At 52.8% G+C, this 53,505-nt stretch carries 65 protein-coding genes and 2 tRNA genes (1 of these 67 running past the window's edge); 30 read left to right on the forward strand and 37 right to left on the reverse strand.

Annotated features, from left to right (window positions below):
• Positions 1–10: 10 nt before the first annotated feature.
• On the forward strand, positions 11–1,222 hold the full coding sequence (locus ROA7450_RS16290; RefSeq protein ID WP_085807011.1) for a bifunctional alpha/beta hydrolase/OsmC family protein: 1,212 nt from the start codon (positions 11–13) through the stop codon (positions 1,220–1,222).
• Here the strand turns inward: ROA7450_RS16290 and ROA7450_RS16295 are convergent.
• Positions 1,219–1,806, reverse strand: a complete 588-nt coding sequence (locus ROA7450_RS16295) for a hypothetical protein (RefSeq protein ID WP_143534494.1) — start codon at positions 1,804–1,806, stop codon at positions 1,219–1,221. The two genes, ROA7450_RS16290 and ROA7450_RS16295, sit on opposite strands and share 4 nt — an antisense overlap.
• A 138-nt stretch (positions 1,807–1,944) precedes the next feature.
• Complete coding sequence (locus tag ROA7450_RS16300; protein WP_085807013.1) at positions 1,945–2,889, reverse strand: LysR family transcriptional regulator; 945 nt, start codon at positions 2,887–2,889, stop codon at positions 1,945–1,947.
• A gap of 109 nt (positions 2,890–2,998) precedes the next feature.
• On the opposite strand from ROA7450_RS16300, the gene ROA7450_RS16305 reads away from it, so the two are divergent.
• Positions 2,999–5,461: a CoA transferase gene (locus tag ROA7450_RS16305; RefSeq protein ID WP_234999567.1), complete on the forward strand. Its 2,463-nt coding sequence runs from the start codon at positions 2,999–3,001 to the stop codon at positions 5,459–5,461.
• A 6-nt stretch (positions 5,462–5,467) separates the two neighbouring features.
• Here ROA7450_RS16305 and ROA7450_RS16310 read toward each other — a convergent pair whose 3' ends face one another.
• Genes ROA7450_RS16310 through ROA7450_RS16325 form a run of 4 tightly spaced genes read right to left on the reverse strand, consistent with a single transcriptional unit; the run spans position 5,468 to position 7,984 of the window.
• On the reverse strand, positions 5,468–6,244 hold the full coding sequence (locus ROA7450_RS16310; RefSeq protein WP_085807015.1) for an alpha/beta fold hydrolase: 777 nt from the start codon (positions 6,242–6,244) through the stop codon (positions 5,468–5,470).
• A gap of 9 nt (positions 6,245–6,253) precedes the next feature.
• Positions 6,254–6,448 (reverse strand): 4-oxalocrotonate tautomerase, encoded by a 195-nt coding sequence (locus ROA7450_RS16315; protein WP_085807016.1) that lies wholly within the window; start codon positions 6,446–6,448, stop codon positions 6,254–6,256.
• A 10-nt stretch (positions 6,449–6,458) separates the two neighbouring features.
• Positions 6,459–6,950, reverse strand: coding sequence for a flavin reductase family protein (locus ROA7450_RS16320; protein WP_085807017.1), 492 nt, complete (start codon positions 6,948–6,950; stop codon positions 6,459–6,461).
• The gene (locus tag ROA7450_RS16325) at positions 6,947–7,984 is read right to left on the reverse strand and encodes an LLM class flavin-dependent oxidoreductase (protein ID WP_085807018.1); all 1,038 of its coding nucleotides are present in this window, start codon (positions 7,982–7,984) and stop codon (positions 6,947–6,949) included. The genes ROA7450_RS16320 and ROA7450_RS16325 overlap by 4 nt, the downstream gene beginning before the upstream one ends.
• A 102-nt stretch (positions 7,985–8,086) precedes the next feature.
• Between ROA7450_RS16325 and ROA7450_RS16330 the strand changes: the two genes are divergently transcribed.
• Both ROA7450_RS16330 and ROA7450_RS16335 read left to right on the forward strand, forming a co-directional pair.
• Positions 8,087–8,905: a LysR family transcriptional regulator gene (locus ROA7450_RS16330; RefSeq protein WP_085807019.1), complete on the forward strand. Its 819-nt coding sequence runs from the start codon at positions 8,087–8,089 to the stop codon at positions 8,903–8,905.
• A 66-nt stretch (positions 8,906–8,971) separates the two neighbouring features.
• The gene (locus ROA7450_RS16335; protein ID WP_159454075.1) at positions 8,972–9,643 is read left to right on the forward strand and encodes a DUF1194 domain-containing protein; all 672 of its coding nucleotides are present in this window, start codon (positions 8,972–8,974) and stop codon (positions 9,641–9,643) included.
• A gap of 302 nt (positions 9,644–9,945) precedes the next feature.
• Here the strand turns inward: ROA7450_RS16335 and ROA7450_RS16340 are convergent, their stop codons facing one another.
• A complete protein-coding gene (locus tag ROA7450_RS16340; protein WP_085807021.1) occupies positions 9,946–11,022 on the reverse strand; it encodes a DUF389 domain-containing protein in 1,077 nt (358 codons plus the stop codon).
• A gap of 322 nt (positions 11,023–11,344) precedes the next feature.
• Here ROA7450_RS16340 and ROA7450_RS16350 point away from each other — a divergent pair, with 322 nt between their 5' ends.
• Positions 11,345–12,220, forward strand: a complete 876-nt coding sequence (locus tag ROA7450_RS16350) for a TIGR01459 family HAD-type hydrolase (RefSeq protein ID WP_085807023.1) — start codon at positions 11,345–11,347, stop codon at positions 12,218–12,220.
• A 103-nt stretch (positions 12,221–12,323) separates the two neighbouring features.
• Positions 12,324–12,767: a MaoC family dehydratase gene (locus ROA7450_RS16355; RefSeq protein ID WP_085807024.1), complete on the forward strand. Its 444-nt coding sequence runs from the start codon at positions 12,324–12,326 to the stop codon at positions 12,765–12,767.
• 81 nt (positions 12,768–12,848) lie between these two features.
• Here the strand turns inward: ROA7450_RS16355 and ROA7450_RS16360 are convergent, their stop codons facing one another.
• A complete protein-coding gene (locus ROA7450_RS16360; RefSeq protein ID WP_159454076.1) occupies positions 12,849–13,742 on the reverse strand; it encodes a sulfotransferase domain-containing protein in 894 nt (297 codons plus the stop codon).
• 99 nt (positions 13,743–13,841) lie between these two features.
• On the opposite strand from ROA7450_RS16360, the gene ROA7450_RS16365 reads away from it, so the two are divergent.
• From ROA7450_RS16365 to ROA7450_RS16375, 3 genes are read left to right on the forward strand one after another with little or no spacing between them, the layout of a single operon-like run.
• A complete protein-coding gene (locus ROA7450_RS16365; RefSeq protein ID WP_085807026.1) occupies positions 13,842–14,780 on the forward strand; it encodes a bifunctional riboflavin kinase/FAD synthetase in 939 nt (312 codons plus the stop codon).
• Positions 14,777–15,250, forward strand: a complete 474-nt coding sequence (locus tag ROA7450_RS16370; protein WP_085807027.1) for a YcgN family cysteine cluster protein — start codon at positions 14,777–14,779, stop codon at positions 15,248–15,250. Before ROA7450_RS16365 ends, ROA7450_RS16370 begins: the two co-directional genes overlap by 4 nt.
• Positions 15,247–16,290 carry a threonine aldolase family protein gene (locus tag ROA7450_RS16375; protein ID WP_085807028.1) on the forward strand — a complete coding sequence of 348 codons (1,044 nt, stop codon included), beginning with the start codon at positions 15,247–15,249 and terminating at the stop codon, positions 16,288–16,290. Before ROA7450_RS16370 ends, ROA7450_RS16375 begins: the two co-directional genes overlap by 4 nt.
• An 8-nt stretch (positions 16,291–16,298) precedes the next feature.
• On the opposite strand, the gene hemE is transcribed toward ROA7450_RS16375, so the two are convergent.
• Positions 16,299–17,330 carry a uroporphyrinogen decarboxylase gene (gene hemE / locus ROA7450_RS16380; protein WP_085807029.1) on the reverse strand — a complete coding sequence of 344 codons (1,032 nt, stop codon included), beginning with the start codon at positions 17,328–17,330 and terminating at the stop codon, positions 16,299–16,301.
• A 95-nt stretch (positions 17,331–17,425) separates the two neighbouring features.
• On the opposite strand from hemE, the gene hemC reads away from it, so the two are divergent.
• Both hemC and ROA7450_RS16390 read left to right on the forward strand, forming a co-directional pair.
• Positions 17,426–18,385, forward strand: a complete 960-nt coding sequence (hemC, locus tag ROA7450_RS16385) for a hydroxymethylbilane synthase (protein WP_085807030.1) — start codon at positions 17,426–17,428, stop codon at positions 18,383–18,385.
• Between the two features lie 68 nt (positions 18,386–18,453).
• Positions 18,454–18,530 (forward strand) — tRNA-Met (locus ROA7450_RS16390).
• A 165-nt stretch (positions 18,531–18,695) separates the two neighbouring features.
• Here ROA7450_RS16390 and ROA7450_RS16395 read toward each other — a convergent pair.
• On the reverse strand, positions 18,696–18,893 hold the full coding sequence (locus tag ROA7450_RS16395; protein ID WP_085807031.1) for a hypothetical protein: 198 nt from the start codon (positions 18,891–18,893) through the stop codon (positions 18,696–18,698).
• A 170-nt stretch (positions 18,894–19,063) separates the two neighbouring features.
• Here ROA7450_RS16395 and ROA7450_RS16400 point away from each other — a divergent pair, with 170 nt between their 5' ends.
• The gene (locus ROA7450_RS16400) at positions 19,064–20,071 is read left to right on the forward strand and encodes a Hint domain-containing protein (protein WP_085807032.1); all 1,008 of its coding nucleotides are present in this window, start codon (positions 19,064–19,066) and stop codon (positions 20,069–20,071) included.
• A 178-nt stretch (positions 20,072–20,249) separates the two neighbouring features.
• Here the strand turns inward: ROA7450_RS16400 and ROA7450_RS16405 are convergent, their stop codons facing one another.
• Together ROA7450_RS16405 and ROA7450_RS21020 are read right to left on the reverse strand one after the other, a co-directional pair.
• Positions 20,250–20,732, reverse strand: a complete 483-nt coding sequence (locus ROA7450_RS16405) for a hypothetical protein (protein WP_143534495.1) — start codon at positions 20,730–20,732, stop codon at positions 20,250–20,252.
• Positions 20,733–20,756: 24 nt separating this feature from the next.
• Positions 20,757–20,909, reverse strand: coding sequence for a hypothetical protein (locus tag ROA7450_RS21020; RefSeq protein ID WP_159454077.1), 153 nt, complete (start codon positions 20,907–20,909; stop codon positions 20,757–20,759).
• Between the two features lie 104 nt (positions 20,910–21,013).
• On the opposite strand from ROA7450_RS21020, the gene ROA7450_RS16410 reads away from it, so the two are divergent.
• From ROA7450_RS16410 to ROA7450_RS16425, 4 genes are all read left to right on the forward strand, one after another.
• Complete coding sequence (locus ROA7450_RS16410) at positions 21,014–21,295, forward strand: hypothetical protein (protein WP_085807034.1); 282 nt, start codon at positions 21,014–21,016, stop codon at positions 21,293–21,295.
• A gap of 390 nt (positions 21,296–21,685) precedes the next feature.
• A complete protein-coding gene (locus ROA7450_RS16415) occupies positions 21,686–22,813 on the forward strand; it encodes a hypothetical protein (RefSeq protein ID WP_085807035.1) in 1,128 nt (375 codons plus the stop codon).
• Between the two features lie 87 nt (positions 22,814–22,900).
• Entirely contained in the window at positions 22,901–23,653 is a 753-nt protein-coding gene (locus tag ROA7450_RS16420) for a S1 family peptidase (RefSeq protein ID WP_143534496.1), read from the forward strand.
• A 237-nt stretch (positions 23,654–23,890) separates the two neighbouring features.
• A complete protein-coding gene (locus ROA7450_RS16425) occupies positions 23,891–24,193 on the forward strand; it encodes a hypothetical protein (RefSeq protein ID WP_085807037.1) in 303 nt (100 codons plus the stop codon).
• 401 nt (positions 24,194–24,594) lie between these two features.
• On the opposite strand, the gene ROA7450_RS16430 is transcribed toward ROA7450_RS16425, so the two are convergent.
• The 5 genes from ROA7450_RS16430 to ROA7450_RS16450 form a co-directional block, all read right to left on the reverse strand.
• On the reverse strand, positions 24,595–25,146 hold the full coding sequence (locus ROA7450_RS16430) for a Panacea domain-containing protein (protein WP_085807038.1): 552 nt from the start codon (positions 25,144–25,146) through the stop codon (positions 24,595–24,597).
• Positions 25,147–25,278: 132 nt separating this feature from the next.
• Positions 25,279–25,554 carry a hypothetical protein gene (locus ROA7450_RS16435; RefSeq protein WP_085807039.1) on the reverse strand — a complete coding sequence of 92 codons (276 nt, stop codon included), beginning with the start codon at positions 25,552–25,554 and terminating at the stop codon, positions 25,279–25,281.
• Between the two features lie 91 nt (positions 25,555–25,645).
• Entirely contained in the window at positions 25,646–26,056 is a 411-nt protein-coding gene (locus ROA7450_RS16440) for a hypothetical protein (protein WP_085807040.1), read from the reverse strand.
• Complete coding sequence (locus ROA7450_RS16445) at positions 26,053–26,664, reverse strand: hypothetical protein (RefSeq protein ID WP_085807041.1); 612 nt, start codon at positions 26,662–26,664, stop codon at positions 26,053–26,055. Before ROA7450_RS16445 ends, ROA7450_RS16440 begins: the two co-directional genes overlap by 4 nt.
• 89 nt (positions 26,665–26,753) lie before the next feature.
• Complete coding sequence (locus ROA7450_RS16450; protein WP_085807042.1) at positions 26,754–27,158, reverse strand: hypothetical protein; 405 nt, start codon at positions 27,156–27,158, stop codon at positions 26,754–26,756.
• A 207-nt stretch (positions 27,159–27,365) separates the two neighbouring features.
• On the opposite strand from ROA7450_RS16450, the gene ROA7450_RS21025 reads away from it, so the two are divergent.
• Both ROA7450_RS21025 and ROA7450_RS16460 read left to right on the forward strand, forming a co-directional pair.
• Positions 27,366–27,509: a hypothetical protein gene (locus ROA7450_RS21025; RefSeq protein ID WP_159454078.1), complete on the forward strand. Its 144-nt coding sequence runs from the start codon at positions 27,366–27,368 to the stop codon at positions 27,507–27,509.
• Positions 27,509–27,964 (forward strand): hypothetical protein, encoded by a 456-nt coding sequence (locus tag ROA7450_RS16460; RefSeq protein WP_085807044.1) that lies wholly within the window; start codon positions 27,509–27,511, stop codon positions 27,962–27,964. The genes ROA7450_RS21025 and ROA7450_RS16460 overlap by 1 nt, the downstream gene beginning before the upstream one ends.
• A 154-nt stretch (positions 27,965–28,118) precedes the next feature.
• Here ROA7450_RS16460 and ROA7450_RS16465 read toward each other — a convergent pair whose 3' ends face one another.
• Together ROA7450_RS16465 and ROA7450_RS16470 are read right to left on the reverse strand one after the other, a co-directional pair.
• Entirely contained in the window at positions 28,119–28,346 is a 228-nt protein-coding gene (locus ROA7450_RS16465; protein WP_143534497.1) for a hypothetical protein, read from the reverse strand.
• Positions 28,347–28,510: 164 nt separating this feature from the next.
• Positions 28,511–28,738, reverse strand: coding sequence for a hypothetical protein (locus ROA7450_RS16470; protein ID WP_085807046.1), 228 nt, complete (start codon positions 28,736–28,738; stop codon positions 28,511–28,513).
• Positions 28,739–29,221: 483 nt separating this feature from the next.
• On the opposite strand from ROA7450_RS16470, the gene ROA7450_RS16475 reads away from it, so the two are divergent.
• The 3 genes from ROA7450_RS16475 (at position 29,222) to ROA7450_RS16485 (ending at position 30,425) form a co-directional block, all read left to right on the forward strand.
• Entirely contained in the window at positions 29,222–29,446 is a 225-nt protein-coding gene (locus tag ROA7450_RS16475; RefSeq protein WP_085807047.1) for a hypothetical protein, read from the forward strand.
• Between the two features lie 33 nt (positions 29,447–29,479).
• A complete protein-coding gene (locus ROA7450_RS16480) occupies positions 29,480–29,896 on the forward strand; it encodes a thermonuclease family protein (RefSeq protein ID WP_234999568.1) in 417 nt (138 codons plus the stop codon).
• Between the two features lie 190 nt (positions 29,897–30,086).
• Positions 30,087–30,425 carry a hypothetical protein gene (locus tag ROA7450_RS16485; protein ID WP_085807048.1) on the forward strand — a complete coding sequence of 113 codons (339 nt, stop codon included), beginning with the start codon at positions 30,087–30,089 and terminating at the stop codon, positions 30,423–30,425.
• 417 nt (positions 30,426–30,842) lie between these two features.
• Here the strand turns inward: ROA7450_RS16485 and ROA7450_RS16495 are convergent, their stop codons facing one another.
• From ROA7450_RS16495 to ROA7450_RS16555, 15 genes are all read right to left on the reverse strand, one after another.
• The gene (locus ROA7450_RS16495) at positions 30,843–33,071 is read right to left on the reverse strand and encodes a hypothetical protein (RefSeq protein ID WP_085807050.1); all 2,229 of its coding nucleotides are present in this window, start codon (positions 33,069–33,071) and stop codon (positions 30,843–30,845) included.
• Positions 33,071–34,306 carry a hypothetical protein gene (locus ROA7450_RS16500; RefSeq protein WP_085807051.1) on the reverse strand — a complete coding sequence of 412 codons (1,236 nt, stop codon included), beginning with the start codon at positions 34,304–34,306 and terminating at the stop codon, positions 33,071–33,073. The genes ROA7450_RS16495 and ROA7450_RS16500 overlap by 1 nt, the downstream gene beginning before the upstream one ends.
• Complete coding sequence (locus ROA7450_RS21030) at positions 34,303–34,479, reverse strand: hypothetical protein (protein ID WP_159454079.1); 177 nt, start codon at positions 34,477–34,479, stop codon at positions 34,303–34,305. The genes ROA7450_RS16500 and ROA7450_RS21030 overlap by 4 nt, the downstream gene beginning before the upstream one ends.
• A gap of 198 nt (positions 34,480–34,677) precedes the next feature.
• Entirely contained in the window at positions 34,678–36,276 is a 1,599-nt protein-coding gene (locus ROA7450_RS16505; RefSeq protein WP_370738215.1) for an adenylate/guanylate cyclase domain-containing protein, read from the reverse strand.
• A gap of 657 nt (positions 36,277–36,933) precedes the next feature.
• Positions 36,934–37,164, reverse strand: a complete 231-nt coding sequence (locus ROA7450_RS16510; protein WP_085807053.1) for a hypothetical protein — start codon at positions 37,162–37,164, stop codon at positions 36,934–36,936.
• Position 37,165: 1 nt separating this feature from the next.
• Positions 37,166–37,483 (reverse strand): hypothetical protein, encoded by a 318-nt coding sequence (locus ROA7450_RS16515; RefSeq protein WP_085807054.1) that lies wholly within the window; start codon positions 37,481–37,483, stop codon positions 37,166–37,168.
• Positions 37,480–37,923: a DUF5681 domain-containing protein gene (locus ROA7450_RS16520; protein WP_085807055.1), complete on the reverse strand. Its 444-nt coding sequence runs from the start codon at positions 37,921–37,923 to the stop codon at positions 37,480–37,482. Before ROA7450_RS16520 ends, ROA7450_RS16515 begins: the two co-directional genes overlap by 4 nt.
• Before the next feature lie 3 nt (positions 37,924–37,926).
• Positions 37,927–38,571: a helix-turn-helix domain-containing protein gene (locus tag ROA7450_RS21195; protein ID WP_200812975.1), complete on the reverse strand. Its 645-nt coding sequence runs from the start codon at positions 38,569–38,571 to the stop codon at positions 37,927–37,929.
• On the reverse strand, positions 38,568–38,705 hold the full coding sequence (locus ROA7450_RS21035) for a hypothetical protein (protein WP_159454080.1): 138 nt from the start codon (positions 38,703–38,705) through the stop codon (positions 38,568–38,570). Before ROA7450_RS21035 ends, ROA7450_RS21195 begins: the two co-directional genes overlap by 4 nt.
• Positions 38,702–38,824 carry a hypothetical protein gene (locus tag ROA7450_RS21445; protein WP_268808478.1) on the reverse strand — a complete coding sequence of 41 codons (123 nt, stop codon included), beginning with the start codon at positions 38,822–38,824 and terminating at the stop codon, positions 38,702–38,704. The genes ROA7450_RS21035 and ROA7450_RS21445 overlap by 4 nt, the downstream gene beginning before the upstream one ends.
• Positions 38,824–39,171: a hypothetical protein gene (locus tag ROA7450_RS16530; protein WP_085807056.1), complete on the reverse strand. Its 348-nt coding sequence runs from the start codon at positions 39,169–39,171 to the stop codon at positions 38,824–38,826. The genes ROA7450_RS21445 and ROA7450_RS16530 overlap by 1 nt, the downstream gene beginning before the upstream one ends.
• Before the next feature lie 185 nt (positions 39,172–39,356).
• Positions 39,357–39,551, reverse strand: coding sequence for a helix-turn-helix domain-containing protein (locus ROA7450_RS16535; RefSeq protein WP_085807057.1), 195 nt, complete (start codon positions 39,549–39,551; stop codon positions 39,357–39,359).
• Between the two features lie 116 nt (positions 39,552–39,667).
• A complete protein-coding gene (locus tag ROA7450_RS16540; RefSeq protein WP_085807058.1) occupies positions 39,668–40,345 on the reverse strand; it encodes a hypothetical protein in 678 nt (225 codons plus the stop codon).
• Entirely contained in the window at positions 40,342–41,577 is a 1,236-nt protein-coding gene (locus ROA7450_RS16545) for a tyrosine-type recombinase/integrase (RefSeq protein ID WP_268808479.1), read from the reverse strand. Before ROA7450_RS16545 ends, ROA7450_RS16540 begins: the two co-directional genes overlap by 4 nt.
• Positions 41,578–41,893: 316 nt before the next feature.
• Positions 41,894–42,337 (reverse strand): nucleoside deaminase, encoded by a 444-nt coding sequence (locus ROA7450_RS16555; RefSeq protein WP_085807060.1) that lies wholly within the window; start codon positions 42,335–42,337, stop codon positions 41,894–41,896.
• Between the two features lie 312 nt (positions 42,338–42,649).
• Here ROA7450_RS16555 and ROA7450_RS16560 point away from each other — a divergent pair, with 312 nt between their 5' ends.
• Positions 42,650–42,874, forward strand: coding sequence for a hypothetical protein (locus tag ROA7450_RS16560; protein WP_085807061.1), 225 nt, complete (start codon positions 42,650–42,652; stop codon positions 42,872–42,874).
• Here ROA7450_RS16560 and ROA7450_RS16565 read toward each other — a convergent pair whose 3' ends face one another.
• Positions 42,875–43,879 (reverse strand): GlxA family transcriptional regulator, encoded by a 1,005-nt coding sequence (locus ROA7450_RS16565; RefSeq protein ID WP_234999569.1) that lies wholly within the window; start codon positions 43,877–43,879, stop codon positions 42,875–42,877.
• Between the two features lie 224 nt (positions 43,880–44,103).
• Here ROA7450_RS16565 and ROA7450_RS16570 point away from each other — a divergent pair, with 224 nt between their 5' ends.
• Both ROA7450_RS16570 and ROA7450_RS16575 read left to right on the forward strand, forming a co-directional pair.
• Positions 44,104–45,714, forward strand: coding sequence for an ABC transporter substrate-binding protein (locus ROA7450_RS16570; RefSeq protein ID WP_085807063.1), 1,611 nt, complete (start codon positions 44,104–44,106; stop codon positions 45,712–45,714).
• A 168-nt stretch (positions 45,715–45,882) separates the two neighbouring features.
• Positions 45,883–46,956 carry a proline racemase family protein gene (locus ROA7450_RS16575; RefSeq protein ID WP_085807064.1) on the forward strand — a complete coding sequence of 358 codons (1,074 nt, stop codon included), beginning with the start codon at positions 45,883–45,885 and terminating at the stop codon, positions 46,954–46,956.
• 49 nt (positions 46,957–47,005) lie between these two features.
• On the opposite strand, the gene ROA7450_RS16580 is transcribed toward ROA7450_RS16575, so the two are convergent.
• Positions 47,006–47,080 (reverse strand) — tRNA-Thr (locus tag ROA7450_RS16580).
• An 86-nt stretch (positions 47,081–47,166) separates the two neighbouring features.
• Here ROA7450_RS16580 and ROA7450_RS21200 point away from each other — a divergent pair.
• The 5 genes from ROA7450_RS21200 to ROA7450_RS16600 all read left to right on the forward strand — a co-directional run bounded on the left by ROA7450_RS21200 (position 47,167) and on the right by ROA7450_RS16600 (position 51,670).
• Positions 47,167–47,322 carry a hypothetical protein gene (locus ROA7450_RS21200; protein WP_200812976.1) on the forward strand — a complete coding sequence of 52 codons (156 nt, stop codon included), beginning with the start codon at positions 47,167–47,169 and terminating at the stop codon, positions 47,320–47,322.
• Positions 47,323–47,328: 6 nt separating this feature from the next.
• The gene (gene murA / locus ROA7450_RS16585) at positions 47,329–48,597 is read left to right on the forward strand and encodes a UDP-N-acetylglucosamine 1-carboxyvinyltransferase (protein WP_085807065.1); all 1,269 of its coding nucleotides are present in this window, start codon (positions 47,329–47,331) and stop codon (positions 48,595–48,597) included.
• A complete protein-coding gene (locus ROA7450_RS16590; RefSeq protein WP_085807066.1) occupies positions 48,594–49,064 on the forward strand; it encodes a DUF2948 family protein in 471 nt (156 codons plus the stop codon). Before murA ends, ROA7450_RS16590 begins: the two co-directional genes overlap by 4 nt.
• A gap of 81 nt (positions 49,065–49,145) precedes the next feature.
• Complete coding sequence (hisD, locus tag ROA7450_RS16595; RefSeq protein ID WP_085807097.1) at positions 49,146–50,453, forward strand: histidinol dehydrogenase; 1,308 nt, start codon at positions 49,146–49,148, stop codon at positions 50,451–50,453.
• A 170-nt stretch (positions 50,454–50,623) separates the two neighbouring features.
• Complete coding sequence (locus ROA7450_RS16600) at positions 50,624–51,670, forward strand: hypothetical protein (protein WP_143534498.1); 1,047 nt, start codon at positions 50,624–50,626, stop codon at positions 51,668–51,670.
• Here the strand turns inward: ROA7450_RS16600 and ROA7450_RS16605 are convergent.
• Positions 51,665–52,540 (reverse strand): LysR family transcriptional regulator, encoded by an 876-nt coding sequence (locus ROA7450_RS16605; protein ID WP_085807068.1) that lies wholly within the window; start codon positions 52,538–52,540, stop codon positions 51,665–51,667. The genes ROA7450_RS16600 and ROA7450_RS16605 overlap by 6 nt on opposite strands.
• Positions 52,541–52,758: 218 nt before the next feature.
• Between ROA7450_RS16605 and ROA7450_RS16610 the strand changes: the two genes are divergently transcribed.
• Positions 52,759–53,505: the 5' portion of a TRAP transporter substrate-binding protein gene (locus ROA7450_RS16610; RefSeq protein ID WP_085807069.1), read on the forward strand. 270 nt of this gene lie beyond the right edge of the window; only the first 747 of its 1,017 coding nucleotides appear in the window; its start codon is at positions 52,759–52,761; its stop codon lies beyond the right edge, outside the window.

The following is a 53,505-nucleotide window of genomic DNA, read 5'->3' on the forward strand; positions in this document are numbered from 1 at the left end:
GGGCCCACTCATGCCGACCGAACGCTTTACCTTTACTGGCCATGCAGGCCACGAACTGGCTGCGCGCCTTGATCTGCCCGAGGGGCCGCATCTGGCCACGGCCCTGTTTGCCCATTGCTTTACCTGTTCCAAAGATATCCCCGCCGCGCGCCGGATTTCGGCCCGTTTGGCTGGGGCCGGCATTGCAGTTTTGCGGTTTGATTTTACCGGCTTGGGCCATTCCAAGGGCGAGTTTGAAAACACGTCCTTCGCAACCAACGTGAACGATCTGGTTCTGGCTGCTGAAGCGTTGAAGGAACGTGGCATGGCCCCAGGCATGTTGGTCGGGCATTCTTTGGGCGGTGCCGCCGTCTTGGGCACAGCGCGCAAGATCGACAGCGTCAAAGCCGTGGTCACCATCGGTGCGCCGTATGATCCCGGTCACGTGACCCACAACTTTGGTGATGCATTGGATCAAATTGCAGCTGACGGTGTGGCCGAGGTTATGCTGGGGGGCCGCGCCATCCGCATTGGCCAAGGCTTCGTTGAGAATGTGAACGCCGAGAACCTAGCAGACGACATTGCCAACCTGAATCGCGCGCTGCTGGTACTACATGCCCCACTGGATTCAACGGTCGGCATCGATAATGCCGCCGAGATTTTCAAGGCGGCCAAGCACCCCAAAAGCTTTGTCACTCTGGACAATGCCGATCACCTGGTCACCGATGCGGCAGACGCTGAATATGCAGCTGAGGTTATTGCCGCCTGGGGTGCGCGTTATCTTGATCTACGGGCCCCGGCCCCGCCCCCGGGCGCGCCAGAGGGGATTGTTCGCGTGTCTGAGGCCGACACCCACGGCTTTTTGCAAGACGTGAACTCTGGCCCCAAGCACCACACGCTGGCGGATGAGCCGGTGGCCTATGGCGGCTCAGATCAGGGCATGACACCTTATGGGTTCCTGTCTGGGGGCCTCGGTGCGTGCACCTCGATGACCATTCGCATGTATGCGCGCCGCAAGGGATGGCCATTGGAACATATCAGTGTCGATGTGAACCACAACAAGGTCCACGCTCAGGATGCAGATTCCCGCAACGAGACACAAGCAGACAAGTTCACCCGAGTGATTCACCTCAAAGGGGCATTGACCGAAGACCAGCGCGCCAAACTTTTGGAGATCGCTGACAAGTGCCCGGTACACCGCACACTTGAACGTAGTTCGCTGGTTGAAACGAAGTTGGCTTAGGCCTTCGCAGGGTCAGGGGGCATGCCCCCCATTTTCTGCGCAACTGCGATGGAACTACACATTTCTTGGTGCAGGCGTTCGATCTCGTCTAGCTGTCCGCCAATTGCGAAAAACGGCGTACCGGACGCTTGGGTGCGTACATAGAGCTTTGCCACGCCGTTCGGAACCTTGGGGCGCACGATGTAGAAGCTTTCAATGTCATCAATATTGATTGTCCGCGATATCCGGCCCTGATCGTTGATATTGATCCGTGTCAGCTCCAGCGTACGCTGCACGATGTTCAATCGCAGCTGATGGCGAAACCCGCGCGTACCATAGGCAAAAATGAACAAGCCGACAGCAACTGATGCGAGTGAAAGAAATCGACTGCTGGTGACCATTTGTTCGGTCGCGTTGTCAGGTAAAAGGGCCTGAACCATAATCGCACCTACGATTAAAAGTACGCCAGCCAGACGCAAGACAACCTCGGTGATCGCTTCCAAACGAAAACGTTCCGGGCGCTCCCGCGCGGTCACGCCAAGGGCAGACGGGAACATCATCACTGACCTCCAGTCCAGGTCACTTATCGCTTCAGGTTGCTGCATGATTGATTCCGTCGCTCCACTTCACGTTGCAACATTCACGCTGAAAACGGCAAGAATACGGCTGAGCCTCAACTAATCGGGCGATCTCTCGTGGTTTTTAACCAAATTGGCCAAAAATTTTCTGAGGCCCCTGACAGTTCAAGCAAGCTCCCCGGCTCTTTGGGCAAACCAATCCACCAAGCGGGCCACTGCTGATGTCCTGTCTGAGACAGGGCGGTGTTGCAGATAATAAGATGTTTCACGATTTGACGCGCTTGGCCCGACCCGCAAAATCTCGTTGCGGTGCAGCAAATCATCGACCAGACCGCGCCATCCCAAAGCAACGCCCTCACCGCTCCGCACCGCACGGATCAAAAAAGGATAGGCGTCATAAGGGGTGGTTGGGCCGAAGTCCGGTATCGGCAGCCCTAGGTGTGTAAAGTAGCTGCGCCAAGTCAAGAACCCGGAGTTCCCAACTGCAAAGTGCAAAAAATCATCTGCTACAAGGTTCGAAAAGTCGATTTTGCCTTCTGGCTCGCCTCGCTCTCTTTGCTTTTGATGATATCGCGCCAGAAAGCTAGGACTGCAAACTGGAAATGTTTCATCCTTGATCAGCGGAAAATATGGCCTGTCCGACAATTGCGAAACATCCCAGACGACGGCGGCATCGATACGCCTGAAATCAAGATATTCAAGCTGATCGGACGTAATCAGCCGCACGGGAACGCCGCCCATCGCACGCCGCAAATCTGAAAACCGCGGCATCAGCCATTGATCCGAAAATCCATAGCTGCAGGCCAATACAACACCGTGGTCCTCTCCCTGCGCCATAACCTCTTGCCAGACCGACGCCACGTGCCCGATGCCCAGCGCAACCGCATCTGCCAGTTTCTGCCCGGCTTCGGTTGGGGTGATCTTGTTGTGATCGCGGTGGAACAAGGCGCAACCCAACCGCCCTTCAAGCGTGGCAATGTGGCGTGAAACGGCGGGCTGGCTCAGGTTCAGTTCCTTTGCCGCCAGCGAAAATCCACGATGCCGCACTGCCGCTTCCATGACGAGCAGAGCGTTCAGCGAACCAGTCAAGAGGCGAGATTGCATTTCCATAACAAAATGTAATCCAATGCATAGAAATATGTCCAGTTTATCAGTTATTTTTTGACGGTTAATCTGATCACTGAATGACAATGCCTCATCCCCTTACGAAAGCATGACAATGAATCGTCCTCTCTCTCACATTCGCGTTTTGGATTTTGGTCAATATCTGGCTGCCCCTCTGGTTGGCATGATGCTGGCCGATATGGGGGCCGAAGTTATTCGCATTGATCCCCCAAATGGCCCGGCCTTTGATGATCCGGCGTTTGACATGCTGTCACGTGGGAAAAAGGCGGTGACACTGGATCTGAAATCGGATGAGGGCCGCGCCACTGCGCTAGAACTGGCCAAGCGATCCGACGTGGTACTGGAGAACTTCCGCCCCGGAGTGATGGACCGCTTGGGATTAGGCCCGGACACCCTGCGCGGCATCAATAGTCAGCTTGTCTATCTTTCCATGCCCGGCTTCGCTTCAACCGATGAAGAACTGGCCAACCTGCCAGCTTGGGAGGCCGTGATCGCCGCCTACACAGGCCAATTCACTGACATGGGACTGAACCGCCGTCTGATGGGCATCAACCCGTCGTTCACGCCGCTGACCCTCGCCTCGGCCTATGGTTCCAGTTTCGGGGCAATGGCGGTGTTGTTCGCGCTGAATGCACGCGAGATAAACGGCGGCGACCATATCGAGGTGCCGCTGGCCACAGCCCTACTGGAAGGGTTGATCTACAACTGCGAACAGATCGAAGACTATCCCGAACGCTATAAATCCCCACGAGAGGTAGAGCTGGACCGCCGCACTGCCGAGGGACTGCCGATGAACCTGAAATTCGAGGAACTCTCTGAATTCCTTGATCCTTTCTATCGCACCTATACCTGTGAAGACGGGCGTGGGTTCTATGTGGTCAGCGGATCAGTCGCGACGCACCCGCGCCGGGTTCTGGAAACCTTGGGACTCAAGGATCTGGCCGATGAACTGCCTGATTTCTCTGCCTATCTGAACACCGCCGATTGGCCTGCGGAATGGTCGATGCGCAACTACCCCGTCGGCGCATCTGACCGTGCACTCGTGTCGTCGGCAATGAAAGCCGCGTTTCTGACCAAACCGGCCCACGAATGGGAGGAGCTTTTTGGCGCGGCCAAAGCGCCTGCCACCGCGCAACGCTTTACCAAGGAATGGCTGGCAGACCCGCACGCTTTGACCTCCGGACTGGTGCTTGAGGTAGAAACCCATTGCCATGGCACCATGCGTCAAATGGGCAACGTCGCCTGGTTATCGGGGGATGATGCCGCAGCTCAAAAAGCGGATGTCAGTTCTGCGGACCTTGCGGCTCTCCTTTCTGAATCCGAACGGCACTCTGGCCCCACACAAAATGATACAGGTTGGCTCGATGGCCTCAATGTACTAGATCTGACCAATGTGATCGCTGGCCCAACCATCGGCTCAACACTGGCCCGTTATGGTGCCAGTGTAACACTGGTGCAACCGGTCGAACCTTCGGTAGATCCGTGGAACACCGTTGTTTTTGGCATCCATGCCCAACGCGGCAAGGAAAGCATTCTGCTTAATCTGCGCACGGATCAAGGCCAAGAGGTTCTACGCAAATTAATCGACAAGGCCGACGTCATCACTATGAACGGCACCGATGAGCAGCGCGATAAACTTGGGTTATCGCCAGCAAGCCTTGAGGAAATAAATCCACGTCTCATTTTGGTGCAACTCGACGCCTTTGGCGGGCCAATGCGCGGGCCGAAATCCGATCATCTGGGCTATGATGACCTGGCACAAGCGGCCACCGGCGTAATGACACGCTTTGGCGGCAGCATGGAAACCCCCGAGGAGCACGCCCACTTTGGTACTATTGACGTGCTGACTGGATTCTGCGCCTGCGTGGCCCTAGGGAGCGCTTTGCTGCGTCTGCGGGAAACCGGAAAGGGTGGGATTGCGCGGGCGTCACTAGCCGGGGCGGGCAACCTCATTCAAGCGCAGTTTATGTATGATTACGCCACACGCGCCCCGTTTGATGAGTCGTCTGGGCGAGAGGTTCTGGGCTGGGGGCCGTTCTATCATTGCTATGAAGCCGCTGATCAATGGATGTTCTTCGCCGCCCCAATAGAACGCGGAAGTGCACTTGCCCGTTGCCCGGATACCGCTGATCTGGCGGAGCTTCCCGAGGATGAGTTGCACAAAGCCCTAGTGGAACGGTTCAAGACCCAGCCTTTGGCCCATTGGCGGACGGCCTTTGGCGATGGCTCCAGTACAGTTGTGCCGCTCGCCTCGCTTCACCAAACGCGCGACGCCTCGTTGCAGCTTGAAAGCAACGGCAGTATCGATCTCACCCAATCTACCTTCCGTGTCATCCGGCATGATCAGCACCCAATGGGCCGCTGGTGTGATTTAGTTGCCCCCAACGCTGTGCGTCCTCAATCAGCCCGGATCACCATCCCGGGACCGATGCCAAAGTATGGGCAACACACACGTGATATTTTGGCGCGCTTCGGCTATTCTGCAGCGCAAATCGACGGGATGATCGCAAGCGGCGCAGCAGGTGAATGCTGGTCGGAGAAATACCTGCCAGAGTGATCGCACTCAGGCCAAATCACTGATGAATTGATGGATGTGCCGGGCGACTTGATCGCCGGCCTCCAGCAACAAAGAATGCTTGTATCCATCCATGATCACCAGTTCGGCATCCGGCAAAGCTGCCCCAATCTGACGGTTCAAGCGAGGATTGCATCCGCCATCATTTTCACCAGTTAAAACCAAGGATGGTGCCATGACTTCGTGTAACCAAGGGGCCATTTCGGTGCCCGCGTAGATTCGGAAGACGTTCATGAAAATATCCGGGTCGGTGCCGATCACCTGTTGCAGGCGGCGCTCGACCACATCGCCATGGTTGGCGATGAAGTCGTCAGTGAACCAACGGTCGGTCAGGGTGGGTAAGATTTGCGGAATGCCCCTTTCTTCCATTGCTTTGACTACGCCCCAGACTTTGGCGCTGTCATCCTCGGTACGGAAAGCTGCGGTGGACAGCAGGCCCAGCGACAACACGCGATCAGGATAGCGCAGCGCATAGGCCGGGCCGATCATACCGCCCAGCGAATGCCCGGCAAAATGCGCCTGTTCAATCCCGGTGCGTTCGCGCACGCGCTCCAGATCGTTGACCAGTTCATCAAGGCCAAACTCATCATCCGGCAAAGGCGATTCCCCGTGCCCGCGCAGATCATAAGTGATGACAGTGTAATGCGGTGTCAGCTCTGGCAAGGCTTTGGCCCAAGTGTTGCGCGCAGCGCCAATCCCGTGGATCAAGAACAGCGGCGGGCCATCGCCCTGAACCGTGTATTCGCAGTCAATCACGTCGCTCATGCGGCCCCCTCAATCAGGAAACTTGTCTGAACACAGCTGGCCACCCGAGCCCCAGTCCTCTTTATCCACATCGGTGATCACCACATGCACGCTTTCCGGTGTACCACCAGCGGCACTGACGAAGGCATCGGTCAGTTCTTTGACCAAGGCGCGCTTTTGATCAACGCTGCGGCCTTTGAACATTTCCACCCGGATGATTGGCATGTGGGTCTCCTTACTCGGTCTCGTGGGGGCGAACGATATGAAACGCGCCGCTCATGTAGGTCAGGGGTTTTTCTCCGGCGTTCGAAATGCCGGTGACATTACCAATGCAGATTGCGTGGCTGCCGTGGATGTGGCGGTGGTTCAGCGAACAGGTGAAGGCGGTCGCGCGCGGCAGCATCGGACCAAACTCGGTTTCGATGATCTCGACCCCCTCGAAACGGTTCGGGTTCGAGGCATCCAACGCCCCGGCAAAGCGCGTCGCCAGACTTGCGGCATCTTCGGGCAGGATATTCACGCAGAACGCTCCGTTCTCAGACACGGTCTGCGCGATCCGGCTGTCGGCCTTGAGACAGACCAGAACCGACGGCGGGTCCGCTGAGAGCGAAGAAAAGGCACTGACTGTGGCCCCCATCTTGCCCGAAGGGCCATCTGTGGTGACAACAGTAACAGTGGATGCCACATGGCGCATGGCGGTAATAAACGCGTCACGGGCAGCATTCATTGGGCGGCAATCCCGGCGGTGCGGCCTGTAAAGTGCGGCATGACCTCTTCGGCGAAGCACTGGATCGAGTCCATTGTCTGGCTCAGCTCGAGCCCGAAATTCATGTTCAGGATGACACGATCGATCCCCAGCTCGGCATATGGCCCAAGCTTGTCGATCATTTCCTGTGGTGTGCAGATCAAAAGGCTTTCCCCCAGTTCTTCGACCGTCTGGTCGCGTGGCAGTTCTCTGATCATACCATTGTCAACAATTCCGGGGCCGGTAAAGACATTATCGAAGCGGCTGTAATAACTGTAGGCGGCTTCAATCTTGCGCTGGCGTTCCGCCGCACTGTGGGCGACATGAGCGACCCGGCTGAGCGAGAGGGTCAGATGCGCACCCGCCTCGCCCATTTCGTCCTTGGCTCGGGTGAAGCCGCCGACCTGATCCATCAGCAATTGGTGGTTGCCGGACAGGGGCGTGGTCTGGATGTGAAAACCACGCTTGGTGCAATGGTAAATCCCTTCAGGATTCATCACCGCCATCATCATCGATATGGGGCGCACCGGGCGGGGCATGACGGTGAGGGGGTCAAATTTGTAATATTTGCCATCCCAGCTCACCTCTTCCTCGGTCAGCAAGGCCTGCAGCACGTTCAACGATTCATCAAACCGTTCACGGGTCTCGGCCATGGGCACATCAAGGCGTTCCATCTCATAGGCAAAGGCCCCGCGCCCGACACCCAGCATCAGGCGGCCTTCGGTAAAGATATCGGCAACAATCAATTCGCCCGCATAGATCCGCATGTCGTGCAGCGGCAGCACCACGACCGAAGTCATGATTTTCACCCGTTCGGTCATCGAGGCGATTTTGGTGGCAAAGGTCAGCGGTGCGGGCATCATCAGCACATTAATCAGGTGGTGTTCGGTCAGGGAGACGGCATCATAGCTCAACCGGTCGGCCAGTTGCGCCTGATCCAGCATGTCTTTGTAAACACGATCCCCGCCGTAATTTTTGTTGGGGTAATCGGCTGAAAGCTGAAGGCTAAATTCCATGTCTCACTCTCCCTGTTCGCAAGATGAGAATGGCAGAGTTTATTAAATCTGGAAAACGGATTTATTCTATTCATTAATTCAAAAATACTGCATTAATTCGGTATGAACATTGTCGCGATTGAAACCTTTCTGACGGTGACACGTGTGCGAAACCTCAACCGCGCGGCGGAAGAGATGAACATCACCCAATCCGCCGTGACCGCACGGCTGTACGCGCTCGAGCAGGCGTTGGGGACGAAGCTGCTGAACCGCTCGCGCAAGGGGGCGACGCTGACCAAGGCGGGCTATGCGTTTCTAGAGCAGGCCGAACTGATCACCAGCACTTGGGCGAACGCCAAGGCGCAGGCCAATCTGCCAAGCGGGGTGACACAACTGTTCAGCTTTGTCTGTGCCCCCGCGCTCTGGCCCAATCTGGGGCAGGATTGGATTGATGGGTTGCGGCGGGATCACCCCGAAACAGCGGTCGAGGTCTGGGCGGGACTGAAAAGCGATGCGCAAAGTTGGTTGCAAAGCGGGATGAGCGATGCCGCCCTGCTTCCAGAGCCAATCACCGGGCCGGGCTTTGATCATCGAGTGTTTTCAACCGAGACACTGATACAGGTATCGACGGTGGAGCGCGAAGCCGTGCGATGGGACCCTCACTATATCTTTGTCGATTACGGCCCCGCCTTTCGCGCTCAACATGCCGCCGCATGGCCCAGTGGGGAAACCGCCTCACTCTCAGTCAGTAATCCAGACTGGGCGCGGGAACATCTGTTCAAGTATGGCGGGTCTGCCTATTTACCCGAACGGATCGTACAGGAGGATCTGGCGGCAGGTCGATTGTTTGCCGTTAGAGGCAGCGCCAGTTTCACCCAGCGCAGTGTACTAAGCTGGCGCAAAGCGAGCGAGCCCGCGTTTGCATGGTTGGGGTCTAGTTAGAGAAGATATCCCTGCGCGCCTCGAAGTGATTTGCTGATTTTTGGGTGGAACGCTATTCTACCAACTGTGAAAACCCTGATCCTATCGCTACTCCTCGCGCTCGCCCCGGCGAATGCGCGTGCATGCGAACTTGCGCTGGTCATTGCCCTCGACGTGTCGCGCTCTGTTGATAAATTCGAATATATCCTTATGCGAAACGGCGTCGGTGACGCTCTTTTGGATGATGACGTCATTGAATTGATCGGCTGGATGCCCGGGGGCCTTCAAGTGACCGTGACGCAATGGGGCGGTGCTGGTCAGCAACGACAACCGATTGCCTGGCGTCGTCTTTCAGATAGGCAAAGCGTGATAGAATTTGTCGAAGACCTGATCAAAATTGATCGCGGCTTCTGGTATGCTGATACCTCGGTTTCCGAGGCGCTGCTGCATGCCGATTTTATGTTCCAACAACTGGAAACCCCCTGTCGCCGCCATGTGATTGATGTGTCCGGCGATGGGATTTCGAATGCAGGGCCAGAGGTGAACCCGATTTCGATTGCTGTCGCTGAAAGGGGCGTCACTATCAATGGTTTGGTGGTTGCGGGCGCGCAACCAGATCCGGTTGTCTACTACCTTTCAGAAGTGATCCGCGGACCCTTGGCTTTTGTGGAAGTCACCCAGGGCTATGACGATTACGCGCGCGCAATGAAGCGGAAACTGCTACGTGAACTGGCACCAAGCATTTCTATGCTTGACTGATACATCGCATAGGGGGCGGTTTTTTGCTGGCAACAGCAGGGCCGGCTTCACCCAGCGCATTGTTCTAAGCTGGCGTAAAGCAAGCGAGGCGGCGTTTTCATGGTTGGGGCAAGTTGTGGAAAATACGCAATGACAGCAGCGATCAACAGCCTGAGCGGAAAGCGGGAGTTCGCCGCGGTTGCATTAGCTTCCGGGGCATGTTGCCAAAGCAGCCATTCATTTTACGTCAGATCACAAAAGTGCAGGGCCTCATACGAAGGCGAAATATAGTGACATTCAAACAGTAAAAAGAAAAATCACAGCTACTGTTCTTCATTGATCTTATCTACATCAGGAGCATCAGTTATAATTGCTGTTCCCAGTGCAGCCTGGCCTGCAATTCGGGTCTGATATCTAATGACTACGAAAAAGCCTTTTCCAAGAGTCTTTTGAAGCTCATCTAACAATGACTCTTTAGCAAGCTCTTTCGGAATTAAATCTGCTACAGACGCAACCTCGTGCTGTGCACCCAAAGGCAAATCAATAATTATCCAAAGATCAACAGTTTTGCTTTTGGGATTTACGTCAAGACGGATGATTTCCACCGAAATAGGATTGGCCCACGCCTTCACTCTCCAAGCAAGTTCTTGTTCGACGCGGGCTTCTTGAAATCGGTGAACAGTTGCGTGACCTAGCTGGAACGTAACGATCGCAAGAAAAATGATCGTTATGGCGAAGCTTGCTGAAAACCGAGCCCAACGTTTTCCTTTTGCCAAAACGCTTGGGATGGCTCCTGAAGAAATATAGACAGCACAGGCTGACAAAACGATCGCGTTTAAATTTGTGAAGAAAAGAAGACATGCTTCGTAGGCATCCCGAAATTCGCCAAACGATAACAATATTCCTGCCGCAGACAACGGTGGGACTAGGGAAACGCCGATTGCAGCGCCTGGGAGTAAACTCAGCTCAGACTTGTTCACTTGCACAAAAGCTCCGGCAACACCCGCTGCCAATGCAACTACGAGGTCCTCGATGCCGGGATCGGTTCGCGCGTATACCTCGTTCGGAATTGAAATTCCGCGAGGAAAGTTGGTGATGAGCATGGCCACCCAAACTAAAGCGACGCAGATCAAGGCCACAAAGATAACGGTAAAAAATAGCTTGAGCACTCGGTCGATCCTGCCAATCACCATTGCAGCTGCAATACCCAAAATCGGTGTCATCAGAGGCGCAATCAGCATTGCGGCAATAACCACAGCGCCAGAGTTTCTAAGAAGACCCATGGTGGCGATTGTTATGGAAAGTGCCAACAGCATCGCAAAACGATTCCAATAGGAGGGCGGATCTCTTCCCTCAAATTTGAGGATTTCTCGTGCGGTACTTACCTTCGCTTTTTTCATAGTTAATACTATCTACCCCTAGCCGTTGTAATCAAGTTTGAGCAGGGAGCAGACTTAAAATCAAAAAAGTAGATCCCTTTTTTTGAACGTCAACGAATGGCGGCAATGCGGGTTGCACCCGCAGAAACTGAACACCGTACTCGATGTCGGTTTTGGGCTATTCTCGCCGCAAACAATTTCGATTTTCGACGCTTTGCTTCTTTTTGTGTATATCGCAGCATCAACAAGTATGGGCTCAAATCTGACATTTAACACCACTGGCCAAACATGCTTGCGCCTGTCATATCATCCCAAACACCCTTTTTGAATGACAAGGTCCACTATGTCCCAGATCATCGAACACTTCGCTGAAATTTCTGACCGCTATCACGCGCTGTTTGTCGATCTGTGGGGCTGCATGCACAATGGCATCAATGCCTTCCCCGAGGCGGTGGCCGCGATGCAGGCCTATCGTGCCAAGGGGGGTATTGTGGTGCTGGTCACCAACTCGCCCAAACCGCGCGCTGGTGTGGCGGCGCAGTTAGGGCAGTTTGGCGTCCCCGATGATGCCTATGACACCATCGCCACTTCGGGCGATTCAGCGCGTTCGGCGATGTTTACCGGGGCCGTTGGGGAAAAGGTTTTCTTCATGGGCGAATGGGCGCGGGACGAAGGGTTCTTTGAACCGCTGGAAGTGATTGAGAACCCGATCACCATCAGCCGGGTACCGCTGGATCAGGCCGAGGGCATTGTCTGCTGTGGACCGTTTGACACCATGGCAGATCCGGATGTTAACCGACCGGATTTTCTCTATGCCAAGCAAAAGGGACTCAAGTTACTGTGCGCCAACCCCGATATCGTGGTGGATCGCGGCGAACGGCGCGAATGGTGTGCAGGGGCCTTGGCACGGCTTTATACCGAAATGGGTGGCGAAAGCTTGTACTTTGGCAAGCCACACCCACCAATCTATGATCTGGCTCGCCGTCGTTTGGCCGCGATGGGTGAAAACATCGAATCAGCGGATATTTTGGCCATCGGTGATGGTCTTCATACTGATATTATTGGCGCTGCTGGCGAGGATATAGATTCACTTTTCATCTCTGGCGGCCTTGCTGCAGGCGAAACCAAGACCGATTATCACCCCGACCCAGAAGCCCTAATGGCCTATTTAGAAAGGGAAATGGTGACTTCAACCTACACAATTGGGCGTTTACGATAAGTAAAATTAACACTTGATTTTCTGCACCTGCAAAGTAATAAAGTTCCAACATCAGTCATGATATGATCTGAAAATTACTCACCCGACTGCCTTGGAGGGCCGGATGTTGGACAATTTGCCTCGTGGAACCATCACCATTGAAGAGATCGAGATGGGCATGGTGCGCAGCTTGCGCAAAGTGGTCACCGATGAAGATATCGAGATGTTTGCCGAGGTCTCAACCGATCGCAATCCGGTGCATCTGGATGACGATTATGCCCGCGACACGATCTTTGAGGGACGGATTGCGCACGGCATGCTGACCGCAGGTCTGATCTCGGCGGTAATTGGTGAGCAACTTCCTGGCCACGGCACGGTTTACATGGGACAGACGTTGAAGTTCTTGGCCCCTGTGCGTCCCGGTGATCAGGTTCTGGCCGAAGTTGAGGTTATTGGGATCGATCATGGCAAACGCCGCGTGCAGCTGGACTGCCGTTGTTTGGTCAACGGTAAAAAAGTTCTAATCGGCGAGGCTACGGTCCTGGCCCCATCTGGCAAGTTCGACTGATCGGGACGTGGTGAGGGGCGCCGCCTCTCTTGGCCTTTGGCCAATTCACCTCGGGATATTTCTGATCAAATGAAGAATGGATCAGGATTGGTTTTGCTTAATCGCCTGTCTGAGCGCCGCGTAATTGGGCAAGCCATATTCCCGTTCGATGGTTTCAGACCATCGTCTTGCGAAGGCAGCACGTATTTCATCACCAACCATCTGTCGCCCTGCCCCCGATTTCCCTTGACTGACCTTGGTTGAAACCCCATCGGCTGGCAGGTTGCAGGCGGCATCCCGCGCCTGACGCAATAGGTGGTCGTCAAACTGTGTTGGGTGAGCTTTCATAAATTCAAACCCCGCCTGATGTGTGGCCACATCAATGGTTGCCTGATCGGCAACACCCATGAAGTCCGCGACAGACTTAACAACCGCGGGGAGGTCTTGTTTCATATCCTCAAACGACAGCAGCATAACTTTCAGGTTGTGGCGTTGCTCCCACCACCCGGACAAGTGACCCCAGTAATTGTTCGATGGTTCCCGATTCAAAAAATACTCCGCAAAATCGGGTAATGAGATCGAACCGCTCTCAAAATGCCAACCATCCAAAAATTTATAAAGTGAGACAAAGGCATCCAACGGATCACGCAGCACCACAATATAACGTCCGCCCTTAGGGATGTTCTCCCAGTTCAAGTGGCTTTTGAAGGCGCGAGGGACGGCCGCCTGTGGCGCATTTATATCGACACCCATATCATGGGCAAGCTCAAGCCATGGCACAACTTCGGTGATTTCCGCGAAATCCATAACACCGCCCGTGCGCAGTCCGTGCACGATCTGCTGCATCCATGTGGTACCACATTTGGCATAGGGGCTTATGAAGATATCTGTCGGATCAGGTTTATAGGTCAAACCGCGGTGCACGCCCTCATCCGTGGCGAAGCCTTTCATGTTCTCGCGCATGCCTTCGATTGTGGTCGGTCTCGCCTTCGTCATCCCTGCACTCCACATCTTCTAAGTTATGCCTAACGCAGACATTCACAATGCACCAGCATCCTGCTTGCACCCAGCAGGCGATATCGCTACCCCTGCGCCATGCGCATCATTCGTGATTATAACTATACAGAGCCCGAGGACCGGGGGGCCAGCGTGGCCATCGGGAACTTTGATGGTGTTCATCTTGGACATCAGGCTGTCATAGATATGGCCCGTGTGGCCGGAGCTAAGATTGATGCACCGTTAGGTGTGATGACGTTCGAACCGCACCCGCGCAAGTTTTTTGCCCCAGATAGCGCGCCGTTTCGATTGATGAGCGCCGAGGCACGCGCCAGCCGCTTGGAAAAGCTTGGGATCGAACGGTTGTATGAGCTGAATTTCAGCGCGACATTGTCGGCGTTATCCCCCAAAGAATTTGCCCGTGATGTGATTTGCGAGGGGTTGGGTCTGCGCCATATCGTGGTAGGGGCCGATTTCTGTTTTGGCAAAGGGCGGGCCGGTTCGGCACATGACCTGGTCAATTTCGGCAAGGAGTTGGGGTTTGGCGTCACGATTGCCGAGTTGATTGCCGGGGACGAAGGCGAAGTCTCATCCACCGCGATCCGCAATGCGTTGGGCGAAGGGCGTCCGCGTGATGCGGCCAGTATGTTGGGCCATTGGCACCGAATGGAAGGCATCATTGTCGGCGGCGAACAACGCGGTCGGACGCTGGGCTACCCGACTGCGAACATGTCGATCGAAGGGCTGCACCCTCCAAAATTCGGCGTCTATGCGGTGCTGGTGGATGTGCTGGATGGGCCTCATGCCGGGCATTATCACGGCGCGGCCAGCATCGGCACCCGCCCGATGTTCAATGGCGAAGTGCCTAATTTGGAAACTTTCCTGTTCGATTTCTCTGGTGATCTATATGGCACCCACATGTCGGTGGCTTTGGTCGACTACTTGCGACCGGAAGAAACCTTTGACGGCCTCGAGGCCTTTGTCGCCCAGATGGATGATGATTGTGCCCGTGCCCGCAGAATTCTGAGCGCCCTATGACCGATCCGATTGACCGCAAAGGCCTGCGCAAGCGCTTTTGGGAAAAGACACCCATGAGCAAGCTTACACCGAAAGAATGGGAAGCCCTGTGTGATGGTTGCGGCAAATGCTGCATGAACAAGCTGGAAGATGAGGACAGTGGCGAAGTCGCCCTGACCCGCGTCGCCTGCCGCCTGTTTGACGACAGCACCTGCCATTGCGCACAGTATCCGATCAGACATCAGTTTATTCCCGAATGCATCACATTGAGCGCAGATAATATCGAGGAAAATCTCTATTGGATGCCCGAAACCTGTGCTTACAAGCTGCTCTGGAACGGTGAACCTTTGTACAACTGGCACCCGCTAATTTCTTGCGATCCCAATTCGGTACATGCAGCAGGCGTGTCGATGCAAGACCGGACAGTACCCGAGTTTGAGATCGACGAAGACGATTGGGAAGATCACTTGATTGAGGAACCTTTGGGATGAATTTCGGATCAGACAATTGCGGCCCGGCACACCCTGCGATTCTGGATGCAGTGATCAAGGCCAACAGCGGCTATCAGCCCTCATACGGTGATGATACGATCATGGACAGAGTGCGCGCCAAAATCCGAGAGCTTTTTGAAGCCCCTGAAGCGGCAGTTTATCTTGTTGCCACCGGCACGGCGGCGAATTCTCTGGCGCTTGCGTGTCTGGCGCAGCCTTGGGATACGGTGTTTTGCTCTGCAGCGGCACATATCCAACGCGATGAATGTCACGCGCCTGAGTTCTATACCGGTGGAGCCAAACTGACATTGGCTGGTGAGGGAGATAAGCTGACTCCCGAAGGGTTGGAACAGGCCATAACAAGCTGGGTAAAAGGCGATGTACATGTCTCGCAGCGTGGCCCTTTGGCGCTAACGCAGGCCACTGAAAATGGGCGCATCTATTGTGTGACCGAAATACAGGCCCTGACCACAGTGGCAAAAAAGTATGATCTGCCAACCTATATGGACGGCGCTAGATTCACCAATGCGTTGGTGGCCTTGGGCTGCACGCCAGCCGAAATGACATGGAAGGCTGGCGTCGATGCGGTCTCGCTTGGCGGGTCAAAAAACGGCTGCATGGGGGTTGAGGCGGTGATTTTCTTTGATCCGTCAAAGGCCTGGGAATTTGAACTGCGCCGCAAACGCGGGGCACATCTGTTTTCCAAGCACCGCTATCTGTCGGCGCAGATGCAAGGCTATCTGGCCGATGACCTATGGTTGGAAACCGCGCGTTTGGCCAATGCGCACGGGGCTTATCTGGCAAAACGTTTGACTGAAATCGACGGAGCCGAAATCCTTTACGACGTGCAAGTCAACATGATCTTTGCCAGACTGCCGCGCGCAACACATCAAAAGCTGCGCGCAGGTGGAGCTGTCTATGGTCTTTTTGACGGACCATTGGACAGCGGTGATCCGGAAGCGCCGCTGTCGATGCGTTTGGTTTGCGATTGGTCGATAACAGAAGCAGAGATCGACCAATTCATTGCGGCAGCAAAGTAAAGGCGCATTTAACCGCGCACCGCATCGATCATCCGCTGCACATTGTCCGGATCGGCGTCCGGCGTAATGCCATGGCCGAGATTAAAGATGTGTGGGCCGTTCTTGAAGGCCTCAACGATGGCGCGGGCTTCCTGCACCAAGGCATCGCCGCCCGTGACCATGTGTTTTGAGGCCAGATTGCCCTGTACACAGCCGTGCGACTGCACATTTTCCGCCGCCCACTCCGGGCTGACAGAATTGTCCAGCGCCACGCAATCCGCGCCAGTCTTTTCATGGAATCCGATGTAGCCTTCGCCTGCCTCACGTGGGAAGGCGATGATTGGCGTGTCGGGATGACGGGCTTTGAGCTCGTCGATGATCTTGCGGGTTGGTTCAACCGCATAGTTTTCAAAATCATCACCCTTCAGCGACCCGGCCCAGCTATCAAAGAGTTTGACCACCTCCGCCCCGGCCTCGATCTGAGCAGACAGGTATTCAATCGTCGATTCGGTCAGACGGTCGATGATGCCCTCGAACACGGGCTTGTTCTCGGCCTTCAACGCATGGGCAGGGCCTTGATCCGGCGTGCCGCGCCCGGCGATCATGTAGGTGGCCACGGTCCACGGTGCACCGGCGAACCCAATCAGCGTGGTTTCCTTGGGCAGGGCCTCAGACAGGTTGCGTACGGTTTGATAGATTGGCGCAAGCGTTTCGTGAATATCTTCTGTCGGCTTCAGCTGATCCAACTCGGTCTGCGAGGTGATAGTCGACAAGCGCGGTCCCTCACCGGTAACAAACCACAGATCCGCGCCCAGTGCCTGTGGCAGCAACAGAATATCGGCAAAAAGGATAGCCGCATCAAAGCCATAGCGCCGGATCGGTTGCAGGGTCACCTCGGTCGCCAGATCGCTGTTGTAACACAGCGACAAGAAATCTCCGGCCTCGGCCCGTGTGGCGCGATATTCGGGCAGATATCGCCCAGCCTGACGCATCATCCAGATCGGCGGCACGTCTTGAGTTTCACCCGCCAGCGCCTTCAGGATCGTTTTTTCTGCAGCCATGCCACCCTCCGTTTGCAAGCGTGGTCACCTTACGGCGACAAGATGTCAAGCGCAGGTCTCTTGTAATGTCATTTTGCCGCGTCTAGACCGCAGATATGACAGTGAACCTTCCCTCCCCGAACGCCCCGCTGAAGCTGGGCACACGTGGCTCGCCACTTGCCTTGGCGCAGGCCCATGAAACACGTGAACGGCTGATGCAGATGTTTGACCTGCCCGACGCCGCATTCGAGATCGTGGTGATCAAGACCAGCGGTGACAATCGCCAGATGATCGAAGCAGACAAGCCGCTCAAGGAAATTGGCGGTAAGGGATTGTTTACAAAGGAAATTGAAGAAGCACTGCTGGATAACTCCATCGACATTGCTGTGCATTCGATGAAGGACATGCCGGTAGCGCAGCCTGATGGGTTACTGCTGGATTGTTACCTGCCACGCGAGGATGTGCGCGATGCGTTTGTGTCGCCGCATGTCGAATCATTGGCGTACCTGCCCAAGGGCGCAAAGGTCGGCACCTCGTCGCTGCGACGCAAGGCACAAGTCTTGGTGGCTTATCCGCACCTGCAAGTGGTTGAATTTCGCGGCAATGTGCAGACGCGGCTGAAAAAACTTCAGGACGGCGTGGCTGATTGCACGTTTCTGGCCATGGCCGGGTTGCGGCGATTGGGCCAGGCTGAGGTCGCACGCTCTGCGATTGAGCCTGACGTCATGCTGCCCGCAGTGGCCCAAGGGGCCATCGGCATTGAACGCCGCGCGAACGATATGCGCGCTGCAGAAATGCTCAGCGCGATCCACGACACGCAAACCGCGCAACGCCTGAATGCCGAACGCGCCTTTCTGGCCGCGCTTGATGGATCATGTGAAACACCCATCGCGGGATTGGCTGAGCTCGATGGCAGCACCCTCCGCCTACGCGGTGAGATTTTACGCCCGGACGGCAGTGAATGTCTGAAAGACGACTACAGCGCACCCATCGAAGATGGGTCAGAGCTGGGGCGAGAAATGGCGGCACGGTTGTTGAAACTGGCCGGATCAGGATTTTTCGAGTGGCGCGGATAATCTGCGCCGTCGCTGTACAATTTGCACTTGACGCAGCAATGGCAGTGGACTACCTAGCGCCACGGTTTGGCGGAGTAGCTCAGTTGGTTAGAGCAGCGGAATCATAATCCGCGTGTCGGGGGTTCAAGTCCCTCCTCCGCTACCAAATAAATCAATTACTTACACGAAAATACTCGCAAACAACCACATAGAGATGTCGCTCTGGGGGACATATGGGGGACAAATTCACCTAACTGACGGTGGATTTTGGCGGACAACGTATCGTTTGTCGAACTTGCGACGGAATCACTTGCCGCCCTGTTTGGTTAAGTCAGTTAATGTACCAAATATGGTAAAGGGCTTCTGTCCCCGCAGAAATTCCAATCATAAAGATTGCACAGACAAACCATTTATTGAGTTTTGGTTGCTTGGGAGGATGGGCAGAGCCTGTGTCAACTTTGATTGCGGAATAAGGTCGCTCGTCTTTTGAGGGATAATTGCGCCCAAATGTGGAATCATATTCAGACATTGTTTAATTCCTGTCCTCTAGTAACTTTTGGTAAAAATTAATTATAGTACTCTACCATGGATTGCCTTAAATTCACTTAAAATAATCGTGTAAATTATATTAATCTACTATACATTGCGCAATCTTTTATTAAAGTTGTATTTATTTTACTGATTCTGGAATAAAGAGAAATGCCAACAACCATACCTTTAGAGCTACAAGTCGTGAATGGAGACCCTGCTACTTCAGGAGGAAACATCAACATCACAACGAGCACAGTCAGTGCTGCTGTTGCTGAAGAGGAAGGTGCAGTTTTACTAAGTACGGTTGCCAGTGGTGACACAATCACAATATCTGGCCTATCCTATTCCTATGAGTATCTTGGAAGCCACCTCGTACGTGGGGATCCGGATCAACCAGCCGCGTATTTTCGAATTGCCGGGCCCCTGCCAAGCGGTTCAACACTTTCTGTGGGTGATACCTTTGCCATTGACCTGACCGGGGAGCCCGGAGATCCGGATTATCCAAATCTTCAAAACGGAAATACACAAGGTGATGTTGCCTCTCTAGACACGACGACACCGATTCAGTTTCCAGGATTTGTGTGTTTCGCCAAGGGGGCTCACATCCTTACTGACAAAGGTGATGTGCCCGTTGAAAACCTTCGCGCAGGCGATGTTGTTAAAACGCTCGACCATGGCCCTAAGAAAATTGAGCGAGTTTTGCATCGTAAATTGGAATTCAATGACGAGAACTCTAACCACAAGCCAATCGAATTCAAGCCGGGAAGTTTGGGAGAGAACCTTCCAACTTCGACTCTTTGTGTATCGCCCCAACACCGCATTCTGTTGAAGCTCGCTGGTGAAGAGACGCTGGTAGCAGCAAAAGGGTTGATCCATAAAAAAGGCGTAAGAATAAAAAAAGGCTGCAGAGCAGTTGATTATTATCATCTGGTCTTTGACCAGCATGAGATTATCTTCTCAGAAGGTATTGCAACTGAATCCTTTTTACCTGGGGCAGTCGCGATGAATTCTTTGGAACAAGGAGTTCAGGAGGAATTGAAGTCCATTTTCCTCCAATCACCTGATGGAGAATTGGATAGTGAGCCAACAGCGGCAAGGCAGGTCGTTGGGCCCTCTCGTGCACAACGAATAATGAAAAAGGGTACCCATGTTGAAGTTGTAGGGTTATCCCATTAACCACCATTGACGCAAAAAGCCACGGATTAGACCTTTGTTCGACCAAGGGGATGTTTGGCACGGGATTGCCTAGACGGCATTCCCGATAGTGATGCCAAAACTTGAAGCGTTTTCATTCCGGACATCTACTAACATAGAACTAGTACCCATTAGGGTAGCCAACTCGGGTCTATAACATTTATGGCCCTTCACCTCTGAACTCCACAATGCCCTCAAATGTGCCCCGATTTATTTTGAGATAGATATTAGAGATTTCGATGTCAGCATGACTACAATAACGCTTGAGAACCTTAGTAATTGTATCAAAGTCAGAAACGAGCTTTTCACGCTCATCTTTAGTCAATTTTCCTGTGTGTGATGGGCTCAAGTTGCTAAATAACCATGAGGAAGCTTGAAAGCATCTGGGGTAACGCTTGTGTAGCAGAGCCAATGCCTCAATCGCTTCCTCCTCTTCATCTGCCGAAATTAGAAAGTCCGAAATATTTAGAGTGCTGGTTGTCTTGCCAGGATCAACAACTCGAATGAAAAAGCGTTTGGAAGTCGAATTCGAAAACTGGATTGAAAAATCATCTTCGCGAACAAATAGAGTCAAACCATGCTCCAGAGGTTTAGGGGCCGATGGATAGAAATTAAAATTACACCACATATTTTTTCTATCCAAACTAAGGCCAAACAAAGGTCAAAATTAAGCTGATCCACTGCCTTTGTCATCGCGCTGAATTGTACACGTGCGCGCATATTGCTTGATGAAATAAGCTTCCGCCTGCTTTATGAAACCGAATTGTTCAATATATTCAAACAGTAAATCCTTAAGTTCATCAGTAGGTTTTTCATCCACGGCGGCGCTCCAAGTAACTCTCTCTACAAGATAAATTGAAGAAATTAAAAAACTGTTAATTTACGTTGTTGCCTTTAGTAAACAATGTTCGCTAATTGTTCTGAATGCCTAACCGTGCCCGTAGTCCCCTCAAAAAGAACGCCGAGAGCAAGTTTCCGGTCCGCGTACGTATCAAGACGCCGGAGCTAGGATACGGTCGAAAGCTGGATGAAATGTTCGATTGGCTTAATTGTGAAGTTGGGCAAAACAACTACGTTTGGGTGAGCGACAGGCAGCCAGGACATGATGCGTCTGCGGTCTATCTACGAAGCCTGGATGATGCGCAAAAGCTAGTAGAGTGCTTTGAGTTGGAGCTTCTTTTCTTGGAAGAGCTGAAGCTGGTGTAAGCAACACACGAGTATTCACAAGTTCGATAGCTATTAAGAAAGCCCTTCTCTCAAACGCCAAGACTATGACCTACTGCCACTGTTGATCCTCAGTATTCATACCGAGTTTTGGCGCGCCCTTTCTGAGGGTGGAAGTGGCCAGTTTGCAGGATTCTGGTCGGCGGGGCTCTACCTAACTAACGCCCTGTGTCGCGGGGGTGCTCCCCATCGCCCGCGACCTTCCATTGCAAATTTAAAAGCACGTACATTTTAGGGGATGACGAAATTCTATGAAGCTGCTGTTAGTTTCAGATAAAGCAGCCTGTCCCAACTTGATTGTCAGAGCGTATGGATTGATCCACCTCTGAAACTGCGATTAACTTTCAGAAGATTTTGACGAGATATTACTAGATGCCACAAATCCATTTTATACTCAAAGCTAGCTTGCATGAATATGTCTTCAATCCATTTCGCCCTGAGGGCTTGAGTTTTACCGATGAGGCCAACGGTTTAGAAATTCAAATTAAGTGTAGGGGCGATGAAAGTGATTCCGATTTTGGCCATAGAAACTTGGAGTTAATTGCTAAAGTTTCTCGTGATGCAACCGAGCGCCAGACTAATTTTGTCGAAACACTAGTTGTCGAACGTATTGTAAAACCGGATGAGACGCCTTTGAATCTACCGCACTTCTTGGGGAACGATGAGGTGATAGATTTAAATGGCAAGATTGCCCCAGGTTACGGCCCAAATGTAGATATTTTGCCTAGAAAGCTTCGAGAGCTTTGCGTCTCGACAGGGAAAGAGATGGAGAGGCACGCTATTCGCTTCCTGCAATTGTTGAGATGGCTCGAAAAAGTGCCCGGTCCAGAAAAGATTGGTTACGGCCCAGACATTAGAGGAGGCTTGTATTGGCGAACTACCCAAGAAAACTATCATGCGGTTCCGAGGCGAAAGCGGGATGCATTTACCCTTTTAGTTGGTGAGGGACTTAAGTGGTCAGATGAGACGCAGCGAAATTTTACTCAGCTGTGGAGCAACACGGGGCAACAGGAACCGCTCGGGCATCAGCTGCTACGCGAAGCGAAAAATATCGCCGACCAAAACCACCGTAGCGCATTGTTAATATGCTACTCGGCGCTTGAGATAGGTGTTAAACAACACATTTCTAAATGCGCACCAGACGCAAGCTGGCTCGCGATGTACTCTCCATCGCCGCCATTGTTCAACATTTTAAGGAACTACCTTCCTGAACTTCATAGCGGCAAGAGAGATTTTGAAAATTGGTCCGAGATTAAATCTGAGCTGAATCTAGTGTATGACTTTACGCAAGATAGAAATAGGCTTGCACACCGCGGGGAGAGCATAGAGGGCTCGCTTGAAAATTATCTCAGGATAACTGAGGACCTTTTGTACGCCTTTGATGTTTTTGAGGGGCACGGTTGGGCAAAAAAGCAAGTTAGCTATAAGTTTGCAAAACTGATGGATTGGGGACCTATTGGCGGAGGTGGGTATTTGACTTTGCACGACCCTGAGCAATAGGGTTCATTGATCGAATGTAGGTTGCCAATAGCTTGCCTGGAGTTGGTAATATTCTAGTAAACTTAGAGTTTTAATTGACGATAGGGAGTGTCCTTGTATCTACAAAGTGATCTATTGCGCATAGTTAGCTTTACAAAGCCGCGCGCCGACTACGCCAAAGTAGAAAAACTAATCGGCACAGCTTTTTTGATTTCTCAAAGCGGTCTGTTTATGACAGCTGCCCATGTTCTAAAGACTGCTTTGAGCCGCGTGGAGAACTATGGTCAATTTTGCGGAGTTGTAGGTACCTCCAGCGAAGGAACATTCGTAACAGATATATTGAGTTATGAATATGCCCCAAACGGACAAGACATTGCTGTTGGTATTTCAAATTATACGCATAAGACTCACTATCGAATAAGCGATGCGGAGTGCGACGTTTGGCAGAGAGTTGCTACCTGTGGATTTCCTGAGGATGCAATCTCAATTGATGGTGAAAACAAAATTACTACGCCATTGAGAGCATACAAAGGGATCATACAAAGAAATATTCGGGAAGGGCATCTGGCTTTAATGCCGAGGTCAAAAGGCTACGAGCTTAGTTTTTCTCCATCACCTGGCTTAAGTGGAGCCCCACTATTTATTTATCATAAGGACCACAATGAAGTCGTTGGTGTCTGCGTTGGTAGCTTCAAATCTGAACAAGTTGAAGATGAGATTACTGAAGTGAATGAAAGTGGCGAAACCTACACTGAAAAACGTGTCAGGATAACTCAATATGGAATTGCCGAGAGCCTTACCGAACTGTGTGACTGGACGCCTTCATTCCTAGGTGGCACGCGTCTCTCAGACTTCCGATAGTGCCTTTTGTGCTTAGACTTCAGAAATGAACCTATTCATTCGGGAGCGGAGTAGTTGTTTACTTAGGTTGCTCGTCTTCTGAAACATTGGAGAGAGGATCAAGCTCATCAATCCTCGCACGCGCCCATGTCAGATAGTCTTGTAGAGGCATGCCGTCTATATCGGAGGCCAGCTACCAGAGTAGAGCGCAAATAAAAATTGTGCTACCATGGTCCCATTCAGTTAAAGCGGAAAACCATGAAACATTTTTTGATATTCTATATTACTTCGATACTATTTTTCACCTCGCCCAATCATGCTGAAGCACAAAGCCACTGCGTTCAAGTGATACAAGCTGGCCTCGGTCATATGGAAGTATCCAATCATTGTAGTTCTAAAATTGAGTTTTATTATTGTTGCGCCCAAGATGATAGCAAGATGGCTTGCGGGCCAGAGCAAACTTATAAAGGCTTTGTGCGGATTGGTGGATTTGAAAGGCAGGCAGTGTACGGCTGTGAATCCACTTTTGACCTGCGCTACACTTCGGTTTGGTCCGAGTAAAACCGAAATTGTGTGTGAAGCTTAGCTGCGGTTTAAATAGAGCTTCACACCTCTAGGCGTGTCCGGAGAATTGTAAATTCCGACTTCAACCTTCGCAAAAACCACTTCGTCCATATCTGGCTGCGCCACTAGGCGGTTATCTTGCAATCCGCGCCCTAAATCATCTGCCCTGTAAATAGTAGCGCGGTTATAGAAAACGTAGGAAAGGTGCGTAATAAAAGGATGGTCGCCTTCGTCCAGTTCGCATGTGCTATCACACCCGTCATAGAACGTGCTTACTGGCACAAGCAAATTGAGCCCTTTATCGCAAGTATCATTACAAACTATGTGGAGGTGCTTTTGGTCAGGATTAATTCTGGGTCCTGAAGGAACGAGTAAAGTTCCTTTCCGATGGAATGCTATCAAAGTGCGGCCAAAATACTAGAGGCACGATTCAAGCTTTCGAGTTCTTTTGCACGTTCAATAGGTCTATCCAGACCAACAGCTGTCATCATTCGGTCAAGCGGGATTAACCTAGATGAGCCTTGTGGATCTTGCCACTCTGCCACGTGGTTATGTGTCCAATCGGCCAAATCATAGCGATCCATATGTCCAAATTGTCGCCACACATTTTCGAGAATATCCATATCCCCATCGCTAAGGGCGGTTAAAGCTTCATTGTTCATGCTGGAATCTGAAAGACCTACGTTGTTGTTGGATCTATCTTGGAGGTATTCTGACCATCCGCCATCATCGCGATATGCACCATTCAAGTAATCCAATGTCGTAGAATTTACCGGGCCATGAGGCATAGAAACTCTCACCTCGTCCTGGATCGGATGCCCGCGCAACCTCAAGCTCTCACGGTCCGCTAGGTACACCAGCTTCACCACCTTCAACACATTGATAATACCGCCTTCCTGCATCGCAAAGAAAGCTATGGTTTGTGCTGCTTTTTTCGGGTCGTAAGTCATAATTGGGCTTCTTTTACTCAGCTACAACATGCGCTCAAATTGTATTTTGGGCAATACATTCCAAGATTTTGTGAACATGCTGTTGCGTTTTCGTAATCTAATTTAAGTACTGAGATTCAACAATCCAAGTTCTCACCTAGCCAACAACCGCCCCGCTGGATTGGTAAAGGCGTTGAGGGCGTCCCGTATAGCCTCCGCATGCTCTTTGTGCGTGCAAAGGCAGATTGGCCCCGGATACCTGCCCACTTCCTCACCATAGGGCGTAGTGGGTCGTGCGACCTCCCAGCTATCAGTATCGGCGTCCTCATAAAGCCATTCTGGCCGGATTTCGAAAGGCCCCTCTGCTTCGTGTTCATCAGGGATATTGCTCAGGCAATAGTGCTTAACCGGATCGTATACGGTTGTCATTGCTCTATCCTTTCTCTTGCGTTTTTGTTGCCCATGGACCGCCTCGGAAAACGGTGTTGGGTATGCTAAAAATTGACATACTCACGGCCCGTTAGGATTCTAGCTCTCGCGCGATTTTGTCCGCTTCTGGGCCTGTATGGATGCTCATCATTTGGCGCATTTTTTGCCGGTCACCCTTCGCACGAAGCTGTGCGATTAAATAGCCCCTCCCTGGGAAAGTATTAGCCTTCAAAGACAAAGCTGTTCCAGCGTATACCGCCTGCATTGAAGAATGCGTGTTGTATTGATCCCATTTGATGGAAGGTGGCTTTTTCACGTTCTGAGCAATACGCTCCACGTCTACGCCTTCCAACCAGTCTACCAAATCATCTATCGACAGGCCGGTATGCTTTGCGATGCTCAAAATCGCGTCTAGCTCTTTGTCTGGGTCTGTCGTTGCCTGCGCTGCAAATATCGCTGTTGGTGCAACTGCTGAGCCCAATAGGAATCCTCGGCGTTTCATGCTGCATCTCCTTTCTTGATAAAGCCCTTGATGCCATCTCTCACACAATGAAGCGTTACGGCCTCAATCACGTCAGGCGTTTCCCGCCCCCAAAGGTAGTCGCCATAATCGATAAGCCAGTATTCGATTTGAACTAGCACCCCCTCAAGCGTCTGCGCCTTGGTGCGTCCAATGAGATTGGCAAGGCGTACCTTTTCATCTTCGGCTGCTTCTTTCTCGGGCTCATTGTGTTCTTCATCATGGCCCTGCGCCGCTTTGTGCCAGCGTGCGTTTTCTTCGTGCCACTGTGCCAACCATCCAGCGTGTGGATCTTGCGTCACGGGTTGCAACTTGGGCGCTTTGGTCGGTTTCGAAAGCTTGTCGTAGATGGTGTTCGCCAGCCCCTCAAGGGTTGCCGCCTCGGCCTCCAAAGCGTGCAGTGTGGCGGTGACAAGGGCGCTCTGGGTCGTGTTGCTGTAGATGGCCGGGACTTCCTCACGAACCAGCGAGATAGCCTCTGTCAGGCCACGTACGCGCCATGCGCTCTCGTGGATGTCATCCATCAGGTCTATAGGGCGGTCGGGGAATGATGCCTCTTGGCATTGTGTTTCAAGTGCTAATGCATTCATTGTCAGCGTCCTTGTGTTGGTGGCCGTGCAGATAGGCCGGGGTTAAGTCTGGGGCATTGCCATGATGGCAACACCTTTGAATGTCTGGCCTACGCAGCGAGGCCGGATGTGTTTTTTGCGTTTTCGGGGTTGGGTCCTGCTAAAACCGCTAAAACTGCTAAACGGCCATGACCCCCTGCTACATCTGCTACATGAGCGGCACGAATAGCGGCGCGAAACTGTGACAGGCGCTCCCGGCCAGCAAAGCCAAGGCGGGTTTGGTTTTCGAGAGTTGTGGCCTCAGATTGCAGGCTGTCGATTGAACGGGCCTCAATGGCGTCCTTTGCTTTGGCTGACTGCTTTGACGCGTGGGCAGCAGCGGCATTCATCTTGGCAGTGGCCCATGCCGATTTGAGAGCGCGGGACAGCAGCGCCGCCAGCGTCTCACCATTGCCTTGAAGCCTGCGAACAATGATCCATGCTGATTTCATGATGTCAGAGCGATTGTAGGTCATGGGGTTTCCTAGTGTTGATTTAATCTCTTATGTGAACTAAATTAGGTCATATCTGATATGATGTCAACCATATTGGATCATAATTGAACTAAAATAGGTCACATCATGATTACAGGCGCACAAATCCGCATGGCGAGAGGTTATGCAAAGCTATCCGCAAAGCGACTTGCAGAAGTTTCAGACGTTGCTGAGTCAACGATAAAACGCATGGAAGCTATTGAGGGCATCCCTACTGCAAGCGGAACCAATCTTGCAAAGGTACAGCAAGCCCTAGAGGCCCAAGGCATTCAGTTCCTTGATAACGGCGATGTAGCCGGTGGGCCGGGTGTGGCGCTGAGGTCGGGCGAATAATGTACGAAGAAAGCGATTACTCACGCACGCTTATTATCGGCCCTATGAATGTGGACATTAATATCTTCCGCCAATCGGCCAATTCATCATGGACTCTTGAAATCACCTTGGATGGAAACCCCAAAAGGTGGCCGCATGAATTTATCGCAGACAAGGCAGCATATGATGCAGCGCTGGCACACCTCAAAGAACGTGGCATTGATTCCGATATGTTCACAGGTGAAGAAGACTATGAAATCACAGATAGCCCCTTGAACCGCTCGCTTCTCGTAGAGGGGCATAGGTTTGAAATTCAGATATACCGAGGGGCTGATGATGAAGGCTGGACGCTGGAAATTGTGAATGAGAAAGGCACATCAATTATTCCAGACACCTTGTTTGCTACGGATGATGATGCGCTGGGTGCGGCCATTGCTGATTTCGAGAATGAGCCGATAGAGGAGTTCTTGGGTTAGGTTGGCTTCCCTTATTGGAGGCGGAAAGCAGAGTGTTTCCAGAAGGAATTGGGCATGACCTTGCCGTAATCTATCGTGGACGCGGGATGGCATATCTGCGTAACACGTACCGTTTGGTTTGAGTTTGCGAACCGCCTCACGACCTCATCTAATATTATGAACCCTCTATTTCTGCTGACAGCCCCTCAAATTGATCGACTTGATCCGTGGTTTCTTGATCCTGCTGGTCCTCATCAACCCTTTTTTCAAAGCTGTCATCTTTCACACCAATCGTGGCCGCGAAAAAGCTAGAAGCCGCAAGTGTTGGAACCACCCAGACCATTTTGTCGCTTAAATAAGCAGCGGTGTACGACGGGACCAATACCACCAAGGCCTTTAACAATGCCGATTTGAAATGAGTGACGTGCAAAGAAAATTCCTCCCATATATGGATTCGCTTTAGTTAGTATCCGGCGACAACCATTTCGCCAGATACCAGTTTTCGTGCTATCCTTGGCCGCAGCCCTTCTGGCACCTCGAATTCGGAAATGTTATTGACTTCGTCCGTCACACAACGCGCTGATAAACTCGGATCGAATGCCCCGGGTTGCGTTGGCGATGGTAGTGGATTGCGTTGATTATCTGTGAATTGCTCGTAGTCCAGCCGGTAATGGATCGGTTGTGATTAAGGCAAACAGCGTTGTACTGTAGCCCTTCGGTATGGCCGGGGATTTCAAAAAAATCTTCGTCACCTGATCCGTCAAATTCAACCAGCGTTTCTTCGTAATCTTTCATATTTCACCTCTCTTTGATTTAAAGTTCATATCTGCGGCCTTTCCCGTAAATTCAAAAGCGCTCACCCATCACAAGCACACCCTTTGCCTTTGTGGCAGGTGTAGGTTCGCTTGATGCATGAATTACCGCAGGCCTTACCCTTCCGGCATACCTTGCAACAGGCGGCATCCCATATCTTCACACCTGGACTAAGCTTTTCGCGCAGGTCAGAGGCGGAAGGTTGCGGGATAGAAATTGCATCCCCAGATGGCGTGTAGTTCAGAGATTTAGTCCCGGCAAGGGACGGAGAGGACAACGCCAAAACGGTTGAAATGGTCAGTGCGGTTTTCAGAAATAGATTCGTCATAAATACTCTCACGGCATGAATTGCATTAGTTAATGAATTGCAACTTAGGCGCAAGTGTGGCTATTCGAGGAAGCAATACCTTCCCAACATAGACCGCCTCAAAAAACGGCGTTCTATCCGATAAAAGGAATACTTAAATGATTTTGATATTACGAGTTTTTGGCTGGCTCGGGATTGCGAGCTCTGGGTTTAATGCTGCAATCAAGCTCTTTGCCAATGATGAGGCAGTTAGAAGATATGCGGGCATAGACAGAGACTTGGATCTCAACATTTCAATTGCTGCATTCTGCTTGCTATTCTTGGCGCTGGCATCAATTCTTGCTGAAGTTCGAGCACTCAATAAGACTGAGACAAACCAGTAATATTGTTGGAGTGAAATTAGTATTTTGACAAAATTGCATTACCAAGCTGCTACTATCGGCCTTCTGATTGCTTTCTCCCAGAGCGTTTGCGCTGGCGAGTGGATAGAGGGCCGTGTCACTCATGTGCGCGATGTCGATACAATCGAAGTAAACAACCTTCCGGTGCGCCTCAATGGCGTAGATGGCCCAGAGCCCAATCAGCAAGGCGGTCGCGCCGCAAAGCAATGGATGACCAAGCAAGTTCTGAGAAAGCCGGTTCGCTGTGAATTGACTGGCGCTAAGACATACGACCGCTGGGTCGGTACGTGTTATTTGGATGGCGAAGATTTAGGCGCTATGGCTATCGCTGCAGGCCAGGCCCGTGACTGCAAGCGCTATTCAAAGGGAAAGTACAAGAAGTTTGAAACACAGCAGAGTTTGGCGCTACCTCAGGCCAGCTATTGCAGATGAGACAATACGAGTGCCGATGGCACCGATATTGCCTGCGCTATGGTTTATCTCGGCCATGCGCGCGATTGGCCTAAATACAGCGGTGGGTATTATGCGCAGTGTGTGAGGAAGTGACAACTGCCACTTTAACACTTGCAAAATCGACTATAGGTTGATCTTTTTATCTCCGTATCTTTAATGGAGATGTTTAATGGCAAGCTTCCCCCGGCACATTGATCCTGAAGCCGAGCTTTCATGTTGCGAACTCGAACTTGAAGACCTAGAGCGCGATGGAAAATTGAACCGATGGGTAGCAATCATAGTTGCTGTCGTATTTTTTGGGGCAAACAATTCTCTCCATTTGTTTAGTGACACTGCATTTCTTGCCATATTCATATTTGGCGCTGCGCTCGCAATCATTGCTGACATTAAGGCAGAAATAAAACTCCAGTCCATACAGACAAGGGCCATGATAGCTCAAAGCCACCTCGCAACAGAGCACATGGCTCACTTGCGCTATGACGCAGCAGATTGCTCCGCCCATGTTTAGTTAGGACAAATCATGTACGGTCGCGACTTAAACGATCCTCTGGAAGCCATGCAGCGCAAACTTACAATCTTGCAGACAGACATGAATGCGTTGACTTCACAGATGGAAGCTCTTCAGCTTAGTGTAAATCGCAGCGATAATTTTAATCGCGCTGCTTATATTAGAATATCCTCCACCTTACGTATCTTACTCCTTATCGTTGCCGTGTGTGTTGCCTACTGGTGGTTTTCCTAGGGTGAATTGACACACTCCCCTCGAATGGCCATTTTAGCTACATGCGCAGACTTCTCATAAACGCCGCCATAGTGGTGGTTATCCTATCAGCCCCCATTGCCCTGTTCTTCATGGGGTGGGGGCTGCTGCAGGTTTATCACCAAATGGGCATGATAGCCTTTCTCGGGGCGTGCGTGAGCTATTTTATTGGCTCGCTAGGGCTCGCTTCCCTTGTTGATAAAGGGCAAGCCCGCCAGAACCCGCCACCACACGACCAATAAGTTGTGCCTGTTCGTCTTTGATAGGCTGACCGGACAGGGCCCTGCGTACTGCGAATAGGGCCTCTCGCGCTTCTTTGTCTTTCTTACCAACCAGCGCCTGTGCAATCTCGTCAAAGATGGCTTTCTCCTGCGCATTCATCGTGCGCGGATCGATCCCGGCAATGGATTCCGTGACCTGTTTAGCTGCCTCGAAAGGATTGCCGCCTTTGCCCAAGGTCCTCTTCACAACGCCCGGTGTGGCTTCTTCCGTGACCTGCCCTTGAATGGACTGCCTGATAGCCGTGTCAGAGTTCCGGCTGATAGCTCCGCGAAGCTGCAAGGCTGTTGCGGTTCGGTCCAGTTCAGTGAGCAAATGATTAGCTTTGCCCTCACCAAGAACCATTTTCACTTTGGCTTGATTGGCGCGGCTGGAAATCTCTTTGACAAGCTGCATGGCCTCGCGCCCATCAACATCAGGATCGGAGATAGTCCGGCGCACATTCGACAACGTTTCCTCAATCGAATTTCTAAGCCCGATTTTCATGGCATTTCGGGATTCGACAGATGTCCCACTTTTCAGAAAGTCTCTCACATCCTCGACAGTGGTACGCTTGAACAGAAGGTCTTTCCCCAACGCCAGACCTTCGTCTTGCTGGATCTTGTCCCCGCCAATTTTCAATGCCCGTGTGTATGTCGGAACCGCCTTTTTCAAAGCATCACGCAGCCCCCCGGCCAGACGCCTTGCCCGTGTACCCTGAGCGTTGGGGCGTCCAAACTGATCAACCGCTTCACGCCCAATGGTATCCAGCGCCATTTTGATTTCATGCAATTGGCGTGTATTGGGCATAGGCTTAAACGCTACAGCACCATCATCGCCGATTTCTGCAAGGATTTGCTGGTTGCGTTGCCCCTTCTCAATCATCGCCTCGTTCGCTTCTGAAACAGCCTTCTGCAATGTCTTTGGCGGGACTCGCTCAAGAACGGCTTCAATGTCTCGACCGGCCTTGGCAGAATAATCGATAGGGCTGTTGAAAGCCGTATCAAACGCCTTCTGTCGTGCCGGGGCTGTGGCCTGCGAAATGCCCTTGGCCGTTTCTTTGATGCCCTGGGGCTTGCCTAGGATCATGTCTAACTTTCTGGGCAACCGTTTACCAATCGCGTCTGAGCGCTCTGTGGCGGCGTCTCTGGCGACCTTTAGGGCCTTCCCGCCGGTCTTACTGGCCGCGTCCAGAAGCGCCTGTGTGGCTGGCCCTGCGTCCGCCAGCATAGCATCGTCACCTAATTGGGTGAGGCGCGCTGATGCGGCTCCTAGGTCGTCATTCATGAGTGCTTGTTTCACGGCGCGGGCGGCGGGGACAGACACGCCAAACTCATCCGCGATGGTGTGGATGTCGAGGCGCTTTATCTTCTTCGCCATGGTCGTAACACCTTCGCCAAGCATCGATGCTATTGGGCCAAGACCTAAACCTAGGCCACCACCCACGAGAGCACCTTTCCCGGCCTCACCCAAGCGCTCACCTTCATCTGCACGGCCTGCAAAGCTAGCTGCGCCCTCTACAGCCCCGGCTGGAGCCGCAATCATGCCTGCGCGTGCGCCACGTGTTAAGGTGTTAGCGCCTTTGGCCACAAAGTCAGTGGCCTTAGTTCCCCCGCCAGCAACGGCCAGCGGCGCTGCGGTTGTAATGCCGCCTGCGATATTCAGTGCCGCCGATTGCACCGGGTGTTGTCGTTCCATCGCATCCGACATGAGGTTCATATTCTTAGCTGCCTCTGGTGATACCATGCCCACCGCTTCATCAAGCCATTCACCCACCAGAGGTGCGCCTTGATTAAATTCCTGAACGCGGGCCGCAACCGGATTGGCTGCGATGCGCTCTTGATCCACATCACGCTGAACCAGATCCACAGGCTTTGCGCCCTTCATGATTTCAGCAATGCGCTCTTGGTCGTTGGTCGCATAGCCGGGTGACTTGAAGGCTAGTTGCCCGTTGGAGAGCTTGAAGACTTGCCCACCATCCTCTGTGGTGGCGATAACCTCCTTGCCCTCTACAGGTTTGCTGACAGGTTGCGGTGGCTTCCCGTCAAGGATCTCCGACGCGTAGTCATACGGCTGCGCGCCCTGTGCGGGTTGTTGGGGTGTGTCCCCAAGGATCATTGATGCCCAATCTGTCATTAGAAACCCACCTCTTTGCGAAGTTGCACCGCAACCTGTTGCTTCAGGGTGTCTGGATCGGTGATCCCACTCGCTCGAAGCTGCTCGGCTATTTGCTCGCCACGTTGATTGATGAGGGTTGGCACGTCATTCAATTCACCCAACTCCCAAGGCTTGCCATTTCGACCCTGCGCCAACCAGATATTATAGCGGGCAATCGCCAGCTTTTGCTGCTTGATAGATTGCTCCATCTTAGCTTGGAACTCTGTGGGGCTGTCGCCATCCCAAACGCCCGTGCCAGCATTCGGCAACTGCTCATTGAGGCGCTCGGCCTCCTGTGGCGTCACAGCGGCCCCTGATAGCTCTTTCAGCGTCGTGTTGAGGTTGTTGAAGGCTTCGGTTTTGAACCGTGTAAACTCGCCAAGCTGAGCCTGCTCATCAGGTGACGCACTGCCAATCTTGTCCTTTAGGCCAGTCCAGGTATTTGAAAGCCGCGTTCCAAATTCCAGATATTCCGGTTTGAACAAGGCCTGCGTGTCGGACAGTCGCCCAAGCATTGCGCCAGCGTTAACGACACGGGTTTCGATGTCGTTTGTTGCCTTGGTGCCGAAGGCCCCCTCCCCAAAGCTAAGATGCACGCCACCTTTTGGCAGCGGGGTGCCTTCTGGCAAAAGCCCGTTGTTGATATCCGCTTGCGTTTTCCCTGCTGATGAAAGAGGGGCGGGTGGTGCATTGAAGTCTCGCAGATCCTGCAGTGACTTAAATAAATCCTCAAACGGCGCAGCAGCGGCGGGATAATCTTCAAGGCGGTCCAGTGGTGCAAGTCCCTTGGATTCCAAGAAACTATTCATCCCCTGCAGGTCGCCTTTTTGATAGTACATATTGGCCTGTGTAAGGCTCTCCTCAATCTCCGCCGCATCCGCTGCTGCCTGATCCGCTGATAGACCGCGCCTGTACTCATCGACCGTCATCTGGTGGGTTTCCGCCGCCCGCCCCGCTGACGCATCGGCCCGTGCATTCGCTTGGTAGCTATTCTGGATGTTGAGGGCCGCCTGTGGATCGTGCTGTGCAAGTCCATTGAGCGCGTTCTGATTACCGGCCAGCACATCTGCGCCGTTCTCTTGATAAAAGTCGGCAAGTGCATTCCTGCGCTGAAACTCCTGCTGTTCAGCCCGTGCACGTTGGCCTCGGTGAAAGCTATCGGCAATGTTTGGGTTTGCGCCTGCGAGGATAATTCCGGGAGACATCTTACTCATTGTGCTGCCTCCGTCCCAAAGTGGTTGGAAAGGCGGTCTTCCGCTTCAAAGAAACGGTCCGATTGAATCTTGTCGTGAATGATTTGGTTTAGAACGGGCGAGGAGGTGAAACCCCCCACCAGCTTTCGTTCACCTTTAGTGCCGTCATCGACTCTTTTGTCGTCTGTTTTCATCTGCTCGTCTCCAATATTTATAGGTAATATAATACCTCAAATGTCACTAAAAAGCAAAGGTAGACGGGTGATTTTGGCCGCACGTCTTGCCATTTTTGACGTGCATACTCCGTTCTTTTGAGGAGGTTCGATGGCAGGGAAGCGTAAATATCAGAGCGTTTGTGTCAGGTGACGGCTTTGAGCCCAAAGTTCCCATTGCTACAAGCCTGCTACGCGCAAGCCTCGGTGAAATCGTTCGCGGTCTTCCTGTTGTGCGAAGGGGTGCGTCCGGTCGGCCAATTCGAATGAAGAGCCCAAGTCAAAGCGTGCGAGCTCAGCAACAGCCTGTCTGGCCTCGTCCAATCTTCCGATCAAAGCGCAATTGACCGCAATATCCATATATGCTGTGGAACGGTTGGGTTGCACACTAACTGCCTCTCTTGCCCATTTAACAGCTTCTTCGTGCAGACCTTCTACAAACGCGCAAACCGACCGAGTGGAATACCACAAGGCGATCAGCGGATCGCGCGGGCTCAGCCGGATCGCCTGTTCAATATTTCTGCGGGCGTCCTTGCTTCTACCTGAGTAAACCTGAGCCCGCCCAAGCAACGCGTAAGCATGCGGGTCGTTAGAATTGAGCGAAATGGCATGTTCCAATTTTCCGATTGCTTCCATTTGACGACCGGAAAACAGGTCTACCGCACCAAGAAGCGCAAAAGCATAGGCATCGCGGCTGTTAATCGAGACTGCGCGTTGCGCAACCCTTTCAGCCTCTTTCATCGAAGCTCTCGGGTCGTCACCCCATCCATTGACGCATTCCAGCAGGTGAGTGAATGACAGATCAGCCATACCGAACGAGCTTTGTTGATCCAGTTCCACAGCCCTCAGCAAAAGGGACTTCGCTTCCGACACATCCTCTTTCGTGAATTGCGAGATATGCCAATGCGCCCGCGCCGCGAGTTCCCAAGCGTCCAATCGAGGAACCGCCTCGCGCCTAGAACGACGCATTTCAGCGGTTAGGTATTCAGGCGCTACCGCACTAACAATCTGGCGGGTCACATCGTCCTGCAAATCAAAGATGTCCTCAATCTCGCTATCAAACCGCTCGGTCCAGGTGTAGTGATCGGCAATTGCGTCAATCAGCTGCACCGAGACACGAACTCTGTTACCGGCCTTTCGAATGCTACCTTGTAGAATATAGCGGACCGCCAATTCCTCGGCGACTTGCTTCGTGCTCAAGGTCTTGTCTTTGTAGGTAAAGCTAGTGTTGCGCGAGATGACAAAGAACCAATGAAATTGAGACAGCGCCGAAAGGATGTCTTCCGCCATACCTTCGGCTAAAAAGCCCTGTTCGCCGTCTTTGGATAAATTGTCAAAAGGCAGTACAGCAATTGACGGCTTTTCCTGCATTTCTGAACGGTGGTGCCGCCCCGTGATATTTGACATTCCCCAACCATAAGCAACCAAGGGCTCTGCGATGTTCTTCAGGGCTTGAGCGCCAAGGTTTGTGAAGTGTTCGGAGAACCGGACATCCAAGCTCCGTCGTGCCGTTTCGGAAATTACGATTGCCCCGGGTTCAGCCAAATCTTGAAGTCGTGCGGCGACGTTTACCCCGTCGCCATAAACGTCTTCATCCGCAAAGCTCACGTCGCCGATGTGCAGCCCTATACGCAACTTTATATGCGGATCATGGGTCAATTCCGTCTGGATCGCGATTGCACAAGTAATCCCGCTGACCACACTGGGGAATTCGGCCAGCCAACCATCACCCATGTTTTTGATAATCCGACCTTCATAGTCGGCAACAAATGGTTCCATTATTCTGCTCCGAAAGCGGCGAAGCGCTGACAAAGTGGCGGCTTCGTCGTCACCCATAAGCTTGGAATACCCAGCTACGTCAGCTGCCAGAATTGCTGTCAGTTTGCGCTGAAAACCATGAGACATAGAAGAAGCTTAGCGGATGCAATTGGATTCAGAAACCTATTTGGCTTGGGCGGTCGAATGTCTCCTTCGTCCGCACAGCCGTCATTCATGACACTCTCATTGCTTTGGTTGTGGCGTTGATTTTCTTTCCGCAAGTTATGACCTCAGATAAATCTTCGTTCAATCTTACCGCCTTTGCCTTGCAGCCATCTTGCGGCACCCTTCCTTGCAGTATTTCGCATCAACCCGTTTCCACTCAGGCATGAGGTTTCCACAGTGCAGGCAGTGCCACCCTTTGGCGTAGTTCCTACCCAATGCGATAGCGCGCCGCCGAATGCGTGTGACGTTCTGCCATGAGTATGTGCTGATCCCCATGCGGACATGAGAACCGTCGATTTCCTCAACCCGTATACTTCCATAATCTCTGTCCGTCATATCTCGTTACCTTTTGCGGGAACTGCCTTTGATTTCATTCGGAATTACCGAGTTAAGTCCCTTCCTCACTTCGTGTGCGCGCTGACCAAGCATTAACCTTCAGTCTCAGCTCGTTTCTCAAAGGCTCTCCACGCTGGATTCTATGCAAACACTGTGCCGCTCGGTTGGGTTTGTGCGCTCTAGGAAGGAGTCTTGGGTTTCGCCTGACTTGCGGTCGATCCATCTGCCATCAACACACGCCTGCCGAATAATGGGTTCGTCATCTACGGTGTGTGGGTCTGTGATATAGATAATCATTTCTCCATTGTTATTCTGTTCAAGTTTTTGGATGCGCTGTTTGATGCTCATATCAATCTCCCTCCACTAGGGTGCCGGTATCGCAGCCCGCCGCCTCTAGGATTGCCCTGAACAGTTTTGCAGACGGTCCTGTTTGCTTAGAAAACTGCAGACACTTCGCCGCAACTTCATCATCAACCCGCCCATCAAGAATGAGCGCGGCAATATCCATTGGCGATGCCTTGGGGGTGAGTTCGTTCAACGGAGTTTCCCGCAAACGTTCTGCTGTTGTTTGCAGTGCCCGCAGCAAATCCGCCAAAGCGCTGTCGCTTGAAATAACCTTTCTTAGCTGGCGACCTTCCAAAGTTGCTATCCGTTTTCTGATGCTCATTTCTTTTCCTCCAATGCAGCGATACGCCGCTCAAGTTCTGTGGTTTCCAGTACACGCCGATATTGCTCCACCAGCCCCATGACGGTTGCACCCTCCAAGGGAGTTACTTCGCCCTGTGAGACCGCCAGTAGTACCGACTGCGCTGCCTCTGATGCATCCTCGGCGCTTTTGATTGCTGGCAGGTCAAAATTGATCGGCGCGTCTTTCCTCGTGGGCGCTATCCGCTCAAGGCAAAGGCGCAGTGCAGTACCATCGCCCTCTAAGGCCAGCTCCACCGCCTTTTGTGTGATTGCCTCCGATTGACCCTCAAGCAGTTCTTCAACCGCCCGTGTGACACGGTGCCGGGTTCCTCTTGGTTTGCCTGGATTGCCAACCGCGAATTTGCCGCTTTCATCTGTGTACGTATTGCCCACGTTATTTCGTTCGGATTCATCCGTCATTGCTCATGCCTCGCTTGTGGTGTTGTTGATAAGAGTGCCCGGCCTCGCCAATCCGCAAAGGCCCTTAACTTTTATCAGTTCAGGTGATGCCAATATTTCCGAGGGGATATGGCTAGATGTATATATGGCAGGATTTTCCGACACGGTGAGTGCTTGTTTTTGCAAAAAAGCGGTAGGATTTTCCGACATTTGCTCATTCGAATGTAGGATTTTCCGACAGGGGGTGTTGGATTTTCCTGCCAAGGAATGTCGGATTTTCCGACGGGGATTTTGTTTTTTCCAAGACATGAATTCCTTGGTCGCCGCAGCCCCATTCAGTGCTTCTTCTGTCAGCGCATATGACGCTGCTTGACCCACTCCGCTCGGCCCCAAGCAATGTCCTTTGGTGACTTTGATGAAGCCTCGTTCGATTAATCCTACGAAGTACTGCGCTACCGTGTCACGGCCAACGGCAAGGGCTTTTGCGGCATCTCTGTGGCTGAGATAGATAGCTCCATTGTTGCCGCCATTATAAAGCCTCTTGAGCTCTATATACAGCGCTCTAGGGCCAGGTTTCATTGTCCGCCATGCCTCACTCGACAAAAGCCATTCAGGAAGCTGGACAAATCGCCCAGCTCCTTTTTTGCCCTTTTTATAATACTTACTCATGGGGCCTCCTTTTGGGATGTATCCCCATTTGAAGCGGTTCCCTCTATTTCCAGCAATGCACAGACAAAATCTGACAAGATCACCGGCCCCATTTCCTGCAGGACGTATCGGGGAAGTCGCGCGATATCGGTCATGACGAAACCTCCCCATAAACAAGTGCTGCGATCAATGCGGCGTGTGAGGATGAAAGGCCGTGCGTCCAGCGGATACGGCGTTCCTGACGTTTGCGGGTTTCGGGTGTGCGAATAGACATTATGCAGCATCTCCCCTGATTGGAGACACAGAGCCATGCAGCGTATAGACGCCGTAGCGCTCACGCCCGGTTTCCGGGTCGTTCTTGTAGAGTGTGGTTTCAATATCTAGACCGGCACGGCGCAGGAGATCCACTTGATCACTCAGGCGGCAATAGGAAGCCGAGAGAAGTGGCGCCCTGCGAAGCCCTTCAAGAACCCGTTTCTTTTTACCTTTGGCCGAGACAGTGGTTTCGTGGCCGTTGCGATCAATAACATGGTAGTGCGTTGGTTGCTCATTGTCAGGCAGGTCTTTCCAGCCGTAAACACGACGTGTGCCGCGTGGTGGTTTTCCGTCAGAACATTTCATGCTGACACCTCCAAATTCAGGCCGAACCAATGCTTTGCCACAATCGGGTGATTGCACATTAGGTCAGAGACTTTGACTGTTTTTACGTTGATTTCGGAGGGGCTTTGCGGTACTCTATTGGCATCTGCTGTACTACCAATATTTCTTGCAAGGGCCCTCGTTTGTGACATGCGGGGGCTCTTCATTTATGCCGCCACCTGCGCCTGAGATTTGACCCCGGCCTTATTAAGATAGGCGTCAAGGTCAGCCTTCTCGATGCGCGTTGCGTTGCCAAACTTTGTAAACGTCAATTCGCCATGCTTGTGTGCGTCGTAGAGAGTGGTGCGCCCCTGTGCCGAATAGGTGGTGGCCTCTTTAATGGTGAAAAATCTCTTCTCCATTTAATCCTCCTGCTCGCCGCTGCGGCGGGGTCGTCCCGTCGCTTCCGTGCGGATACAGGTGGAAAATAAAGGTGCGTTTCTTTCCTGAGGATTGCGGAATAGTGCAGCGAATTAAATCACAATCTATGCTGCAAAGACTTTGCCTGCTTGAATTGGTCTCGTGCTGTTTGGGGGGTTCTTGCGCTAGAGTACTCTGGTAAAATTTTTTCAGCACACACTCTCCAACTCACGCCAGCTTCGCGCGCATCCAGCAATCGCAAGTAAGTTGTCCATTTTTCGATGTGTATCCTTGCGGCATCCTTCGGCAAAGAATGATGGCGATGCTTCTCCAGATACTCTTCTAAACCCTCGACTTGGGGCTTGATGGGTTTATTCGGGTCAAAAACAATTGCAATTTGCGTTGGGTGAAAAATCTCCATTGCGCTTCTTCTGCCCATTTCAATTTCCACTATGTATTGGAGAGGTATCGTTCGGAATTCAAACGTTGTGTTCAGCGTAACATCTTGCCCTTCGAACGGAAGAAAAGGGTTGGGTAGCCTTTGATAGCCGAAATTGGCGGCATGAGAAATCGGAAGTGGCAAGCCTCTCCGGCACAGCTCGTGAGATGTAAGGTCCTTGGGAATGGGCTTTTCAGGGTAGAGATCCCTAAACATTTCGATTGCTAATAAATGAAATATGCCTCTGGTTTCATCTTTACGACGCAAGAATTCCCAACGCCACCTAGCGCGATCCCAGTCCGCCGTGTCTTCGTAAGCAGATTGATTTATGCCGTTAGGTGTTCCGTATTCTTTCATTTTGTACCTACAAAATGCAAAACCCGAGAAGATTCTACTCCTTGCGACACCATCTCCGCCCACTTATCGAGAACTGCCGCGCGCTGCGGCAATTGCTCTGCCTGATTGTAAACGCGGGCAACAGTGGAGGGGGCTGACCCGCTTGCCGAGTGATTCAAAATACGGTCCACGACGGACTCCGAAGCACCTGCTTCAGCCATCGCGGTCGCAAAACCTGTACGGATGTCATGCAATCGCCAGTGCTCAAACCCTTTTGGGAGCAACTTATCCAGGCGAACTTTAGCCTTGCCGATACCTGATACTGGGGTGGTTCCTGTCGTGGTGAAAACCAGCTTTGGTTTAAGTTTATCATCTTCGCCCCTGAGCGCCTTCAGTTCCCGGAAAGCTGGGTCTGACAGGTGCGTTACATGGGGCTTGCCGTTTTTTGTCCGTGAACCCGGCTTAACAATTCGGCGCTTTTCAAAATCCACCTCATCCCAGCGCAGATTTAAAATCTCGCCTCTCCGTTGGCTGGTCAGGATCATCAAACGAAACAGAGGCCCCCAAAGCTCGCCAGTTTCATATGTAGCCTCCCAGATATCTCGAACCTCACTCAAACTAAGGACGCGCTCACGGTGTTTTTCTTTCGTGGCCTTTGCCACCCCTGCCCCAATGTTCTCTGGAATGTAGCCGCGAACCCATGACCATTTGGTGAAGGCGGTAAGGGCCGCCCGGATTCTATTGGCATATGGTTTGCGGCCAGATGCGGCTTTATCATCGACAGCCTTTTGTATGTCACTTCGCACAAGCTCCGTCATGGGGCGTTCGAGATGAGCCGCCAATGATTGGCGCAACTGCCTCACCCTTTCCTCCCGGGTTTTCAGCCCAGAAAGATGAATCTCATCATAGAACTGGATTATCTCTTCGACCGAATGCTCACTGGACTGCTTGCGGCGCTGTTCTTCTCGTTGCTGTTCAGCAATTGCAATGCGGTCGATGCCTTGCGCCGCTTCTGCCTCTATTTCTAAAGCTCGCGCCCGAGCATCGGATAAGCTGACCGGCTTCGGCCATTCACCCAGCGTATGCTTTCGTTTGGGGCCGCCCTTAACGCGCTTTTCGTACATCCACACAGCCTTACCACTCGAAGACAGCCGGAAGCGCAGCCCTTTGCGCTCTGTATCAGAAACCTCAATCCTCCCCTCATCGGGTGGCATTAGGCTCTTTAGGTATCTGTCCGTCAGCTTGGCTTTCACATTCTGGGGGACTCATGGGGGACAAAATTGCCCGGATTTACGTGGACACCTGCGGACAACCATAGACAATATTTACTTAGGGGACAACGGGCGGAATAACAAAAATAGTATAAAAATATAGTATTTAACAACTTTCCACGGATTGTTACGGACAGCGCTGGACGGATAGTGAATTATGTGGGTAAACGGAATCATAATCCGCGTGTCGGGGGTTCAAGTCCCTCCTCCGCTACCAAAATCACAGACATCACCAATCTTAGCGGTTCTCGGGAACATCTGGAACTTTGGCGGGCAACCCTTTGAATTGGTCACCTACCTATTCGGCAATATCTTCCGCCCAAAGCTCGGGTTTTTCTTCGATGAAACGCCGCATGAGGGCGATGCAGTCAGGATCGTCCGCCACGATCACCTCGACGCCTTTGGAGCGCAGGAAATCTTCGTTGCCGCCAAAGTTCCGGTTTTCTCCGATGACAACGCGCGGAATGCCAAATTGGATGATCGTGCCAGTACACATCATGCAGGGGCTGAGCGAGGTGTAGAGCGTGGTGTCGCGATAGGTCTTTTGCCGCCCCGCCTTGCGCAGGGCATCCATTTCGCCGTGGGCAATCGGATCGCCTTTTTGCACCCGCTGGTTTCGCCCTTGAGAGACAACCTCGCCCCCGCGCGCGAGGACCGATCCGATCGGGCAGCCGCCTTCGTCAAAACCAGCCTTTGCCTCGTCATAGGCGATGCGGAGCAGGCGGATGTCATCGGCGTTCATGAGAGCGTATCCTTTATGCTGGAGACGTCAGGCAATGTTTTAACGCCTGTGTCCCTCGTATGATCAATGATTTAATCCGGAGTAGCAAACTGATCCTCTGCGCGGAAACAAGGGCGAAGCCCGCCGCGCATCGCCGACGCGCCCCAAGGCGGCGATATGAAAATTAGAAACGTTTTCGGATGAAAGCCCGCAAAAACTGATGCTTTTCAGCATACAGACGGTGGGGCATCAGCATCCATTACATGCCTACAATTCTTTAGTTTTTCAGAGAACTTTGTTAAACCAAAATGAAATCGGAGAAAGAACTACCCAATGCCTATCGCGATGCTGGTCTACTTCGTTTCGTATGTTGTTACTCAAGCTATTATTACAAGCCGGGCAACAAAACGAAACAATGAACACCCAATGAGCGGCTTTGAAATACTTACATTGCACGGCTATCGCGCAAACCGGCATAAATTGACCGAAAAAGAACGGTTTTGGTACTGGGCAATCCCCATTGGTTCAGCCTTGGTCAGTTTGGCTGCGTTCGCCTGATCACCGCTGCTTTATCAGCCGTTGCCTGCGGTACTCGCTGGGGGTTTCGCCGAAGCGGGTTTTGAACCAGCGCGAAAAGTGGCTGCTGTCGGCAAAGCCACATTCATGGGCGATTTGGGTGACGGTGCGTTTGGAGTTCATGAGCCGCCAGCGAGCGTGTTGCAGGCGCATGTCGCGCCAAACCTCTTGCGGGGTGGCGTGGGCGTGGTCCTGAAAGGCGCGGTTGAGCTGGCGGACGGTGGAGCCGAGCATTTGCGCGAGTTTTTGTGTGGTGTCGGGCGCGCGCAGTTTCTGACGCATGATTTTGACCGCCTGCGCCACGCGCCAGTTGCCGCAATCTTCAAGGTCCTGATAGGGCAGCCGCCCGACCTTATGCGCGGAGCGGTGTTCATCAACAATCAGCGCGGTCAGCCCCTTCATCCCGCGGGATTTACCGCAATGCTCGATCAGGATCTCGACCGCCAGATCAATGGCCGCCGTGCCGCCCGGGCAGGTGATGATGTCGTCATCGGCGACATAAAGCTCGTTCTCGACCGGCAGGGCGTTGGGAAAACGGTCCAGAAATTCGACACGGTGGTGGACATGGACCGCGGCACGCTTACCCTCGAGCAGCCCCGCCTTTGCGATGGCAAAGCTGCCTGTGCAAAGGCCGATGAGTTTCACGCCGCTGGTATACTGCGCCTCGATGAACTCCAACGTCTCGGGCGGGATTTCCTCCAGATGGTCCAGTAGCCCGCCGACGATCACCAGATAGTCGTATTGCCCGGCCTCTGGAAAAGTTTTCCATGGGGTAATAGCCAGCCCCGCGCTGGAGGTCACCGGGGTCAGGTCATGTGACAGCACCTCCCAATGGCAAAACACCTGCCGGCTGTGGTCAGCATCATCGGCTGAATGGCGCACGGCATCGATAAAACCCGCCAGCGGCAGGATGGTAAAGGCGGGCGTCAGGAGGAAGCCCAAACGCAGGTCGGGCTCCAGATCGTCGCGCTGGTCAAAGGGACTCAATAGCCCGGAGTTTGGATGTTCCGACACCGTGAATGTCTAACCTGTTCTGATAATCGTCTAATATGTTCCTGAATACTCGACCAATTCCATGCATACAATGATTCATGGTCCGGTCAAGGCGGTGGGCACCATCACTTGGATTGCAGGCAACGCAGCTGGTGAAAGCATACAGCATAAAAGACGTTCCAACCTGTTTCATGGACCACACAATCAGGGAGTAAACAATGAAACCGAAGACAAACCCAATTTTAATGGATCGGCTGGCCGCAGCAGCCAAAGAGGGCAAGATTTCTCGTCGTTCCTTTATGTACAATTCCATGGCGGCGGGCGTGACCGCCTCGGCCGCGACCGGACTGTGGACGACCTCGGCCAAAGCCGAGCCAAAACGCGGCGGGTTGTTCCGCATTGGTCAGCATGACGGCAACACGTCAGATCAGCATGACCCGGGGAAATACGTGTCTTTTGCCGATATCGCGTTGGCCCCGACGTTCCGGTCTTATCTGACCATGATCAACCCGGATCAGTCGTTGGGCGGTGATCTGGCGACAGAATGGTCGGCCTCTCCGGATGCGACAGAGTGGACCTTTAAGCTGAATAAGAACGCAACCTTCCATTCCGGCAAGAAAGTCACGTCCGAGGATGTGATTGCCACGCTCAATCACCACCGAGGGGAAGACACCACTTCGGCTGTGGCCGCGTTCTTTACCGATGTGACTGAAATTGTTGCGGACGGTGATCATACAGTCATCATCAGACTGGCAGCACCGAATGCCGACCTGCCCTGGATCATGCCGGATTATCACATGGCGATCTGCCCAGCGAACCCGGATGGCACGTTGAACTGGCAATCTGCAGATGGCAGTGGACCTTACAAACTGGTGGAATTTGAACCGGGTGTTCAAGCGCGCCTGGTACGGCATGATGATTGGCATGGTGAGGGGGCTTATTTCGACGAAGTGTTGTTCCTCTACATCAACGATCCGAACGCGCGTCAGACGGCACTAGTCACCGGTGATGTTGATGCGGTCAGCCTGTTGGAAAACAAGACCATGAGCCTTTTGGAGCGTGATCCGAACCTTGTGGTCGACAACGTTTCATCCGCACAGGCCATCACATTGGCGATGCATGTGGATCAGGCTCCGTTTGACAATAATGATGTGCGCATGGCGCTAAAGCTGGCGATTGACCGCGAAGAGATCATCGACAAAATCACCTTTGGGGCGGCGACGATTGGCAATGATTTCCACCATGCGCCGTCAATGCCCTATTTCCCATCCGAGATCCCGCAGCGGGAGTATGACCCAGAACAGGCGGCGGCGCTGTGGAAGAAAACCGGGCTTGGCGATACGCAGATCAACATCTCAACCGCGGAATCGATCACCACGGGTGCAGTGGATGCCATGGTTCTCTATGCCGAGCACGCCAAGGCGGCGGGCATCAACCTGAATGTCGTACGCGAGCCGAATGACGGCTATTGGTCTGATGTCTGGCTGAAAAAGCCGTTCTGCATGGTGACATGGGGCGCGCGCCCAACGCCGGATGTGATGTACAGCCTGACATATAAGAAGGGCGCACCGTGGAATGAGACCCATTGGGAGAACGAGCGTTTCAATGAAGTTCTGGTTCAGGCCAAGGGTGAACTGGACGATGCGAAACGTGCCGAGATGTATCACGAGATGGGCATGCTGATGCGCGATGACGGTGGTACGGTTCTGCCCTACTTCCCGAACTTCGTGTCAGGTCGTCGCAAGAACGTGCAGCACATCGGGCAGTTGGCTGGTAGCTGGTCCATGGACGGCGGTCGTGCCGCAAGCCGGTGGTGGTTCGAGGGATAACCCCACAACCAAGGCTCATTCATTGATGGTGGGCCTTGGTTCATATACTTTTTGAGGCTCAGCTTTCTTCGTCGGCAAGCATTGCCTATTCATTGCAGGTTTCATTCTGGCTTGGGCCGGGCGTGGTCCGGTTTTTCCCTGATTGCCGGATTATCGTGAGGAACAAACATGCGCTGGAACCGGGTTGTCACGGTCGTAGGGGCACATGCCGAGGGCGAAGTGGGCCGGGTGATCACCGGGGGCGTTTTGGACGTTCCCGGTGACACCATGTTGGAAAAGATGACTTATCTGCAGGCTCATGATGAGCTGCGCCAATTCGTTAACCAAGAGCCGCGTGGTTGTGCGCAGATGACAACCAACCTTTTGCTGCCACCGTGTGCGCCGGGGGCGGATGCAGCGTTTATTCCGATGCAGGCTGACGGCACACATGCGATGTCGGGCTCAAATGCGATGTGCGTCACGACGGTGCTGCTGGAAACCGGGATCTTGCCGATGACCGAGCCCGAGACCGTTGTGGTGCTTGATACTGCGGCAGGTTTGATCAAGGCAACGGCCCGGTGCCTGAACGGCAAAGTCGAGAATGTCGCCCTAGACTTTTTTCCGGCCTATGCAGAAAAGACAGATACCAGAATCGAGGTTGAGGGTCTGGGGACACTGAACGTTGATGTCGCCTTTGGCGGCGTGTTTTACGTCATGCCCAGCGCAAAGGATCTTGGGTTCACCATTGAGCCCGACATGGCCAAGGACATGGTCGAACTGGGCGCAAAAATCAAAACAGCCGCCCGCGAACAAATCAGCGTGAAGCATCCCGAAATCACGCAATTCAATTCGATAGATTTCGTCATGTTCACCGATGAGGTTGTTACAGAGCAAGGCATCCTCAAGAATGCCACCATCATGCCTCCTGGGCGGGTTGATCGCTCGCCCTGTGGAACGGGGTCTGCTGCGCGGCTGGCCGCGATGCATGCCAAAGGGCAGGCACAGATCGGGCAAAAGTTTGAGATGCGATCAACCATCAACTCTCACTTCCAGGCCTCGATTACGTCTGAGACGAAAATCGGGACAAAAACAGCCGTCATCCCTAAAATTTCAGGACGTGCCTGGATCTATGCCATGATGCAGCTTGGACGCGATCCTTCGGATCCATATCAACATGGATACACTTTGGCTGATACTTGGGGCACGGAAATTGAGCACATCATCGGCAATTGCTCAACCCACCGAAGCACAAGTAATCTTTAGTGCTGCACGCGGAAATTCATGCTAAAACATACTCTACTAGGGAGTTTCATGGTGCTGCTGGGGAGGATTGAACTCCCGACCTCACCCTTACCAAGGGTGCGCTCTACCACTGAGCTACAGCAGCACGCTGTGGCGCGCTGATTAGACCCAAATTGCATTCCGTGCAAGGGTTATCTGGACCCTTTTTTTATGGTGATGTAGAGATGGGTCATGAAACAAGAAACCCCGCCTAAAAAATCCGCCAAACCGGCGCAAACCCGCGAAGATCGTCTTAAAGCCGCGCTGAAGGCCAATCTGGCCCGCCGCAAGACGCAGACCCGGGCCCGCAACGCCGTAAAACCGGACGGGGATACGAAAGAGGGATAAGAGCAGATGGATTCGATTGTAGTGACGGGCAATGGCCCGTTGGAGGGACAGATTCCGATTGCCGGTGCGAAGAATGCCTGTCTGGCACTTATGCCGGCCACGCTGTTGAGCGAAGAGCCGCTGACTCTGACCAATGCGCCACGGCTGAGCGACATCAAGACGATGACCGAGCTGCTGCAGTCGCTAGGGGCCGAGGTGTCGAGCCTGCAAGACGGGCAAGTCATCGCGATGTCGAGCCATAACCTATCCACCACGCGGGCAGACTATGACATTGTGCGCAAGATGCGGGCCTCGAATCTGGTACTGGGCCCTTTGTTGGCGCGTGAAGGCCATGCCGAGGTGTCCCTGCCCGGCGGCTGTGCCATTGGGGCGCGCCCGATGGACCTGCATGTGACCGCGCTGGAGGCGATGGGCGCAGAGATTGAGCTGAAGGATGGCTACCTACATGCCAAAACCAACGGCGGATTGAAAGGCGCAGTTCATACGTTAGGCTTTGCCTCGGTTGGGGCGACAGAAAATGTTCTGATGGCAGCGACTTTAGCCAAGGGCACCACTGTCCTCAAGAATGCCGCACGCGAACCCGAAATTGTCGATCTGGCGGATTGCCTGCGCAAAATGGGCGCGCAGATCGAAGGGGACGGCACCAGCGAGATCACCATTCAAGGCGTTGACCGCTTGCATGGCGCAACCCATCCTGTTGTCACCGACCGGATTGAGCTGGGCACCTATATGTTGGCGCCTGCGATTTGCGGTGGTGAGGTCGAATGCCTTGGGGGCCGCATGGATCTGGTTGGCGCTTTTTGCGAGAAGCTAGATGCTGCGGGCATTTCCGTTGAAGAAACCAAGAACGGTTTGAAGGTGAGCCGCAAGAATGGCCGCATCAAAGCCGTGGACGTCGTGACCGAGCCCTTCCCTGGTTTCCCAACCGATTTGCAGGCGCAGATGATGGCATTGCTGTGTACAGCCGAGGGCACCTCTGTGCTGGAAGAAAAGATTTTCGAGAATCGTTTCATGCACGCGCCGGAACTGACCCGAATGGGGGCACAGATCGAAGTGCATGGCGGCACAGCGACCGTCACCGGCGTTGAACAGCTAAAAGGGGCACCGGTGATGGCGACGGACTTGCGCGCCTCTGTGTCTTTGATTCTGGCGGGCATGGCTGCCGAAGGTGAAACCACCGTCAGCCGGGTCTATCATCTGGATCGCGGATACGAACAGGTTGTGCGCAAGCTACGCGGTGTAGGCGCAAAAATTGAACGGATTTCGAACTCATGACACAAGATGCCAGCTTTGATGATGGCCGCGAGGCACCGATCAACCTTGGGGCCTTTGATGAAGAAGATTTGAAGATCGTCTCATCCCTTGTTCAAGATGCGGTGTTTCCAATTACCGAAATGAGCTGGCGCAACTCCGAGCGTCGCTTCGCCATTCTGCTCAACCGGTTTCGCTGGGAAGACGACGGGCAGCAGCGTCATGGTGCAGAGCGCGTGCAGTCCCTGCTGGTAGTCGACAACGTGCTGAAAATCGCAAGCCAGGGTGTGGATCGGCAGGAAAAGGATATGGTTTTGTCGATCCTGTCGGTAGAATTTACCCCGTCCGATGAAGGTGCGGGTCAAATTGAGTTGACGCTGGCCGGAGACGGTGCCATCCGGCTTGAGGTCGAAGCGCTTGAACTGACCCTCAAGGATGTCACCCGCCCCTACCGTGCGCCCTCAGGCAAAGCCCCCAGCCACGACGCCTAATCGTTTTTGTCTGACTGCGACGATCCTTGGCCTTGAGGGGCCGGATATCGCGCGCTATGTCCGGCGATGAAAGGAATTGCCATGCCCGTATTTCTGAATGCCGCCGCACCGGAGTTTGAAACCGAGTTTACCGCTTTTCTTGGCGCCAAACGCGAGGATTCACCCGATGTGGACGATATCGTTGCAGGCATCATCGCGGATGTACGCGCACGCGGCGATGATGCTGTTGTCGAGCTGACGGCCAAGTTCGACAGGCTAGAGCTGACAGCGGATCAGCTGCGGTTTTCAGAGGCTGAGGTGGATGCACTAATCGAGCAGGTCCCCGCTGAGGAACGCGTGGCACTGGAACTGGCTGCCACCCGTATTCGTGCGTATCACGAGAGACAACTGCCCGAAGATGCCCAATGGACCGATGAAGCCGGGGCCGAATTGGGCTGGCGCTGGTCCGCGGTGTCGGCGGCGGGGCTTTATGTGCCGGGCGGGTTGGCCAGCTACCCCTCCTCGGTTCTGATGAATGCGATTCCGGCCAAAGTGGCCGGGGTTGAACGCCTTGCTATTACCGTGCCAACGCCGGATGGACATGCAAACCCCTTGGTATTGCTGGCTGCTCGGCTATCTGGCGTGGATGAAATTTATCGCATCGGCGGGGCGCAGGCAGTAGCTGCGCTGGCTTACGGGACAGAGACGATCCCGCCGGTCGACAAGATCACCGGGCCGGGCAATGCCTTTGTGGCGGCCGCCAAACGCCGGGTGTTTGGCAAGGTTGGGATCGATATGATTGCTGGGCCATCTGAGATCTTGGTGATCGCTGACAACACGGCCGACCCGGAATGGGTGGCACTGGATATGTTAAGCCAGGCCGAGCATGACGAAAGCGCCCAAGCAATTCTTGTGACCGATGACGCGACGCTGGCCGATGCGGTGGTGAAAGCCGTTGAGACGCAACTTGAAACACTGGAACGGCGTGAGATTGCCGGGGCCAGTTGGCGCGACAACGGCGCGGTGATTTTGGTGCCGAATTTGGAAACGGCAGCGAAGGTATCGGATCGCGTTGCGCCCGAGCATTTGGAGCTCTGCGTCGCAGATCCGGATAGGTTGGCGGGTCTGATCAAACACGCAGGGGCAATTTTCATGGGATCGTGGACACCCGAAGCCATCGGTGACTATGTCGGTGGGCCGAACCATGTACTGCCCACCGCACGCTCAGCAAGATTCTCAAGCGGCTTGAATGTGCTGGACTTCATGAAGAAAACAACCTTGTCCAAAATGACGCCCGGTGCACTGCGCGCCATCGGACCAGCAGCAGAAACACTGGCGATCAGTGAAAGCCTTGAGGCACATGGCCTGTCTGTTCGTGCGCGCCTGAACAAATTGAATGAGCTGGGATAAAGTTAGGACCCCGCCGCCAGGGAGACCTATCAGTGCCCGGATCTGGAAGCTCGCCCAGCCAACCAAATTACCCCGTGACCTTTTAAGACAGGTTTTATCATACTTGCCAAAGGGCACACCTTGAAGTTTAGTGATCAACCACAAAGTAAATCATTTGGGACACCTGAAGTTTGCGCGGCCTGAACCTTTTATTCAACTGTTTGCGGTTTACTACAGGGTTGGCTTCTCAAGATGCAGAAGCAAATCAAAGTATTGCCTGCATCCAAATGCAGTTGACCGAAGAAGGCATCGAGGTGGGCCCCATCGATGGCATAATGGGATCGAAAACACGGTCGGGAATTCAGGAGCTTGAGAACACTCACCCTGAACTAAATGAATTACCTCCAATATCCGTGTCGAATGCGTCAGTGTATTGTCGAACAATCGGCTTGCTTCGGAATTCAACTGTCGGCTGGTCAAGTGTAAACGGATTCATAAATCTAACAACTGGTCGTGAGATGCCAACATCTCATGTGCAAAGGGCAAAGGCACTCATTGAAAACGTCACGACATTCTATCGAGATGACCTTAATGTCCTTATTCCGCAGACAATCGAAGTCGTCATTTCCGATTCCGCAGATGAAGCCGCCGCTTTAGCGGCTGCCAAACTTGCGATACAAGGTGAACACAGCGATATCACCGATGGTTTCATTGAATGGTGTCGCGGATATGGGTACTGCGGTAAATCTTATGGCGGCGTACTGGCAATTAGTTATGCCGCAGCTTCCGGATTTCCCCGCAATGATATGCATGAACTCATCGCACACGAAATAGCGCATGAAATACAGGCGCAATATGTTGGAAATTTCCGCGCTCGGGGTGAAGAACATCGAGTGAGCCACCGTGGCCCGAACTGGTTAACTGAGGCACTTGCACATGCATTGGCCAAACATATTCGAAACCCGCACAAACATCCAAAATACGATTTGAAAAAAGCAAATCTTCGCCGGGAATACGAAAGTGAACGCCTAAAGGACTTCATATATCAGTCTTCGGCTTGGGAGGACGATTTTCAAGATTACAGTGTTTTTGCGGGCCTTTCTCTGGTCGCCAAGGCTTCACACCACGCGGTTATAAAATTCTGGGAAAAAACGCCCGAACTCGGATGGGAAGACGCATTTCAATTGGCCTTTGGACTAACAGTTGACGGATTCTATCAAAAGTTTGGCAATTTATAGTGTCGACTCTTTCGAGTGTGCCGAGATCAGGCATTCGAGAAAAGCATTCAGGCGGCGACCTTTGGAAGCGCTCTTTTTTACCGTGGCGGTCATTTGCGAGGTGAAGCGCGCTTCTTGGCATTTGACCTCACGTAGCCAATCCCCCTCTTTGTACAAATGTCCGATATGGGTCGGTAGAAAACCCAGATAGCGACCTGACATAATCAAAAGGGTTAATGCCTCTTCGTTTTGCACGAAGGCAGATTTGCGCAATTTAAGTTTTTGATGCACCGCCATGTTCGGCGAGTTGAAACTGAGCCCGGCATAGTCGTGCTTTCGAAGCTCTTTCAGGCGAAAGCTCTCTTCGGCAAGGTCAAACAGCTCATGCCCTTTACCGCAGTAGAGACGCATATCCTCTGTATACAGCTCGTAAGAGGTCAACATCGGAGATTGGCGGTGGCTCGGGACAATGCCGAGACTGAAACGCCCGTTGATCACCCCTTCTTCGATCACGTTGGGTGGCTCAATGGACAAGTCCATGGTGACACCCGGCGCAATATCGCGAAACATTCGAATTGCACCGGCAATGAATGCTCGGGGATTGGACGACGATTGATCCGAAATGGCGATTTTTAGCTTACCAGTCAAATCTGTATGAGCTTCGTCCAATTGTTCTTGAAATCGGTCGATGGAAGAAAACAGTTCATCCGCGGCACTGAGTACATGTTCACCATCAGATGTGAGCGAAAATCCGGCTGGCCCGCGGTGACACAGCTTCAGGTTCAAACGTGTCTCGAGATCCGAAATATGCTTGCTGATAGTGGATCGGCCAATATTGAGTTCGAATTCAGCCGCAGTGAAACCACCGCAGGCCACGACAGTCCTGAACACCTCGAGCAGGCGGATATCGACATTCGCGAGACGGGTTATCGTTGACCTTTTGGCGATTATAATGTTTCCTGATTATCAAACATTGCGTCAATTACTTTGTATTAACTGCACGGACATTGCAACATATATAACCGACATTGGATTGACTCAGAGCCACGACAATGGTCGGGTTTAAGAGTTGAAACCAAAACAAAGAACTACACCCGGGAGGAGTCTTAATGACTTTCATCAAAAAACTATCAACTATTGCTGCTGCCGCATCCGTCGCCGCGTTGACCGTTTCGGCACCAGCACTGGCAAAAAACTTTAAGATCGCCGTTGGCGATAGCGGCGGTTCCAGCCAGGAAGCCACAGGTCTGGCCTTCATTGAAAATCTGGAAGAGCTGTCAGGTGGCAATCACACAGCAACACTGTTCTTGAACGGTCAGCTGGGCTCCGAGCAGGACACCGTGAATGACGCGGCTATCGGTTCGCTCGACATGTCGTTGCTGGCGATCAACAACGTCACACCGTTCTCACCTTCAGTTGGTGTTTTCACCCTGCCTTACGTGATCCTGAGCCTGGAAGATGCGGAAACGCTGACCCAAGGCCCAATCGGTCAACAGCTGACAGAAAACACAATCAACGACGCTGGCGTTCGCATCATCGCTTGGACTTACACAGGTTTCCGGGTTCTGACGAACTCGAAAAAGCCAGTTAAATCGGTTGCTGATTTGCAGGGTCTGGTCATCCGCGTTCCTAAGAACGAGATCATGATCGACACCTACAAGTCATGGGGCATTAGCCCAACACCAATGGCGTGGTCAGAAACATTCGCCGGTCTGCAGACCAAAGTTGTGGATGGTCAGGATAACCCTTACACCACCATCAACGCGATGAAGTTCTACGAAGTTCAGAAGTACGTAACAAACATCCGTTACATCTTCTCGATCGAACCACTGGTTGTTTCCGAAGCTGTTTTCCAA

Source organism: Roseovarius albus, assembly GCF_900172335.1.
In the GTDB taxonomy this organism is placed as follows: domain Bacteria; phylum Pseudomonadota; class Alphaproteobacteria; order Rhodobacterales; family Rhodobacteraceae; genus Roseovarius; species Roseovarius albus.

Excerpts from the sequence above, each read along its gene's own strand:
- ROA7450_RS16460 (WP_085807044.1), top strand. The coding sequence starts at position 27,509 with ATGTACGAAGAAAGCGATTACTCACGCACGCTTATTATCGGCCCTATG.
- ROA7450_RS16435 (WP_085807039.1), bottom strand. The coding sequence starts at position 25,554 with ATGACAACCGTATACGATCCGGTTAAGCACTATTGCCTGAGCAATATC.
- ROA7450_RS16295 (WP_143534494.1), bottom strand. The coding sequence starts at position 1,806 with ATGCAGCAACCTGAAGCGATAAGTGACCTGGACTGGAGGTCAGTGATG.
- murA (WP_085807065.1), top strand. The coding sequence starts at position 47,329 with ATGGATTCGATTGTAGTGACGGGCAATGGCCCGTTGGAGGGACAGATT.
- ROA7450_RS16450 (WP_085807042.1), bottom strand. The coding sequence starts at position 27,158 with ATGACCTACAATCGCTCTGACATCATGAAATCAGCATGGATCATTGTT.
- ROA7450_RS16375 (WP_085807028.1), top strand. The coding sequence starts at position 15,247 with ATGAATTTCGGATCAGACAATTGCGGCCCGGCACACCCTGCGATTCTG.
- ROA7450_RS16300 (WP_085807013.1), bottom strand. The coding sequence starts at position 2,889 with ATGGAAATGCAATCTCGCCTCTTGACTGGTTCGCTGAACGCTCTGCTC.
- ROA7450_RS16430 (WP_085807038.1), bottom strand. The coding sequence starts at position 25,146 with ATGACTTACGACCCGAAAAAAGCAGCACAAACCATAGCTTTCTTTGCG.
- ROA7450_RS16290 (WP_085807011.1), top strand. The coding sequence starts at position 11 with ATGCCGACCGAACGCTTTACCTTTACTGGCCATGCAGGCCACGAACTG.
- ROA7450_RS16370 (WP_085807027.1), top strand. The coding sequence starts at position 14,777 with ATGACCGATCCGATTGACCGCAAAGGCCTGCGCAAGCGCTTTTGGGAA.
- ROA7450_RS16440 (WP_085807040.1), bottom strand. The coding sequence starts at position 26,056 with ATGAAACGCCGAGGATTCCTATTGGGCTCAGCAGTTGCACCAACAGCG.
- ROA7450_RS16575 (WP_085807064.1), top strand. The coding sequence starts at position 45,883 with ATGCGCTGGAACCGGGTTGTCACGGTCGTAGGGGCACATGCCGAGGGC.
- ROA7450_RS16355 (WP_085807024.1), top strand. The coding sequence starts at position 12,324 with ATGTTGGACAATTTGCCTCGTGGAACCATCACCATTGAAGAGATCGAG.
- ROA7450_RS16445 (WP_085807041.1), bottom strand. The coding sequence starts at position 26,664 with ATGAATGCATTAGCACTTGAAACACAATGCCAAGAGGCATCATTCCCC.
- hemE (WP_085807029.1), bottom strand. The coding sequence starts at position 17,330 with ATGGCTGCAGAAAAAACGATCCTGAAGGCGCTGGCGGGTGAAACTCAA.
- ROA7450_RS16410 (WP_085807034.1), top strand. The coding sequence starts at position 21,014 with ATGCCTAACCGTGCCCGTAGTCCCCTCAAAAAGAACGCCGAGAGCAAG.
- ROA7450_RS21025 (WP_159454078.1), top strand. The coding sequence starts at position 27,366 with ATGGAAGCTATTGAGGGCATCCCTACTGCAAGCGGAACCAATCTTGCA.
- ROA7450_RS16395 (WP_085807031.1), bottom strand. The coding sequence starts at position 18,893 with ATGTCTGAATATGATTCCACATTTGGGCGCAATTATCCCTCAAAAGAC.
- ROA7450_RS16495 (WP_085807050.1), bottom strand. The coding sequence starts at position 33,071 with ATGACAGATTGGGCATCAATGATCCTTGGGGACACACCCCAACAACCC.
- ROA7450_RS16470 (WP_085807046.1), bottom strand. The coding sequence starts at position 28,738 with ATGAAAGATTACGAAGAAACGCTGGTTGAATTTGACGGATCAGGTGAC.
- hisD (WP_085807097.1), top strand. The coding sequence starts at position 49,146 with ATGCCCGTATTTCTGAATGCCGCCGCACCGGAGTTTGAAACCGAGTTT.
- ROA7450_RS21445 (WP_268808478.1), bottom strand. The coding sequence starts at position 38,824 with ATGTCTATTCGCACACCCGAAACCCGCAAACGTCAGGAACGCCGTATC.
- ROA7450_RS16360 (WP_159454076.1), bottom strand. The coding sequence starts at position 13,742 with ATGACGAAGGCGAGACCGACCACAATCGAAGGCATGCGCGAGAACATG.
- ROA7450_RS16320 (WP_085807017.1), bottom strand. The coding sequence starts at position 6,950 with ATGAATGCTGCCCGTGACGCGTTTATTACCGCCATGCGCCATGTGGCA.
- ROA7450_RS21030 (WP_159454079.1), bottom strand. The coding sequence starts at position 34,479 with ATGAAAACAGACGACAAAAGAGTCGATGACGGCACTAAAGGTGAACGA.
- ROA7450_RS16520 (WP_085807055.1), bottom strand. The coding sequence starts at position 37,923 with ATGACGGATGAATCCGAACGAAATAACGTGGGCAATACGTACACAGAT.
- ROA7450_RS16350 (WP_085807023.1), top strand. The coding sequence starts at position 11,345 with ATGTCCCAGATCATCGAACACTTCGCTGAAATTTCTGACCGCTATCAC.
- ROA7450_RS16425 (WP_085807037.1), top strand. The coding sequence starts at position 23,891 with ATGAAACATTTTTTGATATTCTATATTACTTCGATACTATTTTTCACC.
- ROA7450_RS16555 (WP_085807060.1), bottom strand. The coding sequence starts at position 42,337 with ATGAACGCCGATGACATCCGCCTGCTCCGCATCGCCTATGACGAGGCA.
- ROA7450_RS16500 (WP_085807051.1), bottom strand. The coding sequence starts at position 34,306 with ATGAGTAAGATGTCTCCCGGAATTATCCTCGCAGGCGCAAACCCAAAC.
- ROA7450_RS16330 (WP_085807019.1), top strand. The coding sequence starts at position 8,087 with ATGAACATTGTCGCGATTGAAACCTTTCTGACGGTGACACGTGTGCGA.
- ROA7450_RS16365 (WP_085807026.1), top strand. The coding sequence starts at position 13,842 with ATGCGCATCATTCGTGATTATAACTATACAGAGCCCGAGGACCGGGGG.
- ROA7450_RS16515 (WP_085807054.1), bottom strand. The coding sequence starts at position 37,483 with ATGAGCATCAGAAAACGGATAGCAACTTTGGAAGGTCGCCAGCTAAGA.
- ROA7450_RS21200 (WP_200812976.1), top strand. The coding sequence starts at position 47,167 with ATGAAACAAGAAACCCCGCCTAAAAAATCCGCCAAACCGGCGCAAACC.
- ROA7450_RS16415 (WP_085807035.1), top strand. The coding sequence starts at position 21,686 with ATGCCACAAATCCATTTTATACTCAAAGCTAGCTTGCATGAATATGTC.
- ROA7450_RS16305 (WP_234999567.1), top strand. The coding sequence starts at position 2,999 with ATGAATCGTCCTCTCTCTCACATTCGCGTTTTGGATTTTGGTCAATAT.
- ROA7450_RS16535 (WP_085807057.1), bottom strand. The coding sequence starts at position 39,551 with ATGGAGAAGAGATTTTTCACCATTAAAGAGGCCACCACCTATTCGGCA.
- ROA7450_RS21195 (WP_200812975.1), bottom strand. The coding sequence starts at position 38,571 with ATGAGTAAGTATTATAAAAAGGGCAAAAAAGGAGCTGGGCGATTTGTC.
- ROA7450_RS16340 (WP_085807021.1), bottom strand. The coding sequence starts at position 11,022 with ATGAAAAAAGCGAAGGTAAGTACCGCACGAGAAATCCTCAAATTTGAG.
- ROA7450_RS16485 (WP_085807048.1), top strand. The coding sequence starts at position 30,087 with ATGGCAAGCTTCCCCCGGCACATTGATCCTGAAGCCGAGCTTTCATGT.
- ROA7450_RS16510 (WP_085807053.1), bottom strand. The coding sequence starts at position 37,164 with ATGAGCATCAAACAGCGCATCCAAAAACTTGAACAGAATAACAATGGA.
- ROA7450_RS16325 (WP_085807018.1), bottom strand. The coding sequence starts at position 7,984 with ATGGAATTTAGCCTTCAGCTTTCAGCCGATTACCCCAACAAAAATTAC.
- ROA7450_RS16570 (WP_085807063.1), top strand. The coding sequence starts at position 44,104 with ATGAAACCGAAGACAAACCCAATTTTAATGGATCGGCTGGCCGCAGCA.
- ROA7450_RS16475 (WP_085807047.1), top strand. The coding sequence starts at position 29,222 with ATGATTTTGATATTACGAGTTTTTGGCTGGCTCGGGATTGCGAGCTCT.
- ROA7450_RS16540 (WP_085807058.1), bottom strand. The coding sequence starts at position 40,345 with ATGAAAGAATACGGAACACCTAACGGCATAAATCAATCTGCTTACGAA.
- ROA7450_RS16560 (WP_085807061.1), top strand. The coding sequence starts at position 42,650 with ATGCCTATCGCGATGCTGGTCTACTTCGTTTCGTATGTTGTTACTCAA.
- ROA7450_RS16590 (WP_085807066.1), top strand. The coding sequence starts at position 48,594 with ATGACACAAGATGCCAGCTTTGATGATGGCCGCGAGGCACCGATCAAC.
- ROA7450_RS16400 (WP_085807032.1), top strand. The coding sequence starts at position 19,064 with ATGCCAACAACCATACCTTTAGAGCTACAAGTCGTGAATGGAGACCCT.
- hemC (WP_085807030.1), top strand. The coding sequence starts at position 17,426 with ATGACAGTGAACCTTCCCTCCCCGAACGCCCCGCTGAAGCTGGGCACA.
- ROA7450_RS21035 (WP_159454080.1), bottom strand. The coding sequence starts at position 38,705 with ATGACCGATATCGCGCGACTTCCCCGATACGTCCTGCAGGAAATGGGG.
- ROA7450_RS16315 (WP_085807016.1), bottom strand. The coding sequence starts at position 6,448 with ATGCCAATCATCCGGGTGGAAATGTTCAAAGGCCGCAGCGTTGATCAA.
- ROA7450_RS16505 (WP_370738215.1), bottom strand. The coding sequence starts at position 36,276 with ATGGAACCATTTGTTGCCGACTATGAAGGTCGGATTATCAAAAACATG.
- ROA7450_RS16530 (WP_085807056.1), bottom strand. The coding sequence starts at position 39,171 with ATGAAATGTTCTGACGGAAAACCACCACGCGGCACACGTCGTGTTTAC.
- ROA7450_RS16310 (WP_085807015.1), bottom strand. The coding sequence starts at position 6,244 with ATGAGCGACGTGATTGACTGCGAATACACGGTTCAGGGCGATGGCCCG.